The sequence below is a fragment of the Blautia sp. HCP28S3_G10 genome, from assembly GCF_052065235.1.
In the GTDB taxonomy this organism is placed as follows: domain Bacteria; phylum Bacillota; class Clostridia; order Lachnospirales; family Lachnospiraceae; genus Blautia_A.
On record NZ_JBQHUL010000002.1, the window covers coordinates 115,344 to 173,014 of the forward strand.

Consider the following 57,671-nt stretch of genomic DNA (forward strand, 5'->3'; position numbering starts at 1 on the left):
ATCGGAAATGGTGTTGCGCTGAATATCCCTCTATTCTTTAAAGAGTATAACGAAGTAGTAAGCAGAGGAGTTCCGGCTCCGAAGATCATGATTTCTGACAGAGCACAGATGGTTATGCCATATCACATTCTGTTTGATCAGTATGAAGAGGAGAGACTGGGAGGTAGATCCTTCGGGTCTACCAAATCAGGTATCGCACCTTTTTATTCTGACAAATATGCAAAAATCGGCTTCCAGGTAAACGAACTTTTCCATGATGAAGCTCTGAGAGAAAAAGTTGAGCGTGTTGTTGAAACAAAGAATGTTCTTCTTGAGCATCTGTATCATAAACCGCTTCTTGATCCAAACGAAGTTTATGATGAACTGATGAAATACAGAGAAATGGTAGCACCTTATGTTGGCGATGTATCCCTGTTTCTGTGGAATGCACTGAAAGAAGGCAAAGAAATTCTTCTCGAAGGTCAGCTTGGTTCCCTGAAAGATCCAGACCATGGTATTTATCCAATGGTTACATCTTCTTCAACACTGGCTGCTTATGGTGCAATCGGTGCAGGTGTGCCTCCATATGAGATCAAGAAGATCATCACTGTCTGCAAAGCATACTCAAGTGCTGTAGGAGCAGGAGCCTTTGTTTCTGAAATCTTTGGAGAAGAAGCTGATGAACTCAGAAGACGTGGCGGTGACGGTGGAGAATACGGCGCAACTACAGGTCGTCCGAGACGTATGGGCTGGTTTGACTGTGTTGCTTCCAAGTACGGCTGCCGTATGCAGGGTACTACAGATGTTGCATTTACAGTACTGGATGTTCTGGGATATCTTGATGAGATTCCGGTATGCACAGGCTATGAGATTGATGGAAAAGTAACTACTGAATTCCCGACAACAGGACTTCTTGAGAAAGCAAAACCGGTTCTGGAAGTACTTCCGGGCTGGAAAACTGATATCCGCGGAATTAAGAAATACGAAGATCTTCCGGAAAACTGCCGTAAGTATGTAGAATTCGTTGAAGAACACATCGGATTCCCGATCACAATGGTTTCCAACGGACCGGGACGTAACGATATCATTTATAGAAATAAATAATGCTGTTAAAATTTCAGAATCAGATCAGGCGCCGGGGAGTTTTTCTCCGGCGTGATTTGTATAACGAAAGGAGACATTATGAAAAACTGGAAACGCTATGGAGCGATCATTGGCATTATTTTTCTTCTGGCAGTGGCAGCACTTCCGATGTACTTTGCACTGAAGGGTGATTTTTCGCAGAATATGTTTATGGCTTCCATCTTTGCAATGCTGTTTGTTGCTGTTATGGCATATGCCATATGGATGCTGTATCGTTATCTCAATAAAAATAAAAAGCCGTCTGGAGAAAGTAAAGGTATTCGTAATGTTATTTTTGATGTTGGCTGTGTATTAGTTGATTTTGACTGGAAGTCTTATGTGGATAAGTTTGATTTTTCTGAAGAAAAAAGAAATCGGATTGTAAATGCCACATTCAAAAGTCCTGTATGGGACGAAAGAGACAGGGGACTTTATGATGAGGAAGAGTATGTAAGACAGTGTGTGGAACTTGCACCTGAATATGAGAGTGATATCAGGGAAGTAATGAGAAGGACTCCTGAGTGTATCCACAGAATGCCATATGCGGAAACCTGGGTCAAATATCTCAAAAGCAGGGGATATAATCTTTACATTCTTTCAAATTACAGCCATTATATGGTGGAGAAAAACAAAAAAGAAATGCCGTTCCTAAAGTATATGGATGGTGTGATATTCTCATGTGACGTAAATATGCTCAAACCGGAGCATCAGATTTATGAAAATCTTCTGGAGACATTTGGACTGAAGGCAGATGAATGTGTATTTATTGATGACAGGGAAGAAAACTGCCAGGGTGCCAGAGATGTGGGGATTCAGGCAATCCAGTTTACTGGTTTCAAGCAGGTGACAGCAGAGCTTGAAAAAATGGGAGTAAAATAAAAACTGTTTGTGTTTTATACTGAAAGATGTTATAATGGGTCGCAGGTAAACTTTTTGAAAAGAGGATAAAATAATGAGTGAAAAGACAATCTTAGAGCAGTGGCGTGAAATTGCTTACAATCAGCAGGCAGACCGCAATCAGCTCCAGAGATTCTGGGCAAACTATTTTAATATTGAAAAAGGAATCTATGAGCAGCTTCTTTCCAATCCGGATGAAGTTGTAAGCGGCACAGTTAAAGAACTGGCTGATAAATACGGGCAGGAAATTCTGACTATGGTTGGTTTCCTTGACGGAATCAATGACAGTCTTAAGATTCCGAATCCGATCGAGACAATGGACGAGAATACAAAAGTTACACTTGCATTCGATAAAGAACTTCTTTACAAGAATATGGTAGATGCAAAAGCTGACTGGCTGTATGAATTGCCACAGTGGAATGACATCTTTACAGAAGAGAAACGTAAAGAACTCTATATGGAACAGAAAAAATCCGGTACAGTTGTAAAACCGCACAAAATCGGTCGTAATGATCCCTGTCCTTGCGGAAGCGGAAAAAAATACAAATACTGCTGCGGAAGATAATGAAAGTTCCGCAAAATCTGGATTATATTATCGTACTGGGTGCCCATGTGGACGGCAGACGGTTGACATTAGCCCTTCTGGAAAGAACCAGGAGGGCTTTTGAATATCTGAAAGATAATCCGGAGACACGGGCTGTTTTATCCGGTGGACAGGGACATGGAGAACAGATGAGCGAAGCACGTGCCATGTATGGATATCTGACAGAACATGGAATTGACGGAGAAAGGCTGATTCTTGAGGAAGAGTCAACCAGTACCAGTGAAAATCTTGCATTCAGCATGAAATTGATCGGGAATGAGAAAGCGTCTGTAGGAGTAGTTACCAATAATTTTCATGTATTCCGTGGAGTGGCCATAGGCAGAAAATGCGGTTTCCAAAACATATATCCGATACCTTCCAGATACCGTTCATGGAGACTGCTGATTTATATTCCAAGGGAAATACTTGCAATAATAAAAGACAAAATTGTTGGAAATTTATAAAAAATACAAAAAATAATATCCCGAAAAATAAAAAAAGTGTTGACACGTGGAATTATACATAGTATACTAACGTAGTCGGTTGTGAGAAGCCATCTGAAGAAGCTTTTCATGATTGATAAATGGGGTCTTAGCTCAGCTGGGAGAGCATCTGCCTTACAAGCAGAGGGTCACAGGTTCGAGCCCTGTAGGCCCCATTCATATGGCGAGATAGCTCAGTTGGCTAGAGCACACGGTTCATACCCGTGGTGTCGAGGGTTCGAATCCCCCTCTCGCTACTTTTTATCTTTATAATTTCATATGGCGAGATAGCTCAGTTGGCTAGAGCACACGGTTCATACCCGTGGTGTCGAGGGTTCGAATCCCCCTCTCGCTACTTAATCCTCTGAATATTTCAGAGGATTTTTTTATAGGAAATTACTTTGTAATGTTCTGATAAAGCAAAAAATGCTCCGTGAGAATGCGACCAGATGCATTTGGAATATGTCCGCTTTGTTCTATTAAAGATTATTATTGCGGGGCTGAGTATGTTCATGTATAATTAAAAAAAACATAAAAAGAGGTACAGGCGTATGAAAATTAAAAAAATTACAGCCCTTGGTCTTTCTGCACTGATGGCAGCGAGTCTTTTGGGGGGCAACGTTTTTGCAGCTGATTTTACAGACCAGGAGGTTGTAGCTGAAGCGGCAGGTGATTACGATTATTCAGCCCAGTATTACAAGGGAGTTTACTATTCATGGGGATTGAATGAAGCCGGTGACGGAGTAATACTTAGAACTGCATGGTCTGATGCAAAATTTCCAGAAGTGGTGGAGATTCCTGCAACCAGAATAGTAGATGGAAAAGAATATCCGGTGAAGGAGCTTGCAGCCAATCTGTTTGAGTTTAAGGAATTGAAAAAGGTTGTCATGCCGGATACAATAACAACATTATGGGCAGGAGCGTTTGCTGAGTGTAAAAAACTGGAAAGTGTTGTGTTTTCTAAAAATCTGAAAATAATGTATGATAGTTCTTTTTTGAACTGTACAAGTCTGAAAAGTATCGTTCTTCCGGATCGTCTGGAAGAAGTGGGTATAAGTGTTTTTAGGGGGTGCAGTTCTCTTTCCAGTGTGACGTTTGGAAAGGGACCGTTGTATCTGAATCTGTATTCATTTAAGGACTGTACAGCTCTGAAGAAAATTACAATACCGCGAAATGTTGACAGAATTTTTTCGTGGGCATTCGATGGCGACAAGCTGACTATCTATGGATACAAAGGAACGAGAGCAGAGTCATATGCGAAGAACAACGATGGGATTGAATTTGTCGCACTTGACGGTAAGAGCGGAAGTTCTACAGCTATTAAAGGTGTTACAATCAAGGCCTCCAATAAAACTATGACAGCCAGTGCTTCAAAATCTCAGACATGGACGATCGGTGCAAAGGCTTCCAATGGCGGAAAGCTTTCTTATAAGAGCAGCAGTTCCAAGGTTAAGGTATCATCAGCCGGTAAAGTAACGGTTCCGAAAAAATTTGCCGGTAAAGTAAAGATTACGATCAAAACAGGAAAAGTATCAAAGACAGTTACTCTTACTGTGAAAAAAGCAGCCAATCCGCTGAAGGTACTTACCAAAAACCAGAAGATCAAAGCCTCAGCAGTAAAGAAAAAAGCAAAAACCTTTACAGTCAAAACCGCTAAAGCAAAGGGAAAAGTTTCATACAGATCCTCGAATTCCAAATACGTGAAAGTATCTGCCAAAGGAAAGGTTACTGTTAAGAAAGGAACCCCGGCAGGTAAATATAAGATCACTGTAACTGCAAAGGGAAAGGGAATCTACGGCAAGAAATCCAAAACACTTACAGTCACTGTAAAATAAAAAGCATACAGAAATAAGCACGTCGCGGCAATAATCCAGAATCGTTGCCGCGACTTTTATGTATAAACGGTATCACCAAAAAATTTGGGACAGGCAGTACAAAAATTTGCATCTAGGAATTTTGGCGATTTTGTTGTATGATATTACATGCACATGAAACAAAAACAGAAAGGGGATTTCAGACCGTGGGAAAAAAAATGCTTTTTGTTTTTAATCCCAAAGCAGGGAAGGGAAAAATTAAAACACACCTTCTGGATATCATAGATATATTCAGCAGCCATGAGTATGAGATTATCGTGCATGCCACGCAGGCTTCAAAAGATGCGTATCAGAAAGCAAAGGAATATGCGGATACGGTAGATCTGATCGTCTGCAGCGGAGGAGATGGAACCCTTGATGAGGTCGTGACCGGAATTATGGAACAGAAGAGTCAGGTACCTATCGGATATATTCCGGCCGGAAGTACCAATGATTTTGCAAACAGTCTGTTCATGCCGAAGAATATGGTAAAGGCGGCCGAGATGATTATGGAAGAGGAACTTTATCACTGTGATATTGGACGATTTAATAATCAGACGTTTGCATATGTTGCAGCATTTGGCCTTTTTACAGATGTTTCTTATGAAACAGATCAGGATCTGAAGAATGTTCTGGGACATGTTGCATACCTTCTGGAAGGCGTAAAACGTCTTTTTGATATAAAATCTTACCATATGAAAGTTACATCAGATGAGCTTGAGGTGGAAGATGATTTTATAGTGGGAATGATTACTAATTCCCGGTCTGTAGGTGGATTTAAGAACCTCACAGGCAAAAACGTAGACATGAACGACGGACTTTTTGAAGTGACACTGATCGTATGTCCAAAAAATCCACTGGAATTACAGGAGATCATGACAGCGCTTCTAATGGCAGAAGATAATACAGATCTTGTTCATTCTTTTAAGACAAGTAAGATCACGATTGAATCAGAAGAAGCTGTGCCGTGGACTCTCGATGGAGAGTTTGGCGGAGATCAGACACTTGTGGAAATAGAAAACCGTCATAAAGCAATGAATCTTTATCTGAAAAGTACCAGAAAATAATCATAAACCATACATAAAGGAGAAAGAGAATGTCAGATTATGTGAATGTGACAGAACTTTTTGGATGCGATGTATTCAATGATTCTGTTATGCAGGAGAGACTTCCGAAGAAAGTTTACAAAGAGCTGAAAAAGACAATTGAAGAAGGCAAGGAACTTTCCATGGAGGTTGCAGATGTAGTTGCTCATGAAATGAAAGAATGGGCAATCGAAAAAGGAGCAACACATTACAGTCACTGGTTTCAGCCTCTGACCGGTGTAACAGCCGAGAAACATGATGCATTTATCACAGCACCGAGAGAAGACGGAAAAGTTCTGATGAGTTTTTCAGGAAAAGAACTCATCAAGGGCGAGCCGGATGCTTCATCATTCCCGTCAGGAGGACTCCGCGCAACTTTTGAAGCGAGAGGATATACTACATGGGACTGCACATCACCGGCATTTGTACGTCATGATGCAGCAGGTGGAATACTCTGTATTCCGACAGCCTTCTGTTCATATACAGGAGAAGCACTGGATCAGAAAACTCCTCTTCTTCGTTCAATGGAAGCAATTAATACACAGGCATTGAGACTTCTGCGTCTGTTTGGAAATACTACTTCCAAAAGAGTTACACCGTCAGTAGGTGCAGAACAGGAATACTTTCTTATTGATAAAGAAAAATGGCTTCAGCGTAAAGACCTGACATACACAGGAAGAACTCTTTTCGGTGCAATGCCTCCGAAAGGCCAGGAAATGGATGACCATTATCTGGGAACAATACGTCAGAGAATTTCCGCATATATGAAAGAAGTAAATGAAGAGTGCTGGAAGCTTGGTGTAACTGCAAAGACACAGCACAATGAAGTAGCACCTGCACAGCATGAACTGGCACCTATTTACGCACCGGTAAATATTGCAGCTGACCATAATCAGATCATGATGCGTATCCTGAAAAAAGTCGCAAGCCGTCACGGAATGCGCTGCCTGCTTCATGAGAAACCATTTGCAGGAGTTAACGGTTCCGGTAAACATAATAACTGGTCTCTGACAACTGACGACGGAATCAATCTCCTTGATCCAGGCAAAACACCACATGAGAACATTCAGTTCCTCCTGGTACTCACCTGTATCCTGAAAGCAGTAGATACACATGCGGATCTGCTCCGTGAATCAGCAGCGGATGTTGGAAATGACCAGCGTCTGGGTGGTAATGAAGCACCGCCGGCAGTTATTTCCGTATTCCTTGGTGAACAGCTTGGAGATGTTCTGGATCAGCTGATCAGTACAGGTACAGCTACCCACAGTAAGAAGGGAAGCATTCTGGAAACAGGTGTTAAGACACTGCCTGATTTTATGAAAGATGCAACAGACAGAAACCGTACATCACCGTTTGCATTTACCGGCAATAAATTTGAATTCCGTATGGTAGGTTCCAGGGATTCTATTTCTGAATGTAATGTTGTACTGAATACGATTGCAGCAGAAGTATTCAAGGAAGCATGTGACCGCCTTGAAAAAGCTGAAGACTTTGATATGGCGGTTCATGATCTTATCAAGGAATATGCTATTGATCATCAGCGTATTGTATTCAATGGTAACGGCTATGCACCGGAATGGGCAGAAGAAGCAAAGAGAAGAGGACTTCCAAATCTTCCATCCATGGTAGATGCGATTCCGGCACTTACAACTGAAAAGGCAGTAAATCTGTTTGAGAAATTCCATGTATTTACCAAAGCTGAACTGGAATCACGTGCAGAAATCCAGTATGAGATCTATGCAAAAGCTATTAATATAGAAGCAAAAACCATGATCGATATTGCAACCAAACAGATCATTCCGGCAGTGATCAGATATACTACAGTGCTGGCAGATTCCATCAATGCAGTAAAAGCAGCCGGAGTAACTGAGGTAAGTGTTCAGGCTGAACTTCTCAAGAAATGCTCTGCTCTTTTAAAAGAAACAAACGAAGCTATGCATACTCTTTCTGCACTGGTAGAGAAAGTACCGGAGGTTGCAGAAGGAAGAGAACGTGCAGTATATTGCAGAGAACAGGTTGTAAAAGCAATGGACGCTCTTCGTAAACCGGTTGACGAACTGGAAATGCTTGTGGACAAGTCTATGTGGCCAATGCCATCTTACGGAGATCTTATTTTTGAAGTATAATCTGAGGTAGAATAAATATGAATGAACTGAAATTTCTGGAAGAACAGGGAGTTTCTCCTGTTTTTATCAAACAAGTCGAAAATTTTCGCTCAGAATTTCCGGTTCCTGAAGAAGTGGCAGGAAGAGTAATTCGTCCTGCCATTCCTTTTTATGGAAAGGATATTCTGGAAATGGCGATCGCAGCACTTTTGCAGGGACAGAATCTTCTTCTGACAGGTCCGAAAGCAACTGGAAAAAATATTCTCGCAGAAAATCTTGCATATATTTTTAACCGGCCTTCTTATAATATTTCTTTCCATGTTAATACAAACAGTGGAGATCTGATAGGAACAGATACTTTTGAGGACAATGAAGTTAAACTGCGTAAGGGAAGTATTTATCGTTGCGCAGAATACGGTGGTTTCGGAATCCTGGACGAAATTAACATGGCAAAGAACGATGCGGTCTCAGTGCTTCATGCAACGCTGGATTACAGACGTTCCATTGATGTACCGGGATATGACAAGATCGATCTTCATCCTGCGACAAGATTTATCGGAACTATGAACTATGGATATGCAGGAACAAAAGAACTGAATGAGGCGCTGGTATCCAGATTTCTTGTGATCGAAATGCCGGCACAGACGGAGGAAACTCTTGGATTTATTTTCAGGGAAATGTTTCCGGATGCAAAACAGAAAGCTGTAGAACAGTTTATAGGAGTTTTTCTTGACCTTCAGCTAAAGGCATTGAACAGTGAAATTTCAACAAAGGCACTTGATCTGAGGGGACTTCTGGCGGCGATGAAGATTGTTGATACAGGACTTTCGCCGAGAAAAGCTGTACAGATGGGTGTGGTGAATAAGACTTTTGATGTTTTTGAAAAAGAAATCGTTGAAGATGTTGTTTCTACACGAATTCCGGAAGAATGGACAAGAGAAGACGTATATGAATAAAAATACAGAAGATATGCATTTGGATGATCAGCGTCTTGAACTGGAAAACCGTATAAAAAACCTGCTCTGGACAGTAAGCGGTGATTATACCCTGGAAATGAAACCTGATATTTCACTGTTTCTCAGATCAAAATCAATTGCTCTTTATGACGGGATCAAGCAGGGGGCTTTTGCAAGATACTATGACAAAAACCTTATGGGACTGTACCTTGTAAAGAAGATTTTTCTTCAGGCAGGGGAGTATGAACTGACATCAGTGGCACAGCTGTGTATAGAAGAGGCAATTGGTGAAAAAATATGTGCAGAACGGCCGGGTGTCAAAAAAATCCAGAGGCAGACTTATGAAGATATTCTGGATCAGGAATTTGAAAAAATGCCCTCACAGAATGATCTTCTGGGGAGATTTAAAGTTTCAGTACTGAGAAATCGTCTGTCCGAAAGTGAACATCAGGTAGAAAAAAAGATGCAGCCGTTTATGGAGCTGATCGCAGAAGCCGGCAGAGCAGAAGATACCATGGGACTGATCCGTGCAGTAGACAGACTGTATAATACACTGATCGATCCCTCTTTTGAGACAGTTCATGGAAACCTTGAACGGGTTATGGCAGTAACGATGGAGGAGCTTACGGAATTTTCGTGGGAGGATTTTCTGTCAGAGGAAATGTACGAAGAAGCTCTCGAAAGTTATGTGGAACAGCTGACAGGAAATATGACAGGACTTGAGAATACTTCTGTCACGGAAGAGATGGAAAAAAAGCGTGAAGTAAAGCGTAAGGTTACAGTCGTAACTCCGGAAATGCTGGAAAAAGCCTATACTTATGTGGAACTGAACTATGGCCGGACATATCTTACAGAAGCGGAAGAAAAGAGAATCAATTATCTGATGTGCAGAGGCGTCCATGGAGACTGCAGCCTGTATTTTACAGAGGGAATCCTTAAAAATCCGGCAAAGAGAAACTATCAGTATGAATATGCAAAGAGGCTGAAAAATAAAAATATCTGGCTGTACCATGAAAAACACAGAATTGTCAAGCGAAATATTGCTGTTCTTACGGATGCACTGCGAAAATCGCTGGTTTTGCGTAAAGAAACGCAGACGGTTCTGGCAGATCGTGGAAATATTGTTCCTTCCAGATTATGGAGAATCGGCAGGACGAAAGATGCAAAAGTTTTTCAGCAGGAGGTAAAGGGGGAAGCGTCGGAGTTTGTTGTTGATGTGTTGATAGATGCAAGTGGTTCACAGATGAGCAGGCAGGGAGAAGTTGCACTGCAGGCGTATATTATCAGCGAGGCACTGAGTAATGTGGACATTCCACACAGAGTCATGAGTTTCTGTACTTTCTGGGACTATACGATACTTCATCGGTTTCGGGAATATGACGATTCGAGGAGTGAAAACGAAAACATTTTCAATTATGTAACTTCTTCCAATAACAGGGACGGACTTGCCATAAAGACAGCAGGGTACAGTCTCCTTCAGAGAGAGGAAGACAAAAAGATTCTGATCGTACTCAGCGACGGAAAACCGTATGATGTGATCGTAAACAGGCCGAATGCCAGAAATCCCCAGCCTTATCAGGGGAAGACAGCCATTGCAGATACAGCTACAGAAGTGCGGCGCTTACGTAATCTTGAAGTAAGCGTTCTCGGGGTGTTTGCAGGAGAAGAAAAAGATCTTGCAACTGAGAAAAAAATATTCGGTAAAGATTTTGCTTATATCAGAGATATCAGAGGCTTTTCGAGAATTGTCGGACGATATCTCACAAAACAGCTGGAAGTCAATGAATAATTATGCATTATATACAAAAACTGTAAAATCTTAACAGGGAAAATGTAAAAAAAGATAAAGAAATTATTTAAAATATAACAAAGTAAGCTTGATTAATCAATAAATGTCGGCTATAATAAGTACTCAGGTTAATGGACCAAAAAATTAAGGGAGAGGAAATCAATGAACGAAAAAGAGTTCAAACCGTATATTCCGGCTGAAAAAATCACACCGGAAATGACGGCAACATCCGTGATCATGGGTGTTATCCTTGCGATTGTCTTTGGTGCAGCCAATGCTTACCTGGGACTTCGTGTTGGTATGACTGTTTCTGCATCTATTCCTGCAGCAGTTATTTCCATGGGTGTTATCCGCGTGATCATGAAGAAAAACTCCATTCTGGAGAGCAATATGGTACAGACTATCGGTTCTGCCGGTGAGTCTCTCGCAGCTGGTGCCATCTTTACAATGCCTGCACTTTTCCTGTGGGCAGAAGAGGGTCTCTGTGACAAACCGAGTCTCGTAGAGATCACTCTGATCGCACTCTGCGGTGGTATCCTTGGTGTTCTTTTCATGGTACCACTTCGTAACGCTCTGATCGTAAAAGAGCATGCAACACTTCTCTATCCTGAAGGAACTGCCTGTGCAGATGTTCTTCTTGCAGGTGAAGAAGGTGGATCAAACGCTTCCACAGTATTTTCCGGTATGGGACTTGCAGCTGTATTTAAATTTGTCGTAGATGGCCTGAAAGTTATCCCGGCAGACGTTTCTGCAGCATTTAAGTCATTCAAGGGAGAAATCGGTATGGAAGTATATCCGGCACTTCTTGGTGTTGGTTATATCGTAGGACCTCGTATCGCATCTTTCATGTTTGTAGGTTCCATCGTTGGATGGATGGTTATCATTCCTCTGATCTGTCTGTTTGGACCAGATACATGGCTGTATCCGGCAGATCCTGGAGTTACTATTTCCCAGCTTTATGCAGCTGGCGGAGCAGCAGCAATCTGGAGCAAATATGTTAAATACATCGGTGCAGGCGCTATCGCAACTGGCGGTATCATTTCTCTGATCAAATCCATGCCTCTTATTATCACTACATTCCGTGATTCTATGAAGAGCATGAAGGGCGGTTCCGTAAAAGGAACAGCAAGAACTGACAGAGACCTTCCGATGAACTTTATTCTGATCGGTATCGTTGCAATGGTAGTTATTATCTGGGCTGTACCGGCTATCCCGGTTAATCCGCTCGGAGCTTTACTTATCGTAATCTTCGGATTTTTCTTTGCAACTGTATCTTCCCGTATGGTAGGTATGATCGGAAGCTCCAACAACCCGGTATCCGGTATGGCTATCGCTACACTTCTGATTTCAACAATTGTTATCAAAGGAAGCGGACAGACTGGAATTGACGGAATGAAAGCAGCAATTGCTATTGGTTCTGTTATATGTATCATTGCAGCTATTGCAGGTGATACTTCTCAGGACCTTAAGACAGGATATCTTCTTGGTGCAACTCCGAAGTCCCAGCAGATCGGTGAGCTCATCGGTGTTGTTGCTTCCGGTCTTGCAATCGGTGGTGTCCTTTATCTTCTGGATGCAGCATGGGGATACGGCGGAGCAGAAGTTCCGGCACCACAGGCTGGTCTTATGAAGATGATCGTTGAGGGTATCATGGGAGGAAACCTTCCATGGGCACTGGTATTTATCGGTGTGTTCCTTGCGATTGGTATGGAAATCTTAAGAATTCCGGTAATGCCTTTTGCAATCGGTCTTTATCTTCCAATTTACCTGAACGCAACTATCATGATCGGTGGTGTTGTTCGTATGTTCATGGATGGAAGAAAGAACGTTGATGAAAAAACCAAGAATGATCAGGTTACAGACGGTACTCTGTACTGTGCCGGTATGATCGCCGGTGAAGGTCTGGTTGGTATTGCTCTTGCAATCCTTGCAGTTGCAGGCATCAGCTTGGATGTATCCGGAGCAGTCAACTTTGGTAATATCGGTGGTGTTGTTCTCATGGTAATCATGATCCTGACACTGCTGAAATTCTCCTTATGGAAAAAGAAAAAAGCCTGATGAAGAAAAAAAATGATAAAAAAATGGATGTGAATTACCTGGATCTTACGCCGGTAAAGGCGCAGGACCTTCGATGGCACAAAGACATCAAGGACAGGGTAATCCTGGAAGTAGAGAATACAGGAGCGTTTAATACGATTGCTCAGAAAATTTTTAACAAGCCTCGGTTTACCAAGGTCCATCTGGACAGTCAGGGCAGTTTTATCTGGCCGCTGATTGACGGAGAAAAAACCGTTGCTGATATAGCAGTTCTGGTGAAAGAGCAGTTTGGCGAAGCAGCAGAGCCGTTATACCCAAGAATTATCAAATACTTTCAGATAGTAGAGAGCTACCATTTTATCAGGTTTGAGAATAAAACAGCCAAATAGGGAAAAATAAGAGCGGGAAGCGACGTCAGTCGTCTCCCGTTCTTTTAGAATACTGGAAACTTTATTGAGATGAAGCACTACAAAGACAGAAAGGAAAAATTATGAAACTGACTGGAAAGAAACCCTGGTATCTTGAATATTTGCTGATCATTGTGGGAACAGGACTGATGGGAACTGCGATAACTTCCTGCTTTGATGCAGCGGGAATGGTTACGGGAGGTTTTTCCGGTATAGCTATTCTTGTAAAAGCCTGGACAAAAGGTATTTATGGTAACGGGATCCCGCTCTGGATCACAAATATTGTATTGAATCTTCCTCTCTTTATTTTAGCAACAAAAGTAAAAGGTTTTAAATTTGTAAAAAAAGCACTTTTTGGTGACTGTATGCTGACTTTCTGGCTTGCAGTTCTTCCGGCGTGGAGACTGTCAGAAGATATGCTTCTGGTGGCTCTTTATGGAGGAATCCTTCAGGGCGTTGGGATAGGAATGGTTTTTCTTGGTGGCGGGACCACCGGTGGAACGGATATGGTGGCAGCAATTATACAGAAATATCTGAATCACTATTCTATAGCTCAGATCATGCAGTTTATAGATGGTGCGATCGTCATTGTAGGTATGTATGTATTTGGTGTGGAAAGAGCACTTTATGCTATCATAGCAGTTTATCTGGTTACAAAAGTTTCGGATGGAATTATTGAAGGTCTTAAATTTTCTAAATCTGTGTATATCATAACAGAAAAACCAGAAGAAATTTCTGAAATGGTAATGAATGACCTGGATCGTGGAATTACAGGTGTTTCAGCAAAAGGTATGTACTCTGGAGAGGATAAACTGATGCTTTTCTGTGTAGTAGGAAAGAAAGAACTGGTGCAGCTGAAAGAGAAAATCGATGAAATTGACCCGGCTGCATTTGTGATCGTGGGGGACGCACGTGAGGTTCATGGGGAAGGCTTTATAGAAAAATAGCAAAAATACACAAAAATCTGTAAAATTAATAAGTTTTCCTCTTTCATTTTTGGTCATTTTGTATTAAAATAGATTTCATCTATAGGAATATTGTGGGGTAAAAAGAAGAAAAAACGCGATAAAGCGGGAAGGGATGTAAGCAGATGATATCAAATCAGGTACTTCAGAATACACTGGAAGGTTTGAAGGAAATCTCCAGGACAGAATTCTGCATTATTGACACAGAGGGAAAGGTGCTTGCCACAACTTTTTCAGATTTTTCTATCCAGCCGGGAGATATTCAGGCATTTGTGGAGTCTCAGGCAGACAGCCAGCTGGTAAAAGGTTTTCAGTATTTTAAGGTATGTGATGACTATCAACTGGAATATATTCTGGTTGCTCACGGAGATGATGAGGATACTTATATGGTAGGCAAGCTTGCTGCTTTTCAGATCCAGAATCTTATAGTTGCATATAAGGAGCGCTTTGACAAAGACAGTTTCATCAAAAACCTGCTTCTTGACAACCTGTTGCTGGTTGATATTTATAATCGTGCAAAGAAACTGCACATTGATGCGGATGTCCGCAGAGTTGTAATGATCCTGGAACTTCAGCAGGAAAAAGATCACAGTTCCATGGAGAGTGTTAAGAGCTTTTTCGGTGGAAAGAGCAAAGATTTCATTACAGCGGTAGACGAGAAGAGTATTATCATTGTAAAAGAACTGGAAGATGGGGAAGGATATGCGGATATGGATAAACTTGCCCATGCAATTCTTGATACACTGGGTCTGAACCAGAACGGGGATACACATATTGCATATGGTACCATTGTAAATGAACTGAAAGAAGTCTCACGTTCTTATAAAGAAGCAAGAATGGCACTGGATGTCGGCAAGATCTTCTTTGGAGACAAGGACGTTATCGCATATAGTTCACTGGGTATCGGACGTCTTATTTATCAGCTTCCGATTCCTCTCTGCAAAATGTTTATCAAGGAGATTTTTGAGAACAAATCACCGGATGATTTCGATGAGGAAACACTGGTTACAATCGATAAATTCTTTGAAAATAGCCTGAATGTTTCAGAAACTTCCAGACAGCTTTATATTCACAGAAATACTCTGGTTTATCGTCTGGACAAGCTGCAGAAGAGCACAGGTCTCGATCTTCGTGTATTTGAAGATGCCATCACATTCAAGATAGGACTGATGGTTGTAAGATATATGAAGTACATGGAAACACTGGAATACTAATGCTGTAGCCAGAAACATACAAAAATGAAATTTTCGTGAACTTAAAAAAAAAGGTTGCATTCTGGGAGAATATATGTTACAACAATGTTACAAAAACATTAAATTAAAAACCGAAGAATGCAGAAATTTGCTGTCGGGGATTCTGACAGCATTTTTCTTGTCATGTATTATAGAATAGTGGGAGGAATCTGAAAATGATCGACCTGATTGATGTAAGCAAGTCTTATGGCAAAGGCCTTCCGGCCGTAAACCATGCAAACTTACATGTTGATAAAGGTGAATTTGTATTTGTTGTGGGAAGCAGCGGATCCGGAAAATCAACTCTGATCAAGCTTCTTATGAAAGAACTGGACAGTACGGGCGGCCAGATGATTGTCAGTGGTGAGAGACTTGAAAAAATGAAACACCGCCGTGTTGCAAAATACCGCAGAAAACTGGGAGTTGTATTCCAGGACTTCCGTCTTCTGAAAGACCGCAATGTTTATGAAAACGTTGCTTTTGCACAGCGTGTCATTGGAAGACCTACACGTGTGATCCGTAAACGTGTACCGGAAGTGCTTCAGGAGGTAGGACTGGCAGAGAAATATAAATCTTTTCCTGATGAACTGTCAGGTGGAGAACAGCAGAGAGTTGCACTTGCCAGAGCTCTTGTAAACCGTCCGGATATTCTTCTGGCAGATGAACCTACCGGAAACCTTGATCCTAAGACTTCTGAAGAGATTATGAAACTTCTGGAACAGATCAACGAACGTGGTACAACAGTGCTGGTAGTAACCCATAACAAAGAAATCGTAAATGCCATGAAAAAGCGTGTTGTAACCATGCATGATGGTGTTATTGTAAGCGATGAGAAAGAAGGAGGATATCATGAGGCCTAGTACAATCTGGTATACTCTGAAACAGGGTATCAAAAATATCAGGAGAAACTGGATGTTTTCCCTTGCATCGATCATTACTATGGCAGCCTGTATTTTTCTGGTTGGTGTTTTTTATTCGATCGTAAACAATGTAGATAATATTGCACACAAAGTAGAACAGGAAGTTCCTGTGACTGTGTTTTTTAATGAGGGAACGACTCAGGAACAGATAGATGCGGTTGAAAATCTGATCAAAGCCCGGCCGGAAGTTGAAAACGTAGAGTTTGAGTCTGCTGATGATGCATGGCAGAAGTTCAAAGATCAGTATTTCCAGGGCTCCGATGCAGCAGAAGGTTTCAAAGATGACAATCCGCTTGTGAATTCTGCAAACCTTCAGGTATATATGAATCAGATCGAAAAGCAGAGCGAACTTGTTGCATATATTCAGGGACTGGATAATGTAAGAGAGGTAAATCAGTCTGAAAAAGCAGCGAATACACTGGGAAGCTTCAACAAACTGGTTTCCTATGCGTCAATCATTATCATTGTCATCTTGATCCTTATTTCAATTTTCCTTATCAGCAATACTATTTCTGTAGGTATTTCAGTACGTAAGGAAGAAATTGGTATTATGAAATTTATTGGTGCGACAGACGGTTTTGTAAGAGCACCTTTTGTACTCGAGGGTATGGTACTGGGCATCATTGGTGCTGCAATTCCGCTGACAGTTCTGTACTTCCTGTACAATACTGCTGTGGAATATATTCTTACGAAATTTAATGTACTTACAGGTGTGGTTGATTTTATCCCTGTAATGCAGATTTACAGAACACTTCTTCCGATCGGTCTTGCACTTGGAATCGGAATCGGTCTGGTAGGAAGTTTCTGGACAACCAGAAAACATTTAAGAGTATAACGACAGACTATAAATATGTGGTATAATGCTGACAGAGTAAAAAGTGGCATTATACCGCATATTTTTTTATAACAGGAAATTACTCCGTAATGTTCCTGTTACATAAAAATGTGAGGGTGCTGAACAGTTACGAATAGAAGCGGGAAAGGTATAAATATGAAACACAGGGAATATGTAAAGGGCGTAGTTACAGGAGTCGTGATAACAGCAGTGGCAGCAGTGGGAATCAATTATGCAGAAGGTTATCTGAACGGGGGTGTTCTGGCAGATCAGTCCCATGTGAGAAAGATCGAGTATCTTGAAAAACTGATCGATCAGGATTACCTTGGAGAAAAAGACGAAGATAAACTGGCAGAAGGTATCTATGCAGGACTTCTCTATGGACTGGGGGATGTGTATTCCCGGTATTATACGGCGGATGAATATGAACAGGAAACATCTTCAACAGATGGAGCTTATGTCGGAATTGGTATTTCCATGGAAAAAAACAAAGAGGGCGGCGTAAGAGTTGTCGAATGTTATGAAGGTGGTCCGGGAGAAAAAGCCGGACTTAAGATAGATGATGTGATCAGTGCCATAGATGGCGAAGATATAACAGATAAAGAACTTTCCGATGTGGTGAATATGATACGTAAAAGTGGAAAAGACAGTGTAGTTCTGACTGTGCACAGAGATGGTGAGGAAAATGCGCTGGAAATTGAAACAGAGATCTCAGATGTGGATCTGCCATCGGTGTTTGAAGAAATGCTGGACGATAATGCGGGGTACATCAGAATCACAGAATTTAAAGGAAATACCCCGGAAAACTATCTGGATGCTTTTGACAGTCTTAAAGAAAGGGGAATGGATAAGCTGGTCATTGATCTTCGGGATAATCCTGGCGGACTTCTGACTTCTGTGTGTGAGATCCTGAATCATGTACTTCCGGAAGGACTGATCGTTTATACGGAGGATAAATACGGGAACAGAGAAGAAGAGACTTCCGAGGGCAAAGATCCGCTGGAAATTCCGCTGGCAGTGCTTGTAAATGAAAACAGTGCCAGTGCGTCAGAGATTTTTGCAGGTGCAGTGCAGGATTATGGAATTGGAAAGATCGTAGGTACAACCACATATGGCAAAGGGGTAGTGCAGTCCATACGTCAGCTCAGCGATGGAAGTGCTGTGAAGCTTACGGTTTCAAATTATTATACACCAAACGGAAATTCTATTAATAAAGTAGGAATCCAGCCGGATGTGGAAGTGAAACTTGATTCTGAACTTCTGAATCAGGATGAGATATCGCATGATGAAGATAATCAGCTTCAGGCTGCACTGGATACACTTAAATAAATCCATTTCGGCTGGAAGATTTTTATGGTGGACAAGGACGTGATATGGTATGATAAATAAAAGCTGCCTGAGCGTCAGGACAGCGGTTATAAAGTAGATGCAGAGCAGTATCAGGTCAGATGATGCTGGAGTCGGAAAGGATATAATTATGAGAGAATATGTGATCACAACAGACAACAATGCAGATCTTCCAGACAGTTTTTATGAAAAACATGGAATAGGCTGTACCTGGTTCAGTTATACAATGGAGGGAAAACATTACTCCCACGAAAATTTCATGCCGGTAGGAGAATTTTACAGAAAAATGCGGGAGGGATCTATGCCGACTACTGCACAGGTGAATCCGGCTGAGGTAAGGAATCTGTTTGAGCCTTATCTGAAGGAAGGAAAAGATATTCTTCACATTGCTTTTTCTTCAGGGTTAAGCGGAACTTATAACAGCTGCAGGATTGCGGCAGAAGAACTGAAAGAAGAATATCCGGAGCGAAAGATTATTGTAAAAGATTCTCTGGCAGCATCTCTTGGACAGGGACTTCTGGTCTATCTGGCACAGAAGAGGAAAGAATCAGGAGAAGATATGGAAGCAGTGGCTGACTGGGTGGAGAATAACAGGAAACATATCGTACATCTCTTTACGGTGGATGACCTGAATCATCTGTATCGGGGAGGAAGAGTATCCAGGACAACTGCTGTTCTTGGCGGTATGCTGAATATCAAACCGATCCTTCATGTAGATGATGCCGGTAAACTTATTCCGATAGGCAAAGTGCGTGGACGGAAAAAATCACTTCTTGAACTTGTGGATCAGATGGATAAGAAAATCGGCAGTTACCGTGAGAAATGTGACACGATCTTTATCAGTCACGGGGACTGCCTGAAAGAGGCGGAATATCTTGCATCAAAAGTAAAAGAAAAATATTCCATAAAAACAGTCCTTATCAATCATGTAGGTGCTGTCATTGGTGCCCATTCAGGACCAGGTACAATGGCACTGTTTTTCGTGGGTGATGTGAGATAAATAGTCATCACGCAAAGTAATACAAAATTAATAAAATTAAAAAAAATGTAAAAAATGTTTGATTTTTTCAAAGTTTTTTCTTAAAATGTTAGTATTGCAATGAAACTCAGGAAAGGACGGTTTTATGAAAAAAGAAAGCATATCAAAAACAGGAACGATGTTTGTTATGGCGTTGCTGATGATGGCAATGGTATTTGCAGCAAAAGTTCCGGTAAATGCAGCTTCTTCTATAAAAAATGCGACTGTGACAGTACAGAGAAAGGGTTCAGGAACCAATTCACTGTCTATCAGGTGGAAAAAGATTTCTTCTGCACGGGGGTATATCGTTTACCGGAGAGCAGAAGGTGAGAAAAAATATAAAAGAATCGCATCTGTGAGTTCAGGCAGAAACTACTATGCGGACAGAGGTCTTAAGAGCGGCAAGATATACCGTTACAGGGTGCTGGCCTACAGAACAGAAAAAGGCAAAAGAGTTTACAGTAAATATAAAACACTGGAAATTGCTACACGTCCTGCGCAGATTCGTAAAGTTACAGTGACAGCTCTATCAGGAAGCAAAGTAAAGGTACACTGGCTGCGGAGAAAGAATGCAGATGGATACAGAATCTACCGTAAACCAAACGGAGGCAACTGGGAACTTGTAAATGATGTTCCGAGCAGTCCGCTGACATTTATTGATGCAACAGCATCACCAAAGACGAAATACGTATATGCAGTGCGCGCATACAGGAAGGCCGGAAATGTAAAATACCTCAGCGAGATGAAAAAAAGCGCAAAGATCAAGACAACCGGAAAATCTGCTCCTGTCAGTAATTCAGCATTTAATTCCTATCAGAAGGATGTCATGAAGAAAATTCTTTATGCTGTAGAAACAGGTGGACAGATATATGGAAATCAGCGTTATGATGATTTCACTGAAGCATATACAAACAGCAGTGCGGAACATGCGATTACGATCGGTGCAGGTCAGTGGTATGCAACAGAGGCACAGAGACTTCTGAAACTGATACACAGTACTATGGGAGAAGATGTTTACAAACAGTATGATCCTAAGGGATATGTGTGGAAAGATGTGCAGAATAAAAACTGGTCTACATACAAACTTAAGAAAAATGCCAACAGGGCGAAGATCATCGTTAAACTGATCTCTTCACCAATCGGTATTAAATGTCAGGACCAGCTGATGTATCAGCAGATTGATGAATTTGAAGCTGAGATCCGTAAATTGGGCGTTACTGATATTCAGGCAGTAGGCATGTTTATCAATTTCCGTCATCAGGGCGGCTATGGAGCTGTGACACGTATTCTTAAGAAAACCGCGAAACCATATAATCTTGTTAATGTTTATAAGGCAATAGAGTCTGATACAGGAAATCAGGTAGGAACATATAAGACGAGACAGGCAAAGGTATATAACTGGCTGCTTACTTATATGAAATAATGAAATATATGCAGGCTGATCTCTTCGGAGAGCAGCCTGTTTTTTGTAATAGGAAATTACTCTGTATTGCGAAAAAACAGAAGTGCGTGATATAATGATGAAAATAAAAAACTCTCCCTGACGGGGGGAAGGAGATAGAAAATGATTCTGACAGAAGATAAAACCTACACCATGTCTCTGGAACTGGAAGACGGGAAAAACGACAGTGGTCTTACAAATAATTCAATAGAACTTGCATTTACAAACAAGGAACTTCTTCATGCAATGCTTACCTGCAGTATGCCAATACAGAGGCTGACCTTTCCGTACATGGAGAAACGGAGAATGGAAGTTCTGCAGAAGCTGTTTATGATAGAGAGTGCACTGGAAGCGGAAGGAGACAGACTGAAAAAATCCAAAAGCATAGCATATCTGGATTCTTCTGAAAAAAGTCTTATTTCATATTATATGGGGATGTTTTTTACAAAACTGATCAGTGGCAGGCTTTTTGACGTAGAGTATCTCTCCAATCTTAATATGATCAGAAAAGAAGATGGAAGCGGATATATCGACTTTTTTAACAGTGAGTGGCGACCGGAAATGATCGGTTATAATTTTTCTACAGACAGATGGAGTGTGTGGGAGGCAAAAGGCGGAAGTAACAAAAGAGAGCAGGCACTGAAAAAGGGTGCTGATCAGCTGAGTCATATCGGACTTGTCAATGGTGCAGTACCGGATCCTTCTGCTGTCTGTATGACTTATTATGATCACAGTTATCTTTGTGCAGTAGTGAGAGAACCGCAGAAAAAAGACGGAGAACCGTTGAAATTCAGCCATGAGGAATTTTTCCGCTCATATTACAGAACTGTGTGCGAACTGTTTCAGGATCGGGGAGCAGGTCTTTATTTTCATAACGGAAACGCAGAGATTTCTCTGACAGTACCGTATTTTCCGCAGGAGAACAGAGAACCTGAAGAGCGCTGTATCCGTGTGGGAATGCCGGGAGTGTTGCTGCAGTACCTTATGAATGAGGACTATAAGGCAGTAGAAGATCTGTTCAGGAACAATAAAGAGTTCAGTTGTCCGGCAGACAGTTACATGGGAACAGACGGAATATACATCAGGTAAAGATATGGAAAAGAAAATAAATAACAAAATAATCAAAGTATTTTTGACTGTTTTATTTATGGTACTGTTTCTGACAGGAGCAGTGCCATGTTTTGCAAAGGGCATTTCATGGAGAGTGACGCAGTATGGAGATGACCATGATGCAGGGCAGTCCATGTTTTATACTATTAAAGGCAGTAATGGAAAATTGATTATTGTTGATGGAGGCTGGGGCGGATATCATCAGCGTGTACGGAACATAATAAAAAATAATGGCGGAACTGTAGATCTTTGGATCATTACACACCCACATCCAGATCACACAGGTGCTTTTAACAGAATCTTTGCAGATCCGCAGGGCATCAAAATAAAGAAAATATATGCACCGAAGATTGATTCTGCAAGGTATAACAAGTACAAAAGAGCCTGGGACGATTATCCCGTATACCAGAGATTTATGAGTGTGATATCAGGAAGCAGAAAGATAAAATGGCTGAAAGCAGGGGATTCCCTTAATTTTTCAGGACTTACGATAGATGTCTTTAACAGCTACAGTAAGAATCTCAGAAAAACCACAAAAGATATCTGTAACGGTTCATCACTTGTATTTAAAATATCAGGAAAAAAGACCAGTATGCTTTTTACAGGGGATATTCCTGCAAAAACAGGCAAAAGACTTATAAAAACTTATGGCAAAAAGTTAAGGGCAACATACCTTCAGGCACCTCACCATGGAAATAATACGGGCAGGAAATCTTTTTTCAAATATATCAGGGCGAAAGTTACATTTGTAGATGCTCCGTCTTTTCTCAGAAATAATTATTCAGCAGTAAGGGAAAACCTGAGCATTATAAGCAGAACAGGAAGTAAGTTATATACATATAACAACAGAAAAAGTGTGGTTATAAAATAAGACAGTGATAAAAAAAGAAAAAATCAGATGTTGTAATCAGACTTTTGATATGGCATAATGAGAAAGGCAATGTTAAAAATAAGCAAAATCTAAGTTAAAGCAATGTAAACAGAGGAGAAAATTATGCAAATATTTTCAATGGTCTTATCTTTGCTGAGTGGAGTAGCATTATTTTTATTCGGAATGTCGCTGATGGGTGACGGACTTAAATCAGTTGCAGGCAATAAGCTGGAAGCTTTTCTGTACAAAATGACAAATACTCCGCTTAAGGGCGTTGCACTTGGTACCGGTGTTACCAGTGTTATTCAGTCCTCTTCTGCAACTACCGTAATGGTTATTGGTTTCGTTAACTCCGGTATGATGAAACTGAAACAGGCTATCGGTATTATCATGGGAGCCAATATCGGAACCAGTATTACAGGCTGGATACTTTGTCTTTCATATATCAAGGGTTCAGGCGGTATTGCAAACATTCTTTCAACTGCAACTATTTCAGCAGTTGTGGCGGTTATCGGTACACTTCTCCGTATGGCCTGCAAAAGGTCCGTACATAAGAATATCGGAAATATCATGCTTGGTTTTTCCATTCTTATGACAGGTATGCAGACAATGAGCGGTGCAGTTGCTCCGCTGAAAGAAAGTGCGACATTTACGGAAATGCTCACAATGTTTTCCAATCCGCTGGCAGGTATTCTCGTAGGTATTCTTTTTACAGCAGTACTGCAGAGTGCATCAGCTACAGTCGGTGTGCTCCAGGCACTTTCCGTAACAGGACTTCTTACATTTGCAAGTTCATTTCCAATTGTGCTTGGTATCGGTGTAGGTGCTGCCTGTCCTGTCCTGATTTCTGCAATCGGAGCAAATAAGAACGGTAAAAGAACAGCTCTTATATATCTTCTGAATGACCTATTCGGTCTGATCCTGTGGTCAGTGATCTTCTACAGTGTAAATGCTGTTGTTCATTTTGGATTTATGGATATGGTTATGACACCGGTATATATTGCAGCTCTGAACACAGTGTTCCGTGTGGCTACTGTTATTGTTCTGTTTCCTTTCATTCCGAAACTTGAAAAGCTGGTATGCTATCTTGTGAAAGACAGTGCGGAAGAACTGGAGGATGAGGCAGATTTCGATCTCCTTGAAGAACGTCTTATCAATTATCCCGCACTTGCAATCGGCCAGTGTCATCGTGCAATGAATGGTATGGCGAAGAAACTTCGTAAGAATGTAAACAGAGCAATGAACCTTCTTAATAATTATCAGAAGGATAAATACGACAAGGTACAGCGTAAAGAAGACCTGATTGATAAATACGAAAGCCGTCTCGGTGAATATCTGATTCAGCTGACCAAGCGTGAGATGAACACCGCGCAGACAAGACAGGTATCTCTCTATCTTCATACGATCAATGACTTTGAGCGAATTGGAGACCATGCTTCCTATATTGCACATATGTCAAATGAGATGAATGACAATCATACAGATTTTTCGCAGGCTGCCTGGGATGAATTGAATATTGTTATGGAAGCTGTCCGTGAGGAAATTAATATCACCTGTAATGCATTCATGGCAGATGACAAGGAAGCAGCTCTTCGTGTTGCACCTCTTGGTGTTGTTATCACAAATATGTGTGATGAACTGAAACTCCATCATGTGGAACGACTCAGTGAAGGAAACTGTGGCCTTGAAGAGGGAACTGTATTTAATGATATCCTTAACAGCTTCGGACGTATCGCAGCTCACTGTGCAAGTGCCATGGTTGCATTGCTGAAAAGTGGGGAAGAAAACTCTGATATCCACATCCATGATTCAAAGATATATCCGTCAAACAGTGTGGAGTTCCGGACTTATTTTACTGAATACAGTCAGAAGTATGATCTTGGTAAGAATGAAGGACATGTGGTCAGCATGGAACCTGAAGAAGTAGAATAACAGAGAAATTTATATCAGCTGGGAGTCAATCCCCCAGCTGATATAGCCTCCGGCAGGATTGCAGAGGTGCGCAGTAGAAGTATGTCATGCAATTGCATGACGCGCACCTCGCAGCAAGAATGCCGAGGCATTCTTGAATATACAAAAAAGAAATCCTTTGTACTGGAAATTCCTGATGTAAAGGATTTCTTTTATTTTGCATTATTATGCGCTTTTTGTATGAAATAGTAGATTAAGAGGCTAAAATATGATATAATATAAATACTGTGCATGTTTATACGATTAAAAAGAGAGGAGAAAGGGAATGTTTGCATTATTTGAAAAATTTACAAACTGGATGTGGGGACTTCCGTTACTGATCACAATTCTTGTGACAGGAATATATCTGACTGTGAGATCCGGATTTTTCCAATTCCGTCATTTTGGATATATTGTAAAAAATATGTTCAATAAAGAAAGACGTCAGGGAGGTGGAGATGATGGCAAAAACCTGACACCTTTCCAGGCAATTTCCATTGCAATCGGAGGAACTGTAGGTGTATCTAATATGTCCGGTGTGGCAACTGCGATCGCAACCGGTGGTCCGGGAGCACTGTTCTGGCTGTGGGTGGCTGCACTTCTTGCAATGATCATCAAGATGACAGAAGTAACACTGGCAGTATATTACAGAGAAAAACAGCCAAATGGAGAATATCTCGGAGGACCTACATATTATATGCAGAAAGGTCTGGGAGATGAGAAGAAACTTCCGTTCTGGAGAATTTTTGCAGTATTGTTTGGTGGCTGTATCTTTATGACATGGTTTATCACTCTTCAGAACTTTACTGTATCTGAGGCTGTGGGAAGTACTTTTAAACTGCCATATATTGTGCCCTCAGTTCTGTATGTCCTTGCAATTTATTTGATCATCATCGGCGGGGTTAAGAAAGTAGGTGTCATCTCTTCTTATCTGACACCTGTTATGTGTCTTCTTTACATCGTGGGCTCTTTGCTTATTCTGATTATGAATGCAGATAAACTTCCGGAAACTTTCGGGCTGATCTTCAAAGGTGCTTTTACAGCACAGGCAGCTGTTGGCGGTTTCCTGGGAGCAGGTGTGGCAACAGCCATGCGTCTTGGTTTTGCCCGTTCAGTATACAGTAACGAGGCAGGCTGGGGAACTTCTCCAATGATTCATGCATCTGCAAAAACCGATCATCCTGTAAAACAGGGACTTATGGGTGCTTTTGAAGTATTTGCAGATACTATTGTTGTATGTTCCATGACAGGACTTGTTGTTATTGTAACTGGATACTGGAATTCAGGTCTGCAGGGTTCGGAACTGACTCTTACAGCTTTTGAATCCGGCATGGGATCTGTAGCGAGAGCATTAATTGCAATCAGTATTTTCCTGTTTGGACTTACCACATCTACAGGCTGGTTTACTTACTACAGTGTTATTCTGAAACACTGGCTGAAAGGTAAGCAGAAAGTGTTTAAAGTTGCAGAAAAAGTATTTATACTTGGTACACCTTTATGGGGACTTCTGGTTACTGTCCTGACACTCTACGGAAACGGAACACCGGCACAGCTGTGGGTAATTGCCGATTTTACTACAGTATTCCCGACCTTTGTAAATGTGGCGACTCTGTTTATTTTAAGCGGAACTTTCTTTAAGCTCCTGAAAGATTACAAAGCGCGTTATATGGGAATCGGAAAAGTGGATAAAGATTTTGATCTTTTTTATGAAGATAAAAAAGCAAAAGAGGGAAAATAAAGTTGGACAGAATTTTTTTTAACGGATGTATCCGTACATTAGATGACAGAAACACAGTTGCTCAGGCTGTGGGCGTTGAAAACGGCAGGGTTGTCTTTGTTGGAAGCAATGAAGAAGCATCAGGAATATCATGTGAAGACAGAGTAGACCTTAAGGGAAGATTACTTCTTCCGGGATTTGTGGATTCACATATGCATATGCTCAACTATGCATATGTGGAAAATTCCGTCAAGCTTTTTGACTGCAGAAGTGTGGAAGATATGCTGGAAGCTGCCAGAAAGAAAATGGAAGAAAATAAAAAAACTCCGGTAAGCTGGCTCTACTGCAGAGGCTGGAATGAGGAAAATTTTGAAAATCCACGTTACCCTCATAAAGATGAACTGGATTCACTGTCATCAGAGATTCCGATTATTATGGTGCGTGTGTGTGGCCATGTTGCAGTATGTAATACACCTGGACTCGAAAAGCTGCAGAAAATCAAAGAATTTGATGAGATTGCAAAAGACGTAAATCTGGAAACAGGTCTTATTAAAGAGAATGCGGTACAATTTTATTATTCTGTACTTGATGCACCGACACAGGCAGAAGTAGAGAATTATATAAAATACAGTGTGAAAAAACTGAATAAATGCGGTTTCACAGGAATTCAGTCCGATGATCTGGGAGCACTCCCCGGCAAAAACTGGAAGCGTATTATGAATGCATATAAAGCACTGGATGAGCGTGGAGAGCTGAATTTACGTCATTATGAGCAGTGTCTTTTTGAGCGTGCGGAAGATGCAAAAGCTTTTATCGAAGAAGGATACAGAACAGGCCAGAGAGGTGATCATTTTACGATAGGGCCTGTGAAACTGATCCAGGATGGTTCTCTTGGGGCCAGAACAGCGGCAATGAATGAACCATATGAAGATTCTCCAGGAAATACAGGCATTATTACATTCAGCCAGGAAGAATTGAATGAATTGTTTAAACTGTTTGACCAGAACCAGATGCAGGCAGCAGTTCACTGTATCGGTGACAGGGCAATGGATATGGTAATAGAAGCCATTAAGAATTCACCATACAGAAAAGATAATCTTAAAGGCCGCCATGGTATCGTCCACTGTCAGATCACAAATCCACAGATTCTGAAAGAGATGGCAGAGGAAGATATTCTTGCCTACATCCAGCCGGTTTTTGTGGATCTGGATATGAATACAGTGGAACCTGCTATCGGGGCACACCGCATGGAAGGAATCTATGCATGGAAAACCATGCTTGATCTGGGAATACATGCTTCAGGTGGTTCTGATGCCCCTGTGGACAGCTTTGATGCAATGGAGAATATTTATTTTGCAGTGACACGCAAAAACATCAGCGGTCAGCCGGAAGAAGGCTGGATCCCGTCAGAAAAGCTCAGTGTGGATGAGGCAGTGAAACTGTTTACAAAATATGCTGCTTATGCATCTTATACAGAGAATGAAAACGGAACTATTGAGACAGGAAAAAATGCGGATTTCGTGGTTCTGGAAAAAGATATCTATGAGATTGATCCTGATGAGATCAAAACTACAAAAGTAGATATGACCGTACTTGGAGGAAAGACGGTGTTTGAACGAAAATAAAATAATTGAGGAAAATCCTTCCGGAAAATGGTTCAAATCTGGACCATGACCGGGAGGATTTTTTTCTTACAGGAATTGATTTATACAGGGAAATTCGGTATGATGAAACTGTAACTGAAAGCAGAATGACCACTTACGTTTTTGTGTGAGGGACTGTGCGATATCAGCTATGGGAGGGAAGCAGTATGAAAAGGTTTTTATCTATTATTCTATCAATTTCTATGACGCTGGGATTGTTTGTAAATCCTGTTTTTGCAAGTGAAACAGCTTATACATCAGAACCTCAGATCTCGGCAGAAAGCAGTCAGATTGAGGCAGAGGGAAAAGATTCCGCAGGTCAGATGATCGCAGATGCCATATCGAAACAGGCGGCGGAACAGAATTCAGATGCTGCCTGTCACATATCAGGACTTACCATTGACAAAGAGAATATGACAGCTGAGGTCAGCTTTGTTACAGACGAAGATGCAGAAGTTATGGTAAGCATTTTTTCCGGAAAGCAAAGTGCTCTTTATGCTTCCGGAAAACAGAAAGTCACACCTGCGGAACACAGTACAACGGTCAAAATTGCCTGCAGAGATGGCATAAACAGTGTGCCCGATACTTTTACCGGAAAAGCGTATCTTCTGGACAGAGACAGCCATGAGCCACTCTGCGATCCTTTTACTACCAGCGAATACACAAAAGAGATCATGGATCTGAAGGCCTTCACTACAGAAGACTTTCCGGAAGACCGTGTGCTGAATCTGGACAGTGACACAGAGACAAACTTTGCAGTATACAGTGATGAGATCAGTGTGATCGAAGAAAATGCCGGCAAAAATCAGATCACGGATAACGGAGACGGCACGTATACAGTTACGAATGCGGATTCATCTTTTACCTCACTGATAAGTGGAGATAAATTATCCTATACAGATTCAGATGGAAATGTTCTTCTTCTTACAGTTTCAAAAATATCAGTAAATGGAAGCACTGTTACGATCTGGAAAGAAACAAAAGAAGAAGACCTTACTGATTATTTTGACTATCTGAAAATTGAGGTGACAGACCAGAATGTACCACTTGATATAGATGAAAGTACCATGGACGAAGGTGTTGAATTCCTGGGCTGTGATGTTGATACTCAGGGTGAACTTCCGGCAGCAGGCGCAGAAGGAGAAGGCAGTTTAAGTCACTCGCTGGCCTTTCAGATAAAGAAAAAAATACATAAAACAGAAGATGACAAAGCAGGCGTTGACATCAAAGGTGAACTGAATCTTCAGCTGAAGTCTACCCTGAAATATTATCTTTCCGCAAATTATCAGGAACTCTTATTCAAAATAGACTGCTCGATCAGTGTTTCCGGTGAAATTTCAGGAAAACTGGAAGAAAAACTTCCGTTAGCCAGAGTGGAGATACCAATACTTCCATGTGTCAGCGCAGGTTTTACACCGGCTTTTGTAGTAAGAGGTACAGGAGCAGTAAAATGGACCCTCGAATGGAAAGAAACTGTCGGCGTGGCTTATGATACGAAAAATGGATGCCGTGATGCAGGGGAAGCACCAACCACAACAGCCAAGGCTGAAATCAGCAAGACGATATTTGTCGGAATTGAAGCCACACCTTATGTATGTATTGTAAATGAGAACCTCTGCAAAACTTCCCTGGAAACTTCGGCAGGAATTGAAGTAAAGAGGACGCAGAGCGGAAATCTGGATAACACAAAGATACACAAATGCAAAGACTGCATTGCAGGATCCGTGAAATGCAAGGTGATGGTAAAAGTAAAATTGGATCTTGTAAAAGGTACAGTCAGCATGGAGGCAGTGCTTGTATCTCTTGAAGCGAAACTGTTCGATTATTATCGTTCTGCTACCTATAATGAATCCGGCTATGGCAGCTGTTCGCATGTGTATTATAAGACGAAAATCAGTGTAGATGATAAATCCGGGACAGCCGTGCCACAGGCATGGATCACACCTATGAGAGTCGGGGACAACGGACCGGCAGCAGTGAAGTTCCTTACAGATAAAGATTCACCGGAGATCACTTCCGTGTCAGCAGGGACAGATGGAACTGCCGTGGTTTATCTGCAGAAGGGAGACTATGTGTTCCATGCAAAAACAGATGAGCTGTCCTGCAAAAAAGAGGCAGAGATAAAGGCGAGATCCGAATATACAAATGAAGTAAATCTGACCATGGATACACGGACTTATCCAGTGACTGTCAAAGTACAGGACGGATCAGGAAATCCGGTGGCAGATATGGCTTTTAATGAAAAAGATCCGGAAACAGGAAAAACTCTCACTGTGGAGGGAAAAACAGATACAGACGGAAAAGCTGAGATCCGGCTTCCACTGGGAACTCATACTATCGAGGCAAGAAATAGCAGCTACAAAGGCTCCAGCGAAATCACAGTAACAAAAGATACCAATACATTAACTATAACTGTAGAAGAAATCAAATACGGAACTATTAACCTGATCGCAGTGGATGGAGATGGAAATGTGGTTTCCGGTGCGGCCATAAGTGGAGGAAATCTGTCTGCATTTCTGAGAACAGACAGCAGTGGACGTGCAAACTTCAGGGCAGAAGTAGGCCCGCTTATCATTCATGTAAAAAAAGACAAAGCCTCCGGAGATGCAGCTGTGGAAGTGGTCGAAGGAACACAGGATGTGACGGTGGTGCTGGACGATGGAAAGGCAACAGTTAATCTGACAGTTGTTGATGAAAATGGAAAAGCAGTGCAGGGAGCATCAATAAGTGTATCAAATCTGACAGATACTTTTACAACTGACAGTAATGGGAAAACGAAATTCAGAGTTGAACCAGGCCAGATTTCAGTCTGCGCACGGAAAGACGGCTATTATGTAAGAGAATCTTTCAGTGTGAAAAAAGAAAACCAGACAATTGAGCTTAAATTAGAAGTAACACATTTACTTACTGTTAATGTTATAGATGAAAATGGAAAACCAGTAAAAAATGCTACTGTAACCGGACTTGATCTGAAGGAGGATTCTGTAACAAATGTGAATGGTGTTGTTACAATTAATGCACCAAAAGGAAAGCAGTGCGTAGAGGCATACACAGACAGTGCATTTGGTTATGGCAGTGTGGAAATAAATGATGCGGAAGAAAAACTGACCATATCATTAAATGAGACAAACTTTTTCTGGACATTGAATGGCGGCAAAATGCGGATATTTGGAAGCGGTAAAATGCCAGATGGAAGTGTTGTCCATGAAGAGTGGCTTCCATGGCAGCTTTTGAATCTTACAATAACAGATGTTGTAATAGAGGAGGGAATTACGAATCTTGGATACAGAGCTTTTTATGACTGTTACAGTCTGAAAAATGTGAAAATGGCAGATACTGTAACGGATATTGGAGTCAGGTCTTTTGAGTGTTGTGAAAATCTGGAAAATATAAAAATTTCTGAAGCAGTAACCAATATAAGCGATTATGCATTTATTGGATGTAGCAGTCTGGAAAATGTGGATATACCGGAAAGTGTAATCAAAATTGGAATAGATGCGTTCAGATATTGCAACAGTTTAAAAAGTATAAGAATACCGGATTCAGTAACAGATATTGATTACAGGGCATTCTGGGGATGCAGCAGTCTGGAGAATGTTGTACTGTCAGATTCTATGACAGTTTTGAAGGCTGATCTGTTTTATTATTGCAGTAATCTTAAAAGCGTTCAGATACCGAATTCTGTGACAAAAATAGATTATGCATTTACTGGCTGCAGTAGTCTGGAAAGTATATGGCTACCGGGTTCTGTGGAAGAGATTAATGGCGCTTTTAGAGGTTGTAGCAGTTTGAAAAGCATAAGAATACCGGATTCCGTAACAAAGATGAAGTCCGCTTTTTCAGGATGTAGCAGCCTTGAAAGTATTTATGTGCCAGATTCTGTAACAGATATGGATACTGCATTTGCGGGTTGCAGTAAACTGAAAAATGTAAACATATCAAATTCAGTAACAGGACTCTGGGAGACATTTGCACGCTGCAGCAGTCTGGAAAGTATTTATATTCCGGATTCAGTAACAATCATTGAATATGAAGCATTTTATGAGTGTAATAATTTAAAGAACGTCAGATTGTCGGAATCATTGGAAAAAATCAATGATTATGCGTTTATGTATTGCAGCAGCCTTGAAAGTATACAGATACCGGATTCAGCGTGGAAATTAGGATGGAGTGTTTTTAACGGTTGTAGCAAATTAAAAGCTATTGTTTTGTCGGAGAAGATGAGTGACATTGGAAATTCAGCGTTTAAAAATTGTACCAGTCTGGAGTCAATTGTATTACCGGATAAGAATATAACTATCAGAGCCAGTGCCTTTGAGGGTTGTACGAATCTGAAAAAAGTAGAAACACGGAAACCATTGACGTATATAGAGACAAAAGCATTTAAAGACTGTATTAATTTAAAACAAATCTGTATAGCAGCAGTTTCATATGTGGCGGATGATGCGTTTGAAAACTGTCCTGCAGCAATTATTCAACAGGAAGCAACTTCTGCTTCTGGTACAGATGACACGTTCTCTGACTCCGCAGTTCTGGAAACAGAAGATGAATTATCGGAAACCGATCCGAGTGCAGCGGCATCTGATGCAGATGGTCTGACTGAAATAATTCTTACAGATGAAGATAATGAAGAAGCTGTTTCAGGCGAGGATATTTTCGACAGTGAAGAGGTAATCCCGGAGACAGAAGCTGATACAGAGGACACCACAGAAGCCAATACAGAAGAGCAGGAAACATCAGCTCCGGCAGCAGATCTCAGTGACATCTCCGATGATCCGGAAGCGACAGTGACAGTTATGGAAAAGGAAACTTACGGAGCGCAGGCAAGAGTAGCAGTCAACTACTGGAATGACCTTCTGGAGACAAATCTGGTTCCTGGTGAAAGATATCTGATGGTCTATGTCTGCAGAAAAGATGAAGACGACCTTCTGAATTCAAAGAACGTATATTATATGGAACAGAAAACGGCAGACGAAGAGGGAACCATTTTGTTTAAATATCCGCTTATGGTGTTTGCATCAGGTCCTTCAGCTCCAACCAGAACAGATCCGGAAATTTATGTTTACGGCCCATCTGCGGAAAATAATCTGTCTGATGCGAATGTGGAAATTTCGCCTCTCACAGAAAACGGAACCTGGCAGTCTCCGGAAATAGAAGTTGGCTACAGAGGAAAATATCTCACAGAAGATGTAGATTACCGGGTGAGCGGTGACCTGAACGTGAATGAAGCCGGAGAATATTCTGTTCTGATCAAAGGAAGGGGCAATTACAGCGGAAGAATCAGGGTATACTTTACCGTAAATGAAAAAGATGTTTCTGAGGATCCGGCAGATCATGAACACAGATATACAGCTTCTTATCAGTGGGAAAAAACAGCAGACGGACAGATGAGCTGCACAGTTGTCTGGGACTGCACTGTAAACAATTGTGGCGCAGAGTCTGTTACAGATGCAGATGTTACCAGAACCGGAACATATTGTACAGGTTTTATATACAAAGCCTCCGCAGTACTTGATGGGGTGATGTACACAGATACTTACAGAGAAGCCGGAGCAGGACATTCCTGGACCTCCTGGAAAACTGTTTCAGCTGCAACTGTATTTCAGGCAGCAAAACAGACAAGAACCTGCCAGAGATGCAAAATATTCGAAAACAGAACCAGTGGCAGTAAGTTAAAACCAATCATTCAGACAAATGCGAACAGTTTTCCGCTGAAAGTAAAACAGACAACAACGAAGCTGAAAGTGACAGGTCTGGCAGCAGGAGACAGAATTGTATCCTGGAAATCTTCCAATCCGAAGATACTGACAGTTACAGCTAACGGTAAACTGAAAGCAGGAAAGAAAACAGGAAAAGCAACGCTTACCATAACTCTTGCAAGCGGACTTAAGAAACAGATCAAAGTCAAAGTACAGAAAAAAGCAGTAAAAACAACGAAGATTTCTGTATCACAGATGCGTATAGTTCTGAAAAAAGGAAAGAAACAGTTACTGAGACCAGTGATCACACCGATTACTTCATTGCAGAAAATTACATTTTCTTCCTCCAACAAAAAGATTGTTTCTGTAAACAAAAAAGGCCAGATCACAGCCCGCAAAAAGGGCAGGGCAAAGATTACAATCCGTTCAGGAAGCAAAAAGAAAGTGGTAACAGTTACGGTGAAGTAAAGCAGAAAATCTGCGAAGTAACAGGGAAAGGATAACGTAAATACATACGAAAAAGAAATATGGTCTGAAAATATACCTGTTTCTTTCAGTGGAATTCTGTTAAAATAGAGTGCATAAAATGTTTTTTTATCTGTATTATATAAGAAAGCCGGTTTGAGGAAAGAATGAAAGCAATATCTATATATACTATTACCAGAAATCAGAATACAGATCAGTTGTCCAGGCTGGAACGTCAGTTATCGGGAAGAGCTTCCTTTCTGAAAGTACGTGAATGGGAACTGGAAAGCATGAAATCTCTGGTAAGGCATCTGGAGGAACATATGCAGGAAGTATATGCCCTGCGTTTTTTTTATTCGTTTCAGATACCGAAGCTGGGAAAAGAATTTGATCTTCTCCAGATCAAAGATGACCAGATCGTTAATATTGAACTGAAAAGTGGAACTGTATCTGACGAAGCCATCTGTAAGCAGCTTTTGCAGAACCGTTATTATCTTTCCGTACTGGGAAGGCCGGTCCAGTCATATACCTACATCAGCAGTCAGGACAGACTGGTAAGACTTACCAGCCATGATCATATTGCGGAGGGAGACTGGAAACCACTGGCAAAAGCTTTGCAGAAGAAAAGCTGCGATTATACAGGGGAGATTGAAAAGCTTTTTCAGGCGGAATTATTTCTGTTTTCTCCATTGACAGAACCGGAGCGTTTTTTGCAGAAAGAGTATTTTCTTACTTCACAGCAGAGAGATATTGAGCGGCAGATACTGAAGGCAATACATGAAAAAACCACAGGACATTACTGGTTTACAGGCCTTCCGGGAACAGGAAAGACTTTGCTTCTTTATGATATTGCAATGAGACTTTCGTTACGGCACAGAGTATGCATGATACACTGCGGTGATGCCGGGCAGAAATGGAGACAGTTGCATGATCGTCTTCAGAGAATTGATTTTCTGTCTGACACTCAGCTGGAAAATGAAAGTCAGCTGGAAAAGTACCGGGCGATCCTGGTAGATGAGACACATTTTCTTTCCGAAGAAAAAGTAAAGATAATTTTGAATGCGGCAGTACAGCAGCCGGTGATTTTTTCAAGTGACAGTGAAGATACAATATCATCGGATGAGGTAGAACGAAATGCAGTAACATTGCTGGAAAGCATGGAAGATATCAGAAAGTTTCATCTGACAAACCGTATCCGGACAAATGCGGAACTGTCATCTTTTATCCAGCATATGATGCATCTGCCGGAACAGAAAGTACAGAGACATTATCCGCATATACAGATTGCATATGCAAATAATAATGTGGAAGCTGAAAATCTCCTGAAAGATTACATAAGGCAGGGATATCAGTATAAGCCACTGCATGACACAGAGCGTCTGGCTGTTCTGACAGACGAGAAGTATTATTATGATGAAAAAGGATATCTCAGGTACATATATTCAGAGAATTGTGAGAAGAAGTATATAAGAGAACTTTTTCATCAGCTGAATCAGGCAAAAAACAGTATCGCACTGGTTATAAAAGAAAATGAAGAAGTATATGCAAAATTACTGGATGTTTTGCAGGCGAGAGGGGATATGAAGGGAGAAAAATATGGATCATTTTGAATTACACTCCGAATACAAACCTACCGGCGACCAGCCTCAGGCAATTGAGAAACTGGTCAAAGGATTCAAAGAAGGCAACCAGTTCGAGACTTTGCTGGGTGTTACCGGATCCGGTAAGACCTTCACCATGGCAAACGTCATCGCCCAGTTAAATAAACCAACTTTGGTACTTGCGCACAATAAAACACTTGCAGCACAGCTGTACGGTGAGTTTAAGGAATTCTTTCCTGAGAACGCAGTGGAATATTTTGTCTCCTATTACGATTATTACCAGCCGGAGGCTTATGTGCCATCTACAGATACTTATATTGCGAAAGATGCCTCTACAAATGATGAAATTGATAAACTGAGACTGTCTGCGACAGCCGCACTTTGTGAGCGGCGTGATGTAGTGGTAATTTCTTCAGTATCCTGTATATATGGTCTGGGTGCTCCGCAGGAATTCTTTGACATGATGATTTCTCTTCGTCCTGGAATGCAGAAGGACAGAGATGACGTGATCAGACAGCTCATAGATATTCAGTATAACAGAAACGAAACGGATTTTCATCGAGGCACTTTCAGAGTAAGAGGAGACGTACTGGAGATATTCCCCGCAAACTCTACAGACAGAGCCATTCGTGTGGAGTTTTTCGGAGATGAGATTGACCGGATTACAGAGATTGACGTACTTACAGGAGAGATAAAGAGTGTACAGCAGCATGCAGCAATCTTTCCGGCATCTCATTATGTAGTACCTCAGGAACAGATTCAGCGGGCAGCAGATGCAATTCTGGAAGAGATGAAAGAGCAGGTAGCTTATTTCAAGAGTGAAGACAAGCTTCTGGAAGCACAGCGTATTGCAGAGAGGACAAACTTTGATGTAGAGATGATGAAAGAAACAGGATTCTGTTCAGGAATCGAGAATTATTCGAGACACCTTACAGGACTGGCTCCGGGACAGCCACCATATACACTGATGGATTATTTTAAAGATGACTTTCTTCTTATTATAGATGAGTCTCACAAGACAGTTTCACAGGTAGGAGGAATGTATGCCGGGGATCAGAGCAGAAAACAGACACTGGTGGATTATGGCTTTCGGCTTCCATCTGCAAAGGACAACCGACCCTTAAGTTTTGACGAATTTGAGAACAAACTGGATCAGGTTATGTTTGTATCTGCAACTCCGGGACAGTATGAAGCAGAACATGAACTTCTAAGAGCAGAACAGATCATACGTCCGACAGGACTTCTGGATCCGAAAGTTGAAGTACGCCCTGTTGAAGGTCAGATTGATGACCTGATCGGTGAAGTAAATAAAGAAACAGAAAAAGGCCACAAAGTCCTGATCACAACACTGACTAAAAGAATGGCAGAGGATCTGACCGATTACATGCGTGATGTGGGGATTCGTGTAAGATATCTTCATTCTGACATTGATACACTGGAACGTGCGCAGATCATCCGCGATATGCGACTGGATGTGTTTGATGTTCTTGTCGGTATCAACCTTTTGCGAGAAGGTCTTGATATTCCGGAAATCACACTGGTGGCAATTCTGGATGCCGACAAGGAAGGATTCCTTCGTTCAGAAGTTTCACTGATTCAGACAATTGGACGAGCTGCCAGAAACAGTGAAGGCCATGTTATCATGTATGCAGATGTGATGACAGATTCCATGAAAAAAGCCATCGAGGAAACTGAACGAAGAAGAACGATCCAGGAAGCTTATAATAAAGAACATGGAATCACGCCGACGACGATTAAAAAGGCAGTCAGGGATCTGATCACAGTATCCAGGGCCGTGGCAGAAACAGAAGACAAACTGCAGAAAGATCCGGAGTCCATGAGCAGAAAAGAACTTCAGGGACTTATCCGTAAAGTTGAAAAACAGATGCGTGCAGCTGCCGCAGATCTTAACTTTGAACAGGCAGCAGAACTACGTGACAAGATGATTGAACTGAAAAAAAGTCTGGAAGAACTGTAAAATTAAAATCAAATACACTTTCCTCTTGTACAGTGAAGAATTAAGTGATAAACTAATACTCAAGTTGTTTTTGTTGTGAAAACAATTGCGGAAGTTCATAAACGAAAGAGGGAATCATAATGCAGTTTGCAAAAAGGCTGGACAGATTTGGAGAAGAAATCTTTGCTGCGTTGAATAACAGGCGAATGGAACTGGAACAGCAGGGAATGAAAATATATAACATGAGTGTAGGAACGCCGGATTTCAAAACGCCGGAATATATCAAAAAAGCACTGGCTGAAGCGGCAATGGATGACAATAACTGGAAGTACAGTCTTCGTGATCTGCCGGAACTTCTGGAGGCAGTCTGTGATTATTATAAGAAGCGTTTCCAGGTTGAACTGACACCGGATATGGTTATGTCTGTATATGGAAGTCAGGAGGGAATGGGACATCTTGGAATGGCGCTTTGTGACGAGGGTGATATTGTTCTTCTTCCTGATCCATGTTATCCTGTTTTTGCGGCAGGAAGCCTTATGGCGGGAGCAAAGCCATATTACTATCCGCTGGTTGCAGAACATGATTTTCTTCCTTATGTAAAGGACATTCCGGAAGACATAGCAAGAAAAGCAAAATACATGATCGTGTCACTTCCGTCAAATCCGGTAGGAAGTATTGCAACCCCGGGACTGTATGAAGAAATAATTGAATTTGCAAAAAAATATGATATTCTGATCATACATGATAATGCATATAGCGATATTATTTACGATGGAGTCCATGGTGGAAGTTTTCTGGCTGTACCCGGAGCAAAAGAAGTAGGTGTGGAATTTTTCAGTCTTTCCAAATCTTTTAATGTTACCGGGGCGCGCATCAGTTTCCTGGTTGGACGCCCGGATGTAATTGCAGCACTTCATAAACTGAGAAGCCAGATCGATTTTGGCATGTTCCTTCCAATTCAGAAAGCAGCCATTGCAGCACTTAGGGGACCTCTGGAAAGTGTACAGGAGCAGTGCAGAATGTATCAGGAGAGAAGAGATGCACTCTGTCAGGGACTCAGAAGTATTGGCTGGGATCTGCCAAATGGAAAAGGCACAATGTTTGTCTGGGCCAGAATTCCCGGAGGCCGGACAGACAGTATGGCATTTTGTATGGAACTGATGGAAAAAGCCGGCGTGATTGTCACACCGGGAGCAAGTTTCGGACCGCATGGAGAAGGATATGTACGTTTTGCACTTGTTCTTCCACCGGAGAAGATTAAAGAAGTGATAGAAGCAATCCGCAACAGCGGAATTTAAGGATAGAATTATCAGGAGTTTATGTAAAAAGGACGAAGGGGTTCTACGGAGCTTGCTTCGTCTTTTTGTTGTGCAAAAATTAACAAAGTGCATAAAAAAACAGAAAAAATAATAAGAAAAATGTTGAAAAATGATAATAACTGTGCTATCGTATCAATAAAGAATTCTTTGTACAAAACAACGTTTCATATAATGAAACAAATATAAAGAGGTGGAGCTGACCTCTAAATTTTAAAATCTAAAACAGAAACAAAGTTTCACAATATGAAACAAATGGAGGGACGGAAATGGAATTATCAAAAAGTGCAGGATCAATCAAACATTCAGCAATTCGCAGAATGTTTAATAAGGCAATGCAGTATGATCATGTAATCAGCTTTACATTAGGGGAACCGGATTTTACAGCATCACCGAATGTTGTAGAAGCCGGATGCGAAGCTATTCGTGAAGGAAAAACAAAATATTCTGCAAATGCAGGAATCGTACCGTTAAGAGAAGCTGTTGCAGCTTCATTAAAAAGAGATATGGATATGGAATATGATCCGGCTACAGAAATTTCAATTACTACCGGTGGAATGGGAGCTTTATTTCTGACTCTTAAATCTCTTGTAAATCCGGGAGATGAAGTAATCATCTGCGAACCGTACTGGACAAATTATGTTCAGCAGGTGCAGATGTGTGATGGAGTTCCTGTATTTGTTGTATGCAGAGAAGATAATGATTTTATGCTGGATCTTAAAGATCTGGAAAATGCAGTTACAGACAAAACCAAAGTTCTGATCATTAATTCACCAAGTAATCCTACAGGATCAGTGCTTGATGAAGCAACACTGAGTGGTATTGCGGAAATCGCCAAAGCTCATGATCTGGTAGTTATATCTGATGAAGTATACAAAACTATTGTTTATGACGGACTGAAATATAAGAGTATTTCACAGTTCCCTGGGATGAAGGAACGTACCGTAGTTGTAAACAGTTTCTCAAAGGGCTACGCAATGACCGGATGGCGAGTTGGATATGCAGCAGGTCCTGACTGGATCATTGACTGCGTAACAAAACTTCAGGAAGATGTAGCAGCCTGCGCAGCTATGCCCTGTCAGTATGCAGCACTGGAAGCCTTGACGGGATCACAGGAATTTAACCACTACATGGTTGAAAAATACGCAGAGCGCCGCAAGGTAATGGTTGAAAAATTAAATGAGATTCCTGGAGTATCCTGTAAAGCACCGAAAGGAACTTTCTATGCATTTGCAAATATTAAGGAACTTGGACTTGGTTCACAGGATTTTGCAGATAAGCTTCTGGAAGAAAAACAGGTAGTTGTAGTACCTGGAACTGCTTTTGGTGAAGGTGGTGAAGGATATATCCGTCTTTCCTATGCTACAGATATGAAAAATATTGTAGAAGGACTGAAACTGATTGGAGAATTTGCAACAGAACTTATGAACAGTAAATAATATTAACTTAATCAGGAGGGAAAGAGATTTATGAGTAAATTTTTACAGAAAATGTCAGAAAAATTTGCACTTGTCCTGTTTTTATCTGCTGTAGCAGGTGTGGCATTGGGACTTATCCTTGGAGATAAGGCAGATTACATTAAACCGCTGGGAACAGTATTTACCCGACTTTTGACAATGGTAGTACCAGTACTTGTATTTTTTTCTATTTCATCATCTTTTGCAAATATCGGAAATGCAAGAAAACTGTCCAAATGGGCAGGTAAAGTAATCGGATGGTTCCTGCTTACTACATTTGTAGGAACAATCATCGGTATCATTATGGGGCTCATTTTTAAACCGGGTCTTGGTATCGGACTTCCTAACGGAGCCGATTATGAAGTTACAAAAATCACAGCAGATATGTTCATTGAATGGCTTCCGTCTAATGCTGTAGGTGCTCTGGCAGAGGGAAATACTATCCAGATTGTATTCCTATCTATTTTTGTAGGTATTGCAGCTGTATGTCTCCCAGATGGAAAATCAAAAGACACAATCGTAAATCTTCTGAATTCCATGCAGGATCTTACACTGAAAATTGTACAGGGAATCATGTACTATGCACCAATCGGTATCTGTTGCCTGATGGCTTCCTCTATTTCCAGTCTTAAAGGCGCATTCCTGAAAGAAATGGGAAGCTTCCTGATCGCAGTTACTCTTGGATTTGCAATCCACATTGTACTTTGCTATTTCGGTGCTCTGAAATTCTTTGCGAAGATCAGCCCGATCAGATTTACAAGAAAACTTTTCCCTGCACTTATTACAGCATTCACAACAACAAGTAGTGCCGGTACAATGCCAATGACTCTGCAGTGTGTAAAAAATATCGGTTGTGATGATGAAATCGCAGACTTTGGTGTACCGCTTGGTGTAACATTTAACATGGACTCTATGGCTGTAGAAATTCCTCTGTATATCATGTTAGGTATGTTTGCAATCGGCCAGAGCCCGAGTTTCCCGCAGCTTCTTCTGTTTGGCCTTATGGGTGTTGCATTCTCCGTTGGCTGTGCAGGTGTTCCTGGTGGTGGACTTGCAATTGCAGTTATCCTGATCAATGCATTTGGTCTTCCTGTAGAAGTAGTAGGCTGGATCGCAGCAATCTTTTTCTATCTTGACATTACAGGAACAACTATTAATATCTGGGGTGATGCAGTATGCACCACAATTGTTGCAAAATCTGAAGGAATGTTTGATAAAACCAAATTTAATTCCTGATAATTGGAGGTTGTTTTTGTGAAAGAAGTAATTACACTGGGAGAACCGATGGTTGTTTTTATGGCAGATGCGCCGGGTTCCCTGGAAGATGCGGAGCATTTTTCAAAAGGAATGGCAGGAGCAGAAATGAACGTGGCCATTGGACTGTCCAGACTTGAACATGATGTTATGTATTTGACGAAACTTGGAAATGATCCGTTTGGAAAGTACATGCAGAAGTTCATGGCAAATGAAAAAATCCTTACAGATGGAATCCACATCGATCCTGTATATCAGACCGGATTTTATCTGAAAACAAAGGTTCTTGAGGGAGATCCGGAGATCTTTTATTACAGAAAAAATTCAGCAGCGTCTCATCTTTGCCCTGAAGATGTGGATAAAGTGGACTTTGCAGGTGCAAAATGGCTGCATGTGACTGGAATTTCACCTGCGCTGTCTGAGAGCTGCAGAGCAGCAGTGTTCAGAAGCATAGAAAGAGCAAGAGAATACGGAATGACAGTTTCTTTTGATCCGAATATACGAGTTTCTCTGTGGGAGACTACAGAAGAAATGCAGGAATGTATGAACAAGATTGCGTCACTCAGTGATTATATTCTTCCTGGAATAAAGGAAGGAAAGATTCTGACAGGCCTGGATACTGTTGATGAGATTGCAGATTTTTATCTCAACATGGGCTGCAAAGGTGTCATAATTAAAAATGGTGAAAAGGGAGCCTGCTATAAATTAAAAGGAGAATCTCTGAAAGAAGTAGCCGGTTATCATGTGGAACATATCGTGGATACTGTAGGTGCAGGAGATGGATTTGCAACAGGTGTGATAAGCGGATGCCTGGAAAAACTTCCTATGGCTGAAGCTGTAAGACGTGGTAATGCCATTGGTTCTATTGTAATTACCAGCAAGGGTGATAATGAAAATCTTCCTACACGAGATGAACTGATAAAATTTATGGGAAACAACGGGAGATAAAAAATGGATGTTGAAAAACTGATTGAAGAATATAAAATCATGCCATTAGTTACGCTGGAAACTTCAGAGATGGCAGAAATCCTTGGGGAAGCACTGACAGAATGTGGGCTTAATATTGTAGAAGTTACTTTCCGTTCTGATGCAGCTGCCGGAGCTATCCGCATTCTTACAGAAAAATTTCCAAATCTTCTTGTAGGAGCAGGTACTGTTCTGACAACAGGAATGGTAGATCAGGCACTGGAAGCAGGCGCAAAATTTATTCTTGCGCCTGGATTTAACAGAGAAGTCGTGGCGTACTGTCAGGAAAAAAATGTTCCTGTATATCCGGGCTGTATGACGCCAACAGAAATCGACATGGCCTACAGCATGGGTTTGCGCACAGTAAAAATTTTTCCGTTTGTACCTATGGGAGGACTTCCTGTACTGAAAGCAGTTGCAGCACCATATAAAATGATGAAGTTTGTTGTTACTGGAGGAATCAAAAATGAGAATCTGGCAGAAACACTGGCTTATGATAAAATTATTTCCTGTGGTGGAAGCTGGCTGATCAGTGGCACAAAACTGAAAGCAGGAGACAAGGCTGGTATCGTACAGGATATCAAAGAGGCGATGAAACTGGTCAAGTAAGATGCTTATTGGTATTACGGTGAACGGAATTTGCGGCAACAATACTTGCACATTTGATAAAAGTGTGGCATATTAAAGAAAAGATTAGTGTGAGAATCGGAAGCAGTTCTATTCAGACTGCTTCCGGTTTGTTATGGAAGGGGAAAATATGTCAGCAACAATACAATCACTTGAACGTGCACTGGATATTCTGGAAATGCTGGGTAAGCATCCCGGGGGAATGCAGGTAAAAGATCTGTCGCAGCAGCTGGAACTGAACAAAAGTACAGTCAGCCGTATGTTATATACACTCGGTGAAAGAGGGTATGTTCAGAAAAAACCAGACGGTTCTTACAGACTTGGAATTAAGATAGTAGAATTATGCAGCCTACATCTGAACAGTCTTCAGCTGAAAACAGAAGCATTGCCATTTATGGAACAGCTCAGGAATCAGACCGGTCTTATTATTCATCTGGGTGCTCTGGATGATAATGAAATCGTATATCTTGAAAAACTTACTTCCTATACTAATATACGAATGTATTCACAGATTGGAAAACGCGCCTGGCTGCATAGCACAGGAATGGGAAGGGCAATATTGTCAACCATGAGTAATAAAGATGTCCTGAAAATACTGAAAGAAAAGGGTATGCCAGCAGTTACATCAAGAACATGTGTGAAAGAAGAGGAACTGCTGAAGCAGCTGGATGAGATCCGGCATCGGGGTTATGCTGTCGATGATGAAGAAAATGAAATCGGAATGAGATGTGTGGCAGCACCGATTTTTGATTATCGTGGAGATGCGATAGCAGCAGTCAGTGCGACTGGTTTTCTGGAAATGCTTCCTTATGAAAAAGTAGACGATATAGGAAAATGCGTGGCAGACTGTGCAGATAGTATTTCTGCATGTATGGGCTATCAGAAGAAAAACACATCTTTTTATTAATTGGAATATTGTAAAAGAAGCGGTTGATTTTTAATATTTAATAACTGCTTCTTTTTTTATTTATTCAAAAAAAATTCACAAATAAATGTTGACAAATGTTTACGACAGTGCTATCTTAACAATATAGATGTTAGCACTCCTACAAATTGAGTGCTAACAACTAAATCGGAAAGGAGCTGAGAGCATGGATGAAGTTTTGACAGACCGTAAGAAATTAATCCTTAAGGCAATTATCAAGACTTACATGGAAACTGGCGAGCCCGTAGGATCCAGAACAATTTCCAAGGATCCGGATCTGAATGTCAGCTCAGCAACAATCCGGAATGAGATGTCTGACCTGACAGACCTTGGCTATATTATTCAGCCACATACGTCGGCAGGTAGAATTCCTTCTGACAAAGGTTATCGCCTCTATGTGGATGAGCTGATGCAGGAAAAGGAAGATGAAATTCAGGAAATACGTAATCTGATGATTGAGAAGACAGATAAGATGGAAAAGGTGCTCAAGAATGTGGCACGTGTTCTTGCTTCCAACACCAATTACGCTACAATGGTTTCAGTTCCTCAGTACAGTGGAAGCAAGCTGAAATTTATTCAGCTGTCCAGGGTCAATGAATTGCAGCTTGTGGCAGTTGTAGTATGCGAGGGAAATGTGATCCGTAATCAGATTATCGATCTTGATGAAGAAATGGATGACGAAACGATCCTGAAGCTGAATCTGCTGCTGAATACCAATCTTAACGGACTGCCAATACAGGATATTAACCTGGGAATGATCGCAAGACTGAAAGAACAGGCGGGAATTCACAGTGGTCTGGTAGCAAGAGTTCTGGATGCTGTAGCTGCGACAATTCAGGTAGATGAAGATGATATGGAAATCTATACATCGGGAGCAACGAACTTCTTCAAATACCCGGAGCTTTCAGATAAGACGAAAGCAACCGAACTGATTTCTGCTTTTGAAGAAAAACAGGAACTGGTTGACCTGGTAAAAGAAAGAATGGCTGATGAAGATAATACCGGAGTTCAGGTTTATATTGGAGATGAACTTCCAATTGCGACCATGAAAGACTGCAGTGTTGTTACAGCGACATATGAGCTGGGCAACGGAATGCATGGAACAATCGGTATCGTAGGTCCGAAACGTATGGATTACGAGAATGTAGTCAACAGCCTGAAAACGCTTAAAGTTGAGCTGGATCAGGTGTTCAAAAAAAATAAAGAAGACAGTTAGCAGTCAAAGTAGAAAGGCGGTAGAACAAGCGTGACAGAAACAGAGAAAAGTACAGCGGAAGTTCAGGACGAAGTAGAGAAGGAAATACCGGAAACAGATCCTGTAACTGAGCCAGTGGAGGAATCGCCGGAAGCTACGGCAGGAAATTCCGAAGAGGAAACAGAATCCGCTGAGACTGAAGAAAATAAAGAATCCAAAGGAAAGACTTCTTTCTTTGGCAAAAAGAAAAAAGATAACAAATTAGAACAGCAGGTTGAAGACCTGACAGACAGACTCAAGAGAAGCATGGCTGAGTTCGATAATTTCCGTAAACGTACGGAAAAAGAAAAATCCAGTATGTATATCATCGGAGCAAAAGAGATCATCGAGAAGATCCTTCCGGTGGTTGATAACTTCGAAAGAGGTCTGGCACAGGCTCCGGAAAACGATCCGTTTGCTGAGGGAATGCAGAAGATCTATAAACAGTTTACTACTACACTGGAAAGCCTGGGAGTAGAACCGATAGAAGCAGTTGGCAAAGAATTCAATCCGGATTTCCATAATGCGGTAATGCATGTGGAAGATGAAGAAGTAGAAGATAACATTGTTGTGGAAGAACTCCAGAAAGGATACACCTATAAAGGATTTGTAGTTCGCCACAGCATGGTAAAGGTTGCAAACTGACCTAGAACACTTAATGAAAACGAGCAGAATGCGAAGTTTGAGTTTAGTGTGAAGGTCGCTCGAAGGAACTTAATAAGTCCGACTGTAAGGAGAGACGAATTTAGTGAATCGAGCTTCCTTAATCAGATGTGCGAAGCACATAAGATGCGAAAAGCATCTTGATTCTGGAAGGACTGTAAGGAGAGACGAATTTAGTGAATCGAGCTTCCTTAATTTGAATGTATAACAATTTTAGAAATAAACAGGAGGAAAATTATCATGGGAAAGATTATTGGTATTGACTTAGGTACAACAAACAGCTGTGTAGCCGTTATGGAAGGCGGACAGCCGACAGTTATCGCAAATACAGAAGGAGCAAGAACAACACCATCTGTTGTTGCTTTCACAAAAACAGGAGAACGTCTTGTAGGTGAACCTGCAAAACGTCAGGCAGTAACAAATGCAGAAAGAACAATTTCTTCTATTAAAAGGGAAATGGGTACAGATTACCGTGTAACAATCGATGACAAAAAGTATTCTCCGCAGGAAATTTCAGCTATGATCCTTCAGAAACTGAAAAAAGATGCAGAAGGATATCTTGGAGAATCTGTAACAGAAGCAGTTATTACTGTTCCGGCATACTTCAATGATGCTCAGCGTCAGGCAACAAAAGATGCCGGTAAAATTGCAGGACTTGATGTAAAACGTATTATCAACGAGCCTACAGCAGCAGCGCTTGCATACGGACTTGATAACGAAAAAGAACAGAAGATTATGGTTTACGACTTAGGTGGTGGTACATTTGATGTATCTGTTATCGAGATCGGTGATGGTGTAATTGAAGTTCTTTCCACAGCAGGAAATAACCGTCTTGGTGGTGATGACTTTGACCAGAAAGTAACAGACTGGATGATCGAAGAGTTCAAGAAAGCAGAAGGCGTAGATTTAAGTGCTGATAAAATGGCTCTTCAGAGACTGAAAGAAGCAGCAGAAAAAGCTAAAAAAGAACTTTCTTCTGCAACAACTACAAATATCAACCTTCCGTTCATTACTGCAACAGCAGAAGGACCGAAGCATTTCGATATGAATCTTACAAGAGCTAAATTTGATGAACTGACACATGACCTGGTAGAAAAAACAGCAGAACCGGTTCGTCGTGCACTGTCAGATGCAGGCATTACAGCAGCTGAACTGGGTCAGGTACTTCTGGTTGGTGGCTCTACACGTATCCCAGCTGTACAGGACAAAGTAAAACAGCTTACAGGCAAAGAGCCAAGCAAATCTCTGAACCCTGATGAATGTGTTGCACTTGGTGCATCTGTACAGGGTGGTAAACTTGCTGGTGATGCAGGTGCCGGTGACATCCTTCTTCTTGATGTTACTCCGCTGTCTCTGTCAATCGAGACAATGGGTGGTATCGCAACTCGTCTGATCGAGAGAAATACAACAATCCCGACCAAGAAGAGTCAGATCTTCTCTACAGCAGCAGATAACCAGACAGCAGTTGATATCAACGTAGTACAGGGTGAACGTCAGTTTGCAAAAGACAACAAATCCCTTGGCCAGTTCCGTCTGGATGGAATCCCGCCAGCACGTCGTGGTGTTCCGCAGATTGAAGTTACATTCGATATTGATGCCAACGGTATTGTTAATGTTTCTGCAAAAGACCTTGGAACAGGAAAAGAACAGCACATCACAATTACAGCTGGATCCAACATGTCTGATTCCGAAATCGACAAAGCAGTAAAAGAAGCTGCTGAATTCGAAGCACAGGATAAGAAACGTAAAGAGGCAATTGATACAAGAAATAATGCTGATTCCATGGTATTCCAGGTAGAAAATGCTCTGAAAGAAGCTGGTGATAAACTGGATGCAAATGATAAAGCAGCAGTTGAAGCTGATCTTAATGCACTGAAAGATCTTCTTGCTCAGACAGCAAACGGAGATCTTACAGATTCTCAGATTGCTGATATCAAAGCAGCTCAGGAAAAAATGATGGAAAGTGCACAGAAACTTTTCTCTAAGATGTATGAGCAGACACAGCAGGCTGGCGGTCAGGCTGGTCCGGACATGGGTAACATGGGTGGCGGAAACGCTTCTCAGGGCGGTAATGAAGCCGGATATGGCGATGATGTTGTAGATGCTGATTACAAAGAAGTTTAATAGAATCAAGTAAGTCCCCTGCTTCAATGTGAAAAGCAATAAGCAGTGGTGGGAACTTGCTTTTATCAGAAGGAGTGTAAGCTCCTTCTGATACACTGCAAAGCAGTTATTCGATTATGAGCAAGTAGCAAAGCAGTTTACGAAGAAAATCTGCGGATTTCGAATATGTTTAGACCTGTGAGAGTTGCTTTGCAGCGGAACAGGTCGTGACTGTCAGCAGAGTAACGCAAATATGATTATATAGGAAAGAGATAACATGGCTGATAAAAGAGATTACTATGAAGTTTTAGGTGTTAGTAAAACTGCCAGTGATTCAGAATTGAAAAGCGCATATCGAAAATTAGCCAAGAAATACCATCCGGATGTAAACCCGGGGGACAAAGAGGCAGAGACAAAATTCAAAGAAGCAACAGAAGCTTACAGTGTGCTCAGTGATGCTGAAAAAAGAAAACAATATGATCAGTTTGGTCATGCGGCATTTGAACAGGGCGGCGGTGGAGCTGGCGGCTTCGGTGGCTTTGATTTTAATGGTGCTGATATGGGAGACATATTTGGCGATCTTTTTGGTGACCTTTTTGGAGGCGGCGGAAGAAGACGTGCAAATAATGGCCCGATGAAAGGTGCAAATCTGCGTGCCCGTGTGAATATTACATTTGAAGAAGCTGTATTCGGCTGCGATAAAGAGCTTGAGATTGTTCTGAAAGATGAATGCACTACCTGCCATGGAACAGGAGCAAAACCTGGTACACAGCCAGTTACCTGTCCGAAATGTAATGGTGAAGGTCAGATTGTATATACGCAGCAGTCAATGTTTGGTATGGTGCGTAATGTACAGACCTGTCCTGACTGTCATGGAACCGGCAAAATCATTAAAGATAAATGTTCTGCATGTCGTGGAACAGGATATACTTCTTCAAGAAAAAAGATTCAGGTTTCTGTTCCTGCCGGTATTGATAATGGACAGAGCATCCGTATTCGTGATAAAGGCGAACCAGGTACAAATGGTGGTCCGAGAGGTGACCTTCTTGTAGAGATAAATGTTGCCCGTCATCCGATTTTCCAGAGACAGGATATGAATATTTTCTCTACGGCACCGATTACTTATGCGCAGGCTGCACTTGGAGGTGAAGTGCGGATCAATACAGTAGATGGAGAAGTTTCTTATGAAGTGAAACCTGGAACACAGACAGATACCCGTATCCGTCTGAAAGGAAAAGGTGTTCCGTCACTGAGAAACAAAAACATCCGTGGAGACCATTATGTAACACTGGTAGTTCAGGTTCCGACTAATCTAAATGAAGAAGCAAAAGAAGCACTTCGCAAATTTGATGAAGCATGTGGAAATAAAACTTCTTCAGGTAAGAAAGAAAACACCGAAAAAGGTGAAAAAAAGAAAAAGAGTTTCATGGAAAAAATCAAAGAAACCTTTGAAGAATAAAATGTAAATGAAAAGTTCAGGAAAAGAGGAAAAATCCTCTTTTCTTTTTTTATGCTTTCATGTATGATAAAAGATAAAAGCAGTTTACTGCAAAACAATTTACGGATTTTGTTAGTATGATATAAGACAATCAGACAGGAGAATATAAATATATGAGATGGAATCGTTTTACTATTAAGACCAGAACAGACGCAGAAGACATGATCATCTGCACACTGGCGGAAATTGGTGTGGAGGGTGTGGAAATCCAGGATCATCAGCCGCTTACAGAAGAGGATAAAGCACAGATGTTTGTGGATATCATGCCTGAGGGTCCTGCAGATGACGGAATCGCATATCTGAATTTTTATCTTGAAGAAGATGCAGATAAAGAAACTATCCTCAGTAATGTCAGAGAAGCACTGGATGATCTGAGAAGCTTTATGGACATTGGGGAAGGTACAATTGAAGAATCCTGGACAGAAGATAAAGACTGGATTAATAACTGGAAGGAATTTTTTCATCAGTTTTATGTAGATGATATTCTTATTGTTCCGTCATGGGAAGAAGTAAAAGCAGAGGACAGAGACAAAATGATTCTTCATATTGATCCAGGTACAGCTTTTGGTACAGGTATGCATGAAACCACACAGCTTGTGATCCGTCAGCTGAAAAAATATGTGACACCAGGAGTTGAAATCCTTGATGTTGGAACAGGAAGCGGTATTCTTGGAATTACTGCACTGAAGCTCGGAGCAGGACATGCTGTGGGAACAGATCTTGATCCATGCGCAGTTCCAGCAGTACAGGAAAATAAAGAAGCGAACCAGATTCCGGATAAAGATTTTGACATGATGATCGGAAATATTATTGACGACAAAGAAGTACAGGACAGAGTCGGCTACGAAAAATACGACATCATTGCGGCAAATATCCTTGCAGATGTCCTTGTACCGCTGACACCGGTAATCGTAAACCAGATGAAAAAAGGTGCATACTATATTACATCCGGCATTCTTGATGTAAAAGAAGAAGTAGTAAAAGAGGCAGTAAATGCAGCCGGTCTTACGCTTGTAGAAGTGACCAGACAGGGAGAGTGGGTCTGCGTTACAGCAAGAAAGGACTGAAAGAAACAATGCAGAGATTTTTTGCAGAACCAGGACAGATAGATGAGGCCGGACACCAGATCCATATCACAGGGTCTGACGTGAACCATATTGGAAATGTCCTTCGGATGAAAACGGGAGAAGAGCTGTGGATCAGCAATGGCAGCAGTAAAGAATACCGTTGCACAATAGAAAACATCAGTTCTGATGAAGTGCTTCTTCATATTATCTATGCACAGGAACCTGATTATGAGCTGCCAAACCGTATTTACCTCTTTCAGGGACTTCCGAAAGCAGACAAGATGGAATTAATCATTCAGAAAGCAGTGGAGCTCGGGGCATATGAAGTGATTCCTGTAGAGACCAGGCGCTGCGTGGTGAAACTTGATGGAAAAAAAGCCGCCAAAAAAGTGGAGCGCTGGCAGCAGATTGCAGAAAGTGCAGCTAAACAGTCAAAAAGAATGCTGGTGCCTTCCGTGCATTCTGTAATGTCTTTCAAGGAAGCCCTCAGATATGCTGAGACAATGGATATCCGACTGATTCCATATGAGCTTGCAAAGGGCATGAAAGAAACAAAAAAACTAATATCAGACATAAAGCCAGGGCAGTCAGTCGGAATATTTATCGGTCCGGAGGGCGGCTTTGAAGAAAAAGAAGTGGAAGCGGCAATAAATGCAGGTGCGTCTTCTATTACTCTGGGTAAAAGAATTCTGAGAACAGAGACAGCCGGTCTGGCAATTTTGTCAGTACTGATGTTCCAGCTGGAAAACTGAAAGGAAATAAAAATGGAAGTATATTTTGATAACTCGGCGACTACAAAGTGCTATGAATCCGTAAAAGATATCGTAGTAAAAACCATGGTCGGTGATTTTGGAAACCCATCTGCCATGCATCTTAAGGGTGTGGAAGCAGAAAAATATGTCAAAGAATCTGCCAGAACTATCGCAGGGATCCTAAAAGTACAGGAAAAAGAAATTCTGTTTACATCAGGAGGTACGGAGTCTGACAATCTTGCACTGATTGGTGGTGCATTGGCAAACAAACGTAACGGAAATCATATAATCATCACTTCTGTAGAACATGCTGCCGTAAGTCAGCCTGCGTCTTTTCTGCAGGAACAGGGATTTGAAATAACCTATCTTCCTGTAGATTCTCAGGGAACAGTGAAAATGAGTGCGCTGGAAGCCGTTCTGAGACCGGATACGATTATGGTATCCACAATGCTGGTAAATAATGAAGTCGGGGCAGTCATGCCGGTTGAAGAAATTGCCAGAATGGTTCATGAAAAGAGCCCGAAAGCACTGTATCATGTAGATGCGATCCAGGGATTTGGCAAGTATCACATTTATCCGAAAAAAATGGGAATTGATCTTCTTGCTGTCAGCGGACATAAGATTCACGGTCCTAAAGGAATCGGATTTTTATATATAAATGAAAAAGTAAAAATAATTCCGCAGATTCTGGGTGGCGGCCAGCAAAGTGGTATGCGTTCCGGAACGGATAATGTGCCTGGAATCGCTGGACTTGGAGTAGCAGCAGCGCAGATTTATGAGAATCTTGATGAGAATGTAGAGCATATGTATCAGCTGAAAGAACACATTGCGGAAGGACTTTCTGAGATTGAAGATATCCGTATCAACGGAATGCCGCTTCGTGAAGGTGCACCGCAGATTTTAAGTATCAGTGTTATGGGAGTGCGCAGCGAAGTACTCCTTCATGCGTTGGAAGATAAGGAAATTTACATTTCGGCAGGAAGTGCATGTTCAAGCCATAAACGAAAACCAAGTGCAACCTTAAGTGCAATGGGAATGTCAAAAGACCAGATCGAAAGTACGGTGCGTTTAAGTTTCTGCGAAGAAAATACTATGGAAGAGGCTGATTATTTTCTGCAGACAATGAAAGAACTTGTGCCGATGCTCAGAAGATATTCGAGAAAATAAAATATATAATGAAATCAGGTGAAAACCTGAATATAAAATAATCAGGAGGAAATACCAGGTATGATATTTCATGCGTTTTTGATAAAATATGCCGAGATCGCTATTAAAGGAAAAAACAGATATCTTTTTGAAGATGCACTGGTAAAACAGATGCGGCTTGCACTGGAACCGGTAGAAGGCGATTTCGAAGTGACGAAAGAACAGGGAAGGGTATATGTACACTGTCCGGAACAGTATGATTTTGATGAAGCTGTGGAAGCACTGCAAAGAGTTTTTGGTATTGTCGGAATCAGCCCTGTAGTAATCTATGAGGATCAGGGATTTGACCAGATGGCGGCAGATGTAGTGGATTACATGAAAAACAGATATCCGGATTATGCCGGTACTTTTAAGGTGTACACAAGAAGAGCAAAGAAATCCTATCCGATTACTTCAATGGAAGTAAGTGCGGCAATTGGAGAAAAAATCCTCGATGCATTTCCGAATGCATCTGTAGATGTGCATGAGCCACAGATGACGCTTTCTGTTGAGATCAGGGACAGAATTTATGTGTATTCTGAAACGCTGCCGGGACCTGGAGGAATGCCGATTGGAACAAACGGTAAGGCAATGCTTCTTCTTTCCGGAGGAATTGACAGCCCTGTTGCCGGTTATATGATCGCAAAACGTGGAGTTAAGATCGAAGCTGTTTATTTCCATGCACCGCCGTATACAAGTGAACGTGCAAAACAGAAAGTAGTAGATCTGGCAAAACTGGTAGCACGATACAGTGGACCGATTCGTCTTCATGTTGTAAACTTTACGGATATTCAGCTGTATATTTATGACCAGTGTCCGCATGAAGAACTGACGATCATTATGCGCCGCTATATGATGCGTATTGCTGAACATTTTGCAAAACAGGATAAATGTCTTGGACTGATCACAGGTGAGAGTATTGGACAGGTTGCAAGTCAGACACTACAGAGCCTTGCTGCAACAAATGAAGTATGTACACTTCCTGTATATCGTCCGGTGATTGGATTTGATAAGGAAGAAATTGTTCGGATTTCCAGAAAAATTAATACATTTGAGACATCAATCCAGCCGTTTGAAGACTGCTGTACTATTTTTGTGGCAAAACATCCGGTGACAAAACCGAATCTCAAGGTTATCAGAAGGTCTGAGGAAAAGTTAAATGAAAAGATAGAACAGTTGATGGAAGAAGCACTGGCTACAACAGAAGTCATTGAGATTAAATAAAAAGAGAAGAGATGACAACATAGTCAACTTCTCTTGTATACTATGGCAAAAAAAACAGAAGCTGTTCGCAGCTTCTGTTGTCATTAAAAAATAATTTATTTACTCACCAGGTTACTGTAAACAACAGTGAATTATTCGATAACGTAAGGCTGAACAATTCCGAGAACGGTAGCCAGAGTGCTTCCTTCTGCATGGATATTCAGATTGATTGGCTTGGATAAGTCAAGACTGAAGATACCCATGATGGATTTGGCATCAATAACATATCTTCCGGATACAAGGTCAAAATCACAGTCGAATTTACTGATTTCATTTACAAATGATTTAACTTTATCGATAGAATTCAGTGAGATTTTTAATGTTTTCATTTTGAGAACCTCCCTAGTAAATATTCTTATGAGTTTTATCTTAAACGCGCCTTTACGAAAAGTCAAGGAAAATAAAAATTAAATTGTAACTCTGATTATTTTCAGAAATCATACAACGATAACTTTATTTTGAGGTAGAATATGAATAAAAAAGTCGCCCTTCATAATCTGGGCTGTAAAGTAAATGCATATGAAGTAGAAGCAATGCAGCAGCTTCTTGAAAAGGCAGGATACGAGATTGTGCCATTTACAGAAAAGGCAGATATTTATGTGATCAATACTTGTACAGTTACAAATATTGCTGACAGAAAATCACGTCAGATGCTGCATAAAGCAAAAAAAATGAACCCGAAAGCTATCGTAGTTGCTACCGGCTGCTACGTTCAGACAGATACAGAGAAAATCAAAAAAGACACTGCTGTAGATCTGATTCTTGGAAATAATCAGAAAAGACAGATTGTGGAAGCTCTTGAGGCATATGAAAAAGAACATACAAAGCAGGTAAAAGTCATCGAGATTAATCATACAAAAGAATATGAGGAGCTTTCTATCGGTTATACTGCAGAACATGTACGGGCCTATATTAAGGTTCAGGATGGCTGCAATCAGTTCTGTACGTACTGTATTATCCCATTTGCGAGAGGTCGTGTGAGAAGCAGACGTATTGCGGAAATCCTTCAGGAAGTACAGACACTGGCAGGACGTGGATATAAGGAAGTTGTACTTACAGGAATTCATCTGAGTTCTTATGGGGTTGATTTTCCAGAAGAAACAAGAGAAAATCTTCTTTCTCTTATCCAGGCTGTACATGAAATTAAAGGGATATCCAGAATACGTCTGGGATCACTGGAACCAAGAATCATTACAGAAGAATTTATGGAGGGAATTTCCTCATTACCAAAAGTCTGCCCGCATTTTCATCTTTCATTACAGAGCGGATGCGACAAAACGCTTGCTGATATGAACCGCAGATACCGGGCTGCAGAATATGCCGAAAAATGCCAGCTGATCCGCAAATATTATCCTGCTCCGGCGCTGACTACAGATGTTATTGTCGGATTTCCGATGGAAACAGAAGATGATTTCAGAGAATCCTATGAATTTGTAAAAAATATCCACTTTTACGAGACACATATTTTCAAATATTCCAGAAGACAGGGGACAAAGGCCGCTGCAATGCCGGGACAGCTGACAGAAGCAGAAAAAGCTGTACGAAGTGAAAAAATGCTTGAACTGAATCAGATGCGTGCAAAAGAATACGAAACTTCCATGATTGGAAAAATGCTTGAAATCCTTCTGGAAGAAGAAGTTGAGATCAACGGACAAAAATATCTCATGGGACACAGTCGTGAATATATAAAGGCAGTTATCCCTGAAGATAACAAATATAAAGTAAATGATCTTGTACAGATCAAAGCAGAAGCTTTTATAGAAGAACATATATTACTCGGAAAGTGTTCTTGTATTTTATAATAAATTATATTAAAATATAGTAGAAATATTGTAACTATTCAGCAGGTAATATCCTTCAATAGTGAGGATACTGAACAGTTACGAAATCTTATTAAGGACGTGAGAAAAAATGGCAGAAAACAATTTAGGAAATACACAGTATTTCAGAACGAAACCTGATCAGGAACTGGAAGTAAAAGAAGTTCTGGATCTGGTTTACAATGCAATGGATGAGAAGGGATATAATCCGGTAAATCAGATTGTTGGTTATATTATGTCAGGAGATCCTACTTATATTACCAGCCACAAGGGTGCGAGAAGCATGATCATGAAAGTCGAAAGAGATGAACTGGTAGAAGAACTCTTAAACGAGTATATTAAAAACAAATCCTGGGAACGTTGATCATGAGAGTTCTTGGATTGGATTATGGATCAAAAACAGTAGGAGTGGCAGTCAGTGACCCGCTGGGACTGACTGCGCAGAGACTGGAAACCATCTGGCGTAAACAGGAAAACAAACTGCGTAAAACTCTGGCCCAGGTGGAGGAACTTGTTAAAGAGTATGAGGTAGAGCGGATTGTTCTTGGATATCCCAAGAATATGAATAATACTGTTGGAGAAAGAGCAGAAAAGGCACTGGAGTTCAAAGAAATGCTTGAAAGACGCATTGGCATTCCCGTGATCATGTGGGATGAAAGGCTGACTACAGTGGAAGCAGACCGTACACTTATAGAGGCAGGTGTTCGTCGTGAGAATCGTAAACAGTATCTGGATGGTTTGGCAGCAGTATTTATTTTGCAGGGATATCTGGACTCCCTGACGAACGGATAAGGAAGGCAACATGGAAAAAATCAGATTTCAGTCTCCGGATGGGACAGTTGAAGAATTTTATATTGAGGAACAGACCAGAATAGGAGAAGTTTCCTATCTTCTGGTATCAGATTCACTGGATGACGAAGCATCTGCATATATTTTGAAAGATGTATCCAGGGATACAGATCCGGAAGCCTGCTATGAAATGCTGGAAGATGAAGAAGAAATGCAGGCGGTATACAAAGTTTTTGAACAGATGTTGGATGATGTGGATCTTGAAATGTAACTGTTCAGTACCCTTTCAGTTATTTGACAAAATGCTATGATTCGATGAGGAGGAATGCTGTTATTATGGCATTCCTGCGTTAGCGTGCACGAAACTGCACAGAAATATGGAGGTGCTTGATTGAAAAGTGAAAATAATATAGAGAATGGCAATAGTAACTACAATGCCGACAATAATAGTGAAAAAAAGAAAAAATACAGCAGCTATGATCATAAACCTGCTGATAATAATACAAAAAAACAGGTAACACGTCAGAAAAATTACAGATATAAACAGCAGAGAAACGGATTTAAACACAGTGAAAAGTCTGCAAAACAGCAGCCAAAACCAGGCATGAAACCACAGGTCAGCAAATCCGGCAGTAAGTCTCAGATAAAAGCAGCTGCGCGCCGTGGACGTAAATCTGCTTCCAAAC

The 57,671-nt window shown here is 41.2% G+C and carries 46 protein-coding genes and 3 tRNA genes (2 of these 49 cut by a window edge); 48 read left to right on the plus strand and 1 reads right to left on the minus strand.

Features of this window, described 5'->3' with window-relative positions; genetic code table 11:
* The 43 genes from ACTNB8_RS01740 to thiI form a co-directional block, all read left to right on the plus strand.
* Positions 1-1,083 carry the 3' portion of an adenylosuccinate synthase gene (locus ACTNB8_RS01740; RefSeq protein ID WP_441051775.1) on the plus strand. Its footprint begins 198 nt before the window's first position, so only the last 1,083 of its 1,281 coding nucleotides appear in the window; its start codon lies off the left edge, out of view; it ends in the stop codon at positions 1,081-1,083.
* Positions 1,084-1,161: 78 nt separating this feature from the next.
* Positions 1,162-1,980: an HAD family hydrolase gene (locus ACTNB8_RS01745; protein WP_441051776.1), complete on the plus strand. Its 819-nt coding sequence runs from the start codon at positions 1,162-1,164 to the stop codon at positions 1,978-1,980.
* Positions 1,981-2,053: 73 nt separating this feature from the next.
* A complete protein-coding gene (locus tag ACTNB8_RS01750; RefSeq protein WP_441051777.1) occupies positions 2,054-2,563 on the plus strand; it encodes an SEC-C metal-binding domain-containing protein in 510 nt (169 codons plus the stop codon).
* On the plus strand, positions 2,563-3,045 hold the full coding sequence (locus ACTNB8_RS01755) for a YdcF family protein (protein ID WP_441051779.1): 483 nt from the start codon (positions 2,563-2,565) through the stop codon (positions 3,043-3,045). Before ACTNB8_RS01750 ends, ACTNB8_RS01755 begins: the two co-directional genes overlap by 1 nt.
* A gap of 121 nt (positions 3,046-3,166) precedes the next feature.
* A tRNA-Val gene (locus ACTNB8_RS01760) sits at positions 3,167-3,239 on the plus strand.
* 7 nt (positions 3,240-3,246) lie between these two features.
* A tRNA-Met gene (locus ACTNB8_RS01765) sits at positions 3,247-3,320 on the plus strand.
* A gap of 24 nt (positions 3,321-3,344) precedes the next feature.
* Positions 3,345-3,418: transfer RNA gene (locus ACTNB8_RS01770), tRNA-Met, on the plus strand.
* Positions 3,419-3,614: 196 nt separating this feature from the next.
* The gene (locus tag ACTNB8_RS01775; RefSeq protein ID WP_441051781.1) at positions 3,615-4,898 is read left to right on the plus strand and encodes a leucine-rich repeat domain-containing protein; all 1,284 of its coding nucleotides are present in this window, start codon (positions 3,615-3,617) and stop codon (positions 4,896-4,898) included.
* 185 nt (positions 4,899-5,083) lie between these two features.
* On the plus strand, positions 5,084-5,983 hold the full coding sequence (locus tag ACTNB8_RS01780) for a diacylglycerol/lipid kinase family protein (RefSeq protein WP_441051782.1): 900 nt from the start codon (positions 5,084-5,086) through the stop codon (positions 5,981-5,983).
* 29 nt (positions 5,984-6,012) lie between these two features.
* Positions 6,013-8,127, plus strand: coding sequence for a glutamine synthetase III family protein (locus ACTNB8_RS01785; protein WP_441051785.1), 2,115 nt, complete (start codon positions 6,013-6,015; stop codon positions 8,125-8,127).
* 17 nt (positions 8,128-8,144) lie between these two features.
* The gene (locus ACTNB8_RS01790) at positions 8,145-9,062 is read left to right on the plus strand and encodes an AAA family ATPase (RefSeq protein ID WP_441051787.1); all 918 of its coding nucleotides are present in this window, start codon (positions 8,145-8,147) and stop codon (positions 9,060-9,062) included.
* Positions 9,055-10,851, plus strand: coding sequence for a cobaltochelatase CobT-related protein (locus ACTNB8_RS01795; RefSeq protein ID WP_441051789.1), 1,797 nt, complete (start codon positions 9,055-9,057; stop codon positions 10,849-10,851). The genes ACTNB8_RS01790 and ACTNB8_RS01795 overlap by 8 nt, the downstream gene beginning before the upstream one ends.
* Positions 10,852-11,013: 162 nt before the next feature.
* Entirely contained in the window at positions 11,014-12,909 is a 1,896-nt protein-coding gene (locus tag ACTNB8_RS01800; RefSeq protein ID WP_441051791.1) for an OPT family oligopeptide transporter, read from the plus strand.
* Positions 12,909-13,277, plus strand: a complete 369-nt coding sequence (locus ACTNB8_RS01805) for a PqqD family protein (protein WP_441051793.1) — start codon at positions 12,909-12,911, stop codon at positions 13,275-13,277. Before ACTNB8_RS01800 ends, ACTNB8_RS01805 begins: the two co-directional genes overlap by 1 nt.
* Positions 13,278-13,378: 101 nt before the next feature.
* Positions 13,379-14,242, plus strand: coding sequence for a YitT family protein (locus ACTNB8_RS01810; RefSeq protein WP_441051794.1), 864 nt, complete (start codon positions 13,379-13,381; stop codon positions 14,240-14,242).
* A gap of 143 nt (positions 14,243-14,385) precedes the next feature.
* Positions 14,386-15,474 carry a PucR family transcriptional regulator gene (locus ACTNB8_RS01815; protein WP_441051797.1) on the plus strand — a complete coding sequence of 363 codons (1,089 nt, stop codon included), beginning with the start codon at positions 14,386-14,388 and terminating at the stop codon, positions 15,472-15,474.
* A 194-nt stretch (positions 15,475-15,668) separates the two neighbouring features.
* Positions 15,669-16,352: a cell division ATP-binding protein FtsE gene (gene ftsE, locus ACTNB8_RS01820; RefSeq protein ID WP_296155990.1), complete on the plus strand. Its 684-nt coding sequence runs from the start codon at positions 15,669-15,671 to the stop codon at positions 16,350-16,352.
* Positions 16,342-17,247: a permease-like cell division protein FtsX gene (gene ftsX / locus ACTNB8_RS01825; protein ID WP_441051800.1), complete on the plus strand. Its 906-nt coding sequence runs from the start codon at positions 16,342-16,344 to the stop codon at positions 17,245-17,247. Before ftsE ends, ftsX begins: the two co-directional genes overlap by 11 nt.
* Positions 17,248-17,403: 156 nt before the next feature.
* On the plus strand, positions 17,404-18,576 hold the full coding sequence (locus ACTNB8_RS01830) for a S41 family peptidase (protein WP_441051802.1): 1,173 nt from the start codon (positions 17,404-17,406) through the stop codon (positions 18,574-18,576).
* A gap of 148 nt (positions 18,577-18,724) precedes the next feature.
* On the plus strand, positions 18,725-19,594 hold the full coding sequence (locus ACTNB8_RS01835; RefSeq protein WP_441051803.1) for a DegV family protein: 870 nt from the start codon (positions 18,725-18,727) through the stop codon (positions 19,592-19,594).
* Between the two features lie 124 nt (positions 19,595-19,718).
* The gene (locus tag ACTNB8_RS01840; protein ID WP_441051804.1) at positions 19,719-21,035 is read left to right on the plus strand and encodes a fibronectin type III domain-containing protein; all 1,317 of its coding nucleotides are present in this window, start codon (positions 19,719-19,721) and stop codon (positions 21,033-21,035) included.
* 141 nt (positions 21,036-21,176) lie between these two features.
* Positions 21,177-22,142 carry a hypothetical protein gene (locus tag ACTNB8_RS01845; protein ID WP_441051806.1) on the plus strand — a complete coding sequence of 322 codons (966 nt, stop codon included), beginning with the start codon at positions 21,177-21,179 and terminating at the stop codon, positions 22,140-22,142.
* A 4-nt stretch (positions 22,143-22,146) separates the two neighbouring features.
* On the plus strand, positions 22,147-23,034 hold the full coding sequence (locus tag ACTNB8_RS01850; protein ID WP_441051808.1) for a ComEC/Rec2 family competence protein: 888 nt from the start codon (positions 22,147-22,149) through the stop codon (positions 23,032-23,034).
* Positions 23,035-23,157: 123 nt separating this feature from the next.
* Complete coding sequence (locus tag ACTNB8_RS01855) at positions 23,158-24,966, plus strand: Na/Pi cotransporter family protein (protein WP_441051810.1); 1,809 nt, start codon at positions 23,158-23,160, stop codon at positions 24,964-24,966.
* 304 nt (positions 24,967-25,270) lie between these two features.
* A complete protein-coding gene (locus ACTNB8_RS01860) occupies positions 25,271-26,722 on the plus strand; it encodes an alanine/glycine:cation symporter family protein (protein ID WP_441051813.1) in 1,452 nt (483 codons plus the stop codon).
* A gap of 2 nt (positions 26,723-26,724) precedes the next feature.
* Positions 26,725-28,326 (plus strand): amidohydrolase, encoded by a 1,602-nt coding sequence (locus ACTNB8_RS01865; RefSeq protein ID WP_441051815.1) that lies wholly within the window; start codon positions 26,725-26,727, stop codon positions 28,324-28,326.
* Between the two features lie 185 nt (positions 28,327-28,511).
* Positions 28,512-34,511 carry a leucine-rich repeat protein gene (locus ACTNB8_RS01870; RefSeq protein WP_441051818.1) on the plus strand — a complete coding sequence of 2,000 codons (6,000 nt, stop codon included), beginning with the start codon at positions 28,512-28,514 and terminating at the stop codon, positions 34,509-34,511.
* A 164-nt stretch (positions 34,512-34,675) separates the two neighbouring features.
* Positions 34,676-36,118 carry an ATP-binding protein gene (locus ACTNB8_RS01875; protein ID WP_441051820.1) on the plus strand — a complete coding sequence of 481 codons (1,443 nt, stop codon included), beginning with the start codon at positions 34,676-34,678 and terminating at the stop codon, positions 36,116-36,118.
* Positions 36,105-38,087, plus strand: coding sequence for an excinuclease ABC subunit UvrB (uvrB, locus tag ACTNB8_RS01880; protein WP_441051822.1), 1,983 nt, complete (start codon positions 36,105-36,107; stop codon positions 38,085-38,087). The genes ACTNB8_RS01875 and uvrB overlap by 14 nt, the downstream gene beginning before the upstream one ends.
* A gap of 119 nt (positions 38,088-38,206) precedes the next feature.
* A complete protein-coding gene (locus ACTNB8_RS01885; RefSeq protein WP_441051825.1) occupies positions 38,207-39,364 on the plus strand; it encodes a pyridoxal phosphate-dependent aminotransferase in 1,158 nt (385 codons plus the stop codon).
* 287 nt (positions 39,365-39,651) lie between these two features.
* Positions 39,652-40,821, plus strand: a complete 1,170-nt coding sequence (locus ACTNB8_RS01890) for a pyridoxal phosphate-dependent aminotransferase (protein ID WP_441051827.1) — start codon at positions 39,652-39,654, stop codon at positions 40,819-40,821.
* A 30-nt stretch (positions 40,822-40,851) separates the two neighbouring features.
* The gene (locus ACTNB8_RS01895; protein ID WP_441051830.1) at positions 40,852-42,075 is read left to right on the plus strand and encodes a dicarboxylate/amino acid:cation symporter; all 1,224 of its coding nucleotides are present in this window, start codon (positions 40,852-40,854) and stop codon (positions 42,073-42,075) included.
* An 18-nt stretch (positions 42,076-42,093) separates the two neighbouring features.
* Positions 42,094-43,041 (plus strand): sugar kinase, encoded by a 948-nt coding sequence (locus tag ACTNB8_RS01900; protein WP_441051833.1) that lies wholly within the window; start codon positions 42,094-42,096, stop codon positions 43,039-43,041.
* 3 nt (positions 43,042-43,044) lie between these two features.
* Positions 43,045-43,668, plus strand: a complete 624-nt coding sequence (locus ACTNB8_RS01905; RefSeq protein ID WP_441051836.1) for a bifunctional 4-hydroxy-2-oxoglutarate aldolase/2-dehydro-3-deoxy-phosphogluconate aldolase — start codon at positions 43,045-43,047, stop codon at positions 43,666-43,668.
* A gap of 148 nt (positions 43,669-43,816) precedes the next feature.
* Positions 43,817-44,593, plus strand: a complete 777-nt coding sequence (locus ACTNB8_RS01910; RefSeq protein WP_441051839.1) for an IclR family transcriptional regulator — start codon at positions 43,817-43,819, stop codon at positions 44,591-44,593.
* A 184-nt stretch (positions 44,594-44,777) separates the two neighbouring features.
* Positions 44,778-45,827: a heat-inducible transcriptional repressor HrcA gene (gene hrcA, locus ACTNB8_RS01915; RefSeq protein ID WP_296156007.1), complete on the plus strand. Its 1,050-nt coding sequence runs from the start codon at positions 44,778-44,780 to the stop codon at positions 45,825-45,827.
* Between the two features lie 30 nt (positions 45,828-45,857).
* Positions 45,858-46,490: a nucleotide exchange factor GrpE gene (gene grpE / locus ACTNB8_RS01920; protein ID WP_441051842.1), complete on the plus strand. Its 633-nt coding sequence runs from the start codon at positions 45,858-45,860 to the stop codon at positions 46,488-46,490.
* A 258-nt stretch (positions 46,491-46,748) separates the two neighbouring features.
* Positions 46,749-48,632, plus strand: a complete 1,884-nt coding sequence (gene dnaK, locus ACTNB8_RS01925; RefSeq protein ID WP_441051844.1) for a molecular chaperone DnaK — start codon at positions 46,749-46,751, stop codon at positions 48,630-48,632.
* Positions 48,633-48,888: 256 nt separating this feature from the next.
* A complete protein-coding gene (dnaJ, locus tag ACTNB8_RS01930; protein WP_441051846.1) occupies positions 48,889-50,070 on the plus strand; it encodes a molecular chaperone DnaJ in 1,182 nt (393 codons plus the stop codon).
* Positions 50,071-50,222: 152 nt separating this feature from the next.
* Positions 50,223-51,176 (plus strand): 50S ribosomal protein L11 methyltransferase, encoded by a 954-nt coding sequence (gene prmA, locus ACTNB8_RS01935; protein ID WP_441051849.1) that lies wholly within the window; start codon positions 50,223-50,225, stop codon positions 51,174-51,176.
* An 8-nt stretch (positions 51,177-51,184) separates the two neighbouring features.
* Positions 51,185-51,928 carry a 16S rRNA (uracil(1498)-N(3))-methyltransferase gene (locus ACTNB8_RS01940; RefSeq protein WP_441051851.1) on the plus strand — a complete coding sequence of 248 codons (744 nt, stop codon included), beginning with the start codon at positions 51,185-51,187 and terminating at the stop codon, positions 51,926-51,928.
* 12 nt (positions 51,929-51,940) lie between these two features.
* Positions 51,941-53,095, plus strand: a complete 1,155-nt coding sequence (locus ACTNB8_RS01945; protein WP_441051853.1) for a cysteine desulfurase family protein — start codon at positions 51,941-51,943, stop codon at positions 53,093-53,095.
* 60 nt (positions 53,096-53,155) lie between these two features.
* A complete protein-coding gene (thiI, locus tag ACTNB8_RS01950) occupies positions 53,156-54,337 on the plus strand; it encodes a tRNA uracil 4-sulfurtransferase ThiI (protein WP_441051856.1) in 1,182 nt (393 codons plus the stop codon).
* 131 nt (positions 54,338-54,468) lie between these two features.
* Here thiI and ACTNB8_RS01955 read toward each other — a convergent pair whose 3' ends face one another.
* Positions 54,469-54,705: an HPr family phosphocarrier protein gene (locus tag ACTNB8_RS01955; RefSeq protein WP_441051859.1), complete on the minus strand. Its 237-nt coding sequence runs from the start codon at positions 54,703-54,705 to the stop codon at positions 54,469-54,471.
* A gap of 141 nt (positions 54,706-54,846) precedes the next feature.
* Here ACTNB8_RS01955 and mtaB point away from each other — a divergent pair, with 141 nt between their 5' ends.
* The 5 genes from mtaB to ACTNB8_RS01980 all read left to right on the plus strand — a co-directional run.
* Positions 54,847-56,178, plus strand: a complete 1,332-nt coding sequence (mtaB, locus tag ACTNB8_RS01960) for a tRNA (N(6)-L-threonylcarbamoyladenosine(37)-C(2))-methylthiotransferase MtaB (RefSeq protein ID WP_441051861.1) — start codon at positions 54,847-54,849, stop codon at positions 56,176-56,178.
* Between the two features lie 109 nt (positions 56,179-56,287).
* Positions 56,288-56,560, plus strand: coding sequence for an IreB family regulatory phosphoprotein (locus tag ACTNB8_RS01965; RefSeq protein ID WP_118251561.1), 273 nt, complete (start codon positions 56,288-56,290; stop codon positions 56,558-56,560).
* 2 nt (positions 56,561-56,562) lie between these two features.
* On the plus strand, positions 56,563-56,988 hold the full coding sequence (ruvX, locus tag ACTNB8_RS01970) for a Holliday junction resolvase RuvX (protein WP_296156016.1): 426 nt from the start codon (positions 56,563-56,565) through the stop codon (positions 56,986-56,988).
* A gap of 10 nt (positions 56,989-56,998) precedes the next feature.
* On the plus strand, positions 56,999-57,256 hold the full coding sequence (locus tag ACTNB8_RS01975) for a DUF1292 domain-containing protein (protein WP_441051864.1): 258 nt from the start codon (positions 56,999-57,001) through the stop codon (positions 57,254-57,256).
* Between the two features lie 333 nt (positions 57,257-57,589).
* Positions 57,590-57,671, plus strand: the beginning of a protein-coding gene (locus ACTNB8_RS01980; protein WP_441051938.1) for a ribonuclease J. Its footprint extends 1,640 nt past the window's final position; 82 of the gene's 1,722 nt are visible here — the first part of the coding sequence; its start codon is at positions 57,590-57,592; the stop codon falls past the right edge of the window.

Bases quoted from the DNA above. Each gene is read 5' to 3' on its own strand.
- ACTNB8_RS01785 (WP_441051785.1), top strand. From the start codon at position 6,013: ATGTCAGATTATGTGAATGTGACAGAACTTTTTGGATGCGATGTATTC.
- ACTNB8_RS01795 (WP_441051789.1), top strand. From the start codon at position 9,055: ATGAATAAAAATACAGAAGATATGCATTTGGATGATCAGCGTCTTGAA.
- ACTNB8_RS01895 (WP_441051830.1), top strand. From the start codon at position 40,852: ATGAGTAAATTTTTACAGAAAATGTCAGAAAAATTTGCACTTGTCCTG.
- ACTNB8_RS01860 (WP_441051813.1), top strand. From the start codon at position 25,271: ATGTTTGCATTATTTGAAAAATTTACAAACTGGATGTGGGGACTTCCG.
- ACTNB8_RS01835 (WP_441051803.1), top strand. From the start codon at position 18,725: ATGAGAGAATATGTGATCACAACAGACAACAATGCAGATCTTCCAGAC.
- ACTNB8_RS01975 (WP_441051864.1), top strand. From the start codon at position 56,999: ATGGAAAAAATCAGATTTCAGTCTCCGGATGGGACAGTTGAAGAATTT.
- mtaB (WP_441051861.1), top strand. From the start codon at position 54,847: ATGAATAAAAAAGTCGCCCTTCATAATCTGGGCTGTAAAGTAAATGCA.
- ftsE (WP_296155990.1), top strand. From the start codon at position 15,669: ATGATCGACCTGATTGATGTAAGCAAGTCTTATGGCAAAGGCCTTCCG.
- ACTNB8_RS01955 (WP_441051859.1), bottom strand. From the start codon at position 54,705: ATGAAAACATTAAAAATCTCACTGAATTCTATCGATAAAGTTAAATCA.
- prmA (WP_441051849.1), top strand. From the start codon at position 50,223: ATGAGATGGAATCGTTTTACTATTAAGACCAGAACAGACGCAGAAGAC.
- thiI (WP_441051856.1), top strand. From the start codon at position 53,156: ATGATATTTCATGCGTTTTTGATAAAATATGCCGAGATCGCTATTAAA.
- ACTNB8_RS01840 (WP_441051804.1), top strand. From the start codon at position 19,719: ATGAAAAAAGAAAGCATATCAAAAACAGGAACGATGTTTGTTATGGCG.
- ACTNB8_RS01810 (WP_441051794.1), top strand. From the start codon at position 13,379: ATGAAACTGACTGGAAAGAAACCCTGGTATCTTGAATATTTGCTGATC.
- ACTNB8_RS01965 (WP_118251561.1), top strand. From the start codon at position 56,288: ATGGCAGAAAACAATTTAGGAAATACACAGTATTTCAGAACGAAACCT.
- ACTNB8_RS01815 (WP_441051797.1), top strand. From the start codon at position 14,386: ATGATATCAAATCAGGTACTTCAGAATACACTGGAAGGTTTGAAGGAA.
- ACTNB8_RS01830 (WP_441051802.1), top strand. From the start codon at position 17,404: ATGAAACACAGGGAATATGTAAAGGGCGTAGTTACAGGAGTCGTGATA.
- ACTNB8_RS01945 (WP_441051853.1), top strand. From the start codon at position 51,941: ATGGAAGTATATTTTGATAACTCGGCGACTACAAAGTGCTATGAATCC.
- ruvX (WP_296156016.1), top strand. From the start codon at position 56,563: ATGAGAGTTCTTGGATTGGATTATGGATCAAAAACAGTAGGAGTGGCA.
- ACTNB8_RS01855 (WP_441051810.1), top strand. From the start codon at position 23,158: ATGCAAATATTTTCAATGGTCTTATCTTTGCTGAGTGGAGTAGCATTA.
- ACTNB8_RS01750 (WP_441051777.1), top strand. From the start codon at position 2,054: ATGAGTGAAAAGACAATCTTAGAGCAGTGGCGTGAAATTGCTTACAAT.
- ACTNB8_RS01800 (WP_441051791.1), top strand. From the start codon at position 11,014: ATGAACGAAAAAGAGTTCAAACCGTATATTCCGGCTGAAAAAATCACA.
- ACTNB8_RS01870 (WP_441051818.1), top strand. From the start codon at position 28,512: ATGAAAAGGTTTTTATCTATTATTCTATCAATTTCTATGACGCTGGGA.
- ACTNB8_RS01890 (WP_441051827.1), top strand. From the start codon at position 39,652: ATGGAATTATCAAAAAGTGCAGGATCAATCAAACATTCAGCAATTCGC.
- ACTNB8_RS01875 (WP_441051820.1), top strand. From the start codon at position 34,676: ATGAAAGCAATATCTATATATACTATTACCAGAAATCAGAATACAGAT.
- dnaJ (WP_441051846.1), top strand. From the start codon at position 48,889: ATGGCTGATAAAAGAGATTACTATGAAGTTTTAGGTGTTAGTAAAACT.
- ACTNB8_RS01745 (WP_441051776.1), top strand. From the start codon at position 1,162: ATGAAAAACTGGAAACGCTATGGAGCGATCATTGGCATTATTTTTCTT.
- ACTNB8_RS01845 (WP_441051806.1), top strand. From the start codon at position 21,177: ATGATTCTGACAGAAGATAAAACCTACACCATGTCTCTGGAACTGGAA.
- dnaK (WP_441051844.1), top strand. From the start codon at position 46,749: ATGGGAAAGATTATTGGTATTGACTTAGGTACAACAAACAGCTGTGTA.
- ACTNB8_RS01885 (WP_441051825.1), top strand. From the start codon at position 38,207: ATGCAGTTTGCAAAAAGGCTGGACAGATTTGGAGAAGAAATCTTTGCT.
- ACTNB8_RS01850 (WP_441051808.1), top strand. From the start codon at position 22,147: ATGGAAAAGAAAATAAATAACAAAATAATCAAAGTATTTTTGACTGTT.
- ACTNB8_RS01805 (WP_441051793.1), top strand. From the start codon at position 12,909: ATGAAGAAAAAAAATGATAAAAAAATGGATGTGAATTACCTGGATCTT.
- ACTNB8_RS01910 (WP_441051839.1), top strand. From the start codon at position 43,817: ATGTCAGCAACAATACAATCACTTGAACGTGCACTGGATATTCTGGAA.
- ACTNB8_RS01755 (WP_441051779.1), top strand. From the start codon at position 2,563: ATGAAAGTTCCGCAAAATCTGGATTATATTATCGTACTGGGTGCCCAT.
- ftsX (WP_441051800.1), top strand. From the start codon at position 16,342: ATGAGGCCTAGTACAATCTGGTATACTCTGAAACAGGGTATCAAAAAT.
- ACTNB8_RS01905 (WP_441051836.1), top strand. From the start codon at position 43,045: ATGGATGTTGAAAAACTGATTGAAGAATATAAAATCATGCCATTAGTT.
- hrcA (WP_296156007.1), top strand. From the start codon at position 44,778: ATGGATGAAGTTTTGACAGACCGTAAGAAATTAATCCTTAAGGCAATT.
- ACTNB8_RS01790 (WP_441051787.1), top strand. From the start codon at position 8,145: ATGAATGAACTGAAATTTCTGGAAGAACAGGGAGTTTCTCCTGTTTTT.
- uvrB (WP_441051822.1), top strand. From the start codon at position 36,105: ATGGATCATTTTGAATTACACTCCGAATACAAACCTACCGGCGACCAG.
- ACTNB8_RS01775 (WP_441051781.1), top strand. From the start codon at position 3,615: ATGAAAATTAAAAAAATTACAGCCCTTGGTCTTTCTGCACTGATGGCA.
- ACTNB8_RS01940 (WP_441051851.1), top strand. From the start codon at position 51,185: ATGCAGAGATTTTTTGCAGAACCAGGACAGATAGATGAGGCCGGACAC.